General features: G+C 37.0%; 63 protein-coding genes, 6 pseudogenes and 1 riboswitch (2 of these 70 only partly in view). Of the genes and pseudogenes, 40 read left to right on the top strand and 29 right to left on the bottom strand.

Going from position 1 to position 56,167, the window contains the following annotated elements:
- Positions 1-1,241 (top strand): annotated as a pseudogene (locus tag A3GQ_RS24280) (IS4 family transposase); it begins 162 nt to the left of the window's first position.
- A 186-nt stretch (positions 1,242-1,427) separates the two neighbouring features.
- Here the strand turns inward: A3GQ_RS24280 and A3GQ_RS28240 are convergent.
- The 3 genes from A3GQ_RS28240 to A3GQ_RS0112160 form a co-directional block, all read right to left on the bottom strand.
- Complete coding sequence (locus A3GQ_RS28240) at positions 1,428-1,550, bottom strand: hypothetical protein (protein WP_281170827.1); 123 nt, start codon at positions 1,548-1,550, stop codon at positions 1,428-1,430.
- A 577-nt stretch (positions 1,551-2,127) separates the two neighbouring features.
- Positions 2,128-2,679 (bottom strand): dihydrofolate reductase family protein, encoded by a 552-nt coding sequence (locus A3GQ_RS24275; RefSeq protein WP_211227729.1) that lies wholly within the window; start codon positions 2,677-2,679, stop codon positions 2,128-2,130.
- A 223-nt stretch (positions 2,680-2,902) separates the two neighbouring features.
- Positions 2,903-3,196 (bottom strand): hypothetical protein, encoded by a 294-nt coding sequence (locus A3GQ_RS0112160; protein WP_028777284.1) that lies wholly within the window; start codon positions 3,194-3,196, stop codon positions 2,903-2,905.
- A 34-nt stretch (positions 3,197-3,230) separates the two neighbouring features.
- On the opposite strand from A3GQ_RS0112160, the gene A3GQ_RS27020 reads away from it, so the two are divergent.
- The gene (locus tag A3GQ_RS27020) at positions 3,231-3,374 is read left to right on the top strand and encodes a hypothetical protein (protein ID WP_169818289.1); all 144 of its coding nucleotides are present in this window, start codon (positions 3,231-3,233) and stop codon (positions 3,372-3,374) included.
- Between the two features lie 183 nt (positions 3,375-3,557).
- Positions 3,558-3,905, top strand: a complete 348-nt coding sequence (locus A3GQ_RS0112155; RefSeq protein ID WP_028777283.1) for a VOC family protein — start codon at positions 3,558-3,560, stop codon at positions 3,903-3,905.
- 358 nt (positions 3,906-4,263) lie between these two features.
- Here A3GQ_RS0112155 and A3GQ_RS27015 read toward each other — a convergent pair whose 3' ends face one another.
- From A3GQ_RS27015 to A3GQ_RS0112135, 4 genes are all read right to left on the bottom strand, one after another.
- Positions 4,264-4,434, bottom strand: coding sequence for an ADP-ribosylglycohydrolase family protein (locus tag A3GQ_RS27015; protein ID WP_156877684.1), 171 nt, complete (start codon positions 4,432-4,434; stop codon positions 4,264-4,266).
- A 118-nt stretch (positions 4,435-4,552) separates the two neighbouring features.
- Entirely contained in the window at positions 4,553-5,314 is a 762-nt protein-coding gene (locus A3GQ_RS24270; protein WP_051271673.1) for a class I SAM-dependent methyltransferase, read from the bottom strand.
- A gap of 42 nt (positions 5,315-5,356) precedes the next feature.
- Complete coding sequence (locus A3GQ_RS0112140) at positions 5,357-5,578, bottom strand: hypothetical protein (RefSeq protein ID WP_028777282.1); 222 nt, start codon at positions 5,576-5,578, stop codon at positions 5,357-5,359.
- A 174-nt stretch (positions 5,579-5,752) separates the two neighbouring features.
- Positions 5,753-6,088 (bottom strand): YdgH/BhsA/McbA family protein, encoded by a 336-nt coding sequence (locus A3GQ_RS0112135; protein ID WP_028777281.1) that lies wholly within the window; start codon positions 6,086-6,088, stop codon positions 5,753-5,755.
- Positions 6,089-6,484: 396 nt separating this feature from the next.
- On the opposite strand from A3GQ_RS0112135, the gene A3GQ_RS0112130 reads away from it, so the two are divergent.
- The 3 genes from A3GQ_RS0112130 (at position 6,485) to A3GQ_RS0112115 (ending at position 10,447) form a co-directional block, all read left to right on the top strand.
- Positions 6,485-6,853 (top strand): hypothetical protein, encoded by a 369-nt coding sequence (locus A3GQ_RS0112130; protein WP_028777280.1) that lies wholly within the window; start codon positions 6,485-6,487, stop codon positions 6,851-6,853.
- 130 nt (positions 6,854-6,983) lie between these two features.
- The gene (locus A3GQ_RS0112125) at positions 6,984-8,417 is read left to right on the top strand and encodes an IS4 family transposase (RefSeq protein WP_028777279.1); all 1,434 of its coding nucleotides are present in this window, start codon (positions 6,984-6,986) and stop codon (positions 8,415-8,417) included.
- 687 nt (positions 8,418-9,104) lie between these two features.
- Positions 9,105-9,215: riboswitch (SAM riboswitch) on the top strand.
- Positions 9,216-9,295: 80 nt separating this feature from the next.
- Positions 9,296-10,447 (top strand): aminotransferase class I/II-fold pyridoxal phosphate-dependent enzyme, encoded by a 1,152-nt coding sequence (locus A3GQ_RS0112115; protein WP_028777277.1) that lies wholly within the window; start codon positions 9,296-9,298, stop codon positions 10,445-10,447.
- Positions 10,448-11,252: 805 nt separating this feature from the next.
- Here the strand turns inward: A3GQ_RS0112115 and A3GQ_RS0112110 are convergent.
- Positions 11,253-11,894, bottom strand: a complete 642-nt coding sequence (locus A3GQ_RS0112110) for a LemA family protein (protein WP_028777276.1) — start codon at positions 11,892-11,894, stop codon at positions 11,253-11,255.
- 574 nt (positions 11,895-12,468) lie between these two features.
- Between A3GQ_RS0112110 and A3GQ_RS0112105 the strand changes: the two genes are divergently transcribed.
- The 6 genes and pseudogenes from A3GQ_RS0112105 to A3GQ_RS0112080 all read left to right on the top strand — a co-directional run bounded on the left by A3GQ_RS0112105 (position 12,469) and on the right by A3GQ_RS0112080 (position 17,323).
- Positions 12,469-13,332 carry an SPFH domain-containing protein gene (locus A3GQ_RS0112105; RefSeq protein ID WP_028777275.1) on the top strand — a complete coding sequence of 288 codons (864 nt, stop codon included), beginning with the start codon at positions 12,469-12,471 and terminating at the stop codon, positions 13,330-13,332.
- Between the two features lie 13 nt (positions 13,333-13,345).
- Positions 13,346-13,501 (top strand): type II toxin-antitoxin system antitoxin, encoded by a 156-nt coding sequence (locus A3GQ_RS27705; protein ID WP_169818288.1) that lies wholly within the window; start codon positions 13,346-13,348, stop codon positions 13,499-13,501.
- A 329-nt stretch (positions 13,502-13,830) separates the two neighbouring features.
- Positions 13,831-14,492: pseudogene (locus A3GQ_RS28525) on the top strand (DarT1-associated NADAR antitoxin family protein).
- 208 nt (positions 14,493-14,700) lie between these two features.
- On the top strand, positions 14,701-15,609 hold the full coding sequence (locus A3GQ_RS25710; protein ID WP_028777274.1) for a DMT family transporter: 909 nt from the start codon (positions 14,701-14,703) through the stop codon (positions 15,607-15,609).
- A gap of 233 nt (positions 15,610-15,842) precedes the next feature.
- A complete protein-coding gene (locus A3GQ_RS0112085) occupies positions 15,843-16,376 on the top strand; it encodes a DUF4309 domain-containing protein (RefSeq protein ID WP_028777273.1) in 534 nt (177 codons plus the stop codon).
- A 272-nt stretch (positions 16,377-16,648) separates the two neighbouring features.
- Complete coding sequence (locus tag A3GQ_RS0112080; RefSeq protein WP_051271668.1) at positions 16,649-17,323, top strand: TetR/AcrR family transcriptional regulator; 675 nt, start codon at positions 16,649-16,651, stop codon at positions 17,321-17,323.
- A gap of 163 nt (positions 17,324-17,486) precedes the next feature.
- Here the strand turns inward: A3GQ_RS0112080 and A3GQ_RS0112075 are convergent, their stop codons facing one another.
- Entirely contained in the window at positions 17,487-17,837 is a 351-nt protein-coding gene (locus A3GQ_RS0112075) for a winged helix-turn-helix transcriptional regulator (RefSeq protein WP_028777271.1), read from the bottom strand.
- Between the two features lie 154 nt (positions 17,838-17,991).
- Here A3GQ_RS0112075 and A3GQ_RS0112070 point away from each other — a divergent pair, with 154 nt between their 5' ends.
- Complete coding sequence (locus tag A3GQ_RS0112070; protein WP_028777270.1) at positions 17,992-18,840, top strand: NmrA/HSCARG family protein; 849 nt, start codon at positions 17,992-17,994, stop codon at positions 18,838-18,840.
- A gap of 65 nt (positions 18,841-18,905) precedes the next feature.
- Here A3GQ_RS0112070 and A3GQ_RS0112065 read toward each other — a convergent pair whose 3' ends face one another.
- The 4 genes from A3GQ_RS0112065 to A3GQ_RS0112050 all read right to left on the bottom strand — a co-directional run bounded on the left by A3GQ_RS0112065 (position 18,906) and on the right by A3GQ_RS0112050 (position 22,184).
- Complete coding sequence (locus A3GQ_RS0112065; protein WP_028777269.1) at positions 18,906-19,739, bottom strand: aldo/keto reductase; 834 nt, start codon at positions 19,737-19,739, stop codon at positions 18,906-18,908.
- Positions 19,740-19,754: 15 nt separating this feature from the next.
- The gene (locus A3GQ_RS0112060; protein WP_028777268.1) at positions 19,755-20,240 is read right to left on the bottom strand and encodes a DinB family protein; all 486 of its coding nucleotides are present in this window, start codon (positions 20,238-20,240) and stop codon (positions 19,755-19,757) included.
- A 79-nt stretch (positions 20,241-20,319) separates the two neighbouring features.
- Positions 20,320-21,213 carry a DMT family transporter gene (locus tag A3GQ_RS0112055; protein ID WP_028777267.1) on the bottom strand — a complete coding sequence of 298 codons (894 nt, stop codon included), beginning with the start codon at positions 21,211-21,213 and terminating at the stop codon, positions 20,320-20,322.
- 125 nt (positions 21,214-21,338) lie between these two features.
- Entirely contained in the window at positions 21,339-22,184 is an 846-nt protein-coding gene (locus tag A3GQ_RS0112050; RefSeq protein WP_028777266.1) for a helix-turn-helix transcriptional regulator, read from the bottom strand.
- 134 nt (positions 22,185-22,318) lie between these two features.
- Here A3GQ_RS0112050 and fabF point away from each other — a divergent pair, with 134 nt between their 5' ends.
- The 4 genes and pseudogenes from fabF to A3GQ_RS26270 all read left to right on the top strand — a co-directional run.
- The gene (gene fabF / locus A3GQ_RS0112045) at positions 22,319-23,557 is read left to right on the top strand and encodes a beta-ketoacyl-ACP synthase II (RefSeq protein WP_028777265.1); all 1,239 of its coding nucleotides are present in this window, start codon (positions 22,319-22,321) and stop codon (positions 23,555-23,557) included.
- Between the two features lie 517 nt (positions 23,558-24,074).
- Positions 24,075-24,317 carry a hypothetical protein gene (locus A3GQ_RS0112040; protein WP_028777264.1) on the top strand — a complete coding sequence of 81 codons (243 nt, stop codon included), beginning with the start codon at positions 24,075-24,077 and terminating at the stop codon, positions 24,315-24,317.
- A gap of 300 nt (positions 24,318-24,617) precedes the next feature.
- A pseudogene (locus tag A3GQ_RS27005) lies at positions 24,618-24,737 on the top strand (ABC transporter ATP-binding protein); the annotation flags it as partial.
- 50 nt (positions 24,738-24,787) lie between these two features.
- Positions 24,788-25,205: pseudogene (locus tag A3GQ_RS26270) on the top strand (ABC transporter permease); the annotation flags it as partial.
- Between the two features lie 528 nt (positions 25,206-25,733).
- Here the strand turns inward: A3GQ_RS26270 and A3GQ_RS0112025 are convergent.
- Positions 25,734-26,675, bottom strand: a complete 942-nt coding sequence (locus tag A3GQ_RS0112025) for an aminoglycoside phosphotransferase family protein (protein WP_245596779.1) — start codon at positions 26,673-26,675, stop codon at positions 25,734-25,736.
- 373 nt (positions 26,676-27,048) lie between these two features.
- Here A3GQ_RS0112025 and A3GQ_RS0112020 point away from each other — a divergent pair, with 373 nt between their 5' ends.
- Positions 27,049-27,312, top strand: coding sequence for a hypothetical protein (locus A3GQ_RS0112020; protein WP_028777261.1), 264 nt, complete (start codon positions 27,049-27,051; stop codon positions 27,310-27,312).
- A gap of 111 nt (positions 27,313-27,423) precedes the next feature.
- Here the strand turns inward: A3GQ_RS0112020 and A3GQ_RS27850 are convergent, their stop codons facing one another.
- The 4 genes and pseudogenes from A3GQ_RS27850 to A3GQ_RS28520 all read right to left on the bottom strand — a co-directional run.
- A complete protein-coding gene (locus A3GQ_RS27850; protein ID WP_211227728.1) occupies positions 27,424-27,783 on the bottom strand; it encodes an FAD-dependent monooxygenase in 360 nt (119 codons plus the stop codon).
- Between the two features lie 72 nt (positions 27,784-27,855).
- Entirely contained in the window at positions 27,856-28,467 is a 612-nt protein-coding gene (locus A3GQ_RS27845) for a Rossmann-fold NAD(P)-binding domain-containing protein (RefSeq protein WP_211227727.1), read from the bottom strand.
- Positions 28,451-28,618 (bottom strand): hypothetical protein, encoded by a 168-nt coding sequence (locus tag A3GQ_RS27840; protein WP_211227726.1) that lies wholly within the window; start codon positions 28,616-28,618, stop codon positions 28,451-28,453. The genes A3GQ_RS27845 and A3GQ_RS27840 overlap by 17 nt, the downstream gene beginning before the upstream one ends.
- Before the next feature lie 140 nt (positions 28,619-28,758).
- A pseudogene (locus A3GQ_RS28520) lies at positions 28,759-28,827 on the bottom strand (Tn3 family transposase); the annotation flags it as partial.
- Positions 28,828-29,167: 340 nt separating this feature from the next.
- Here A3GQ_RS28520 and A3GQ_RS0112010 point away from each other — a divergent pair.
- The 3 genes from A3GQ_RS0112010 (at position 29,168) to A3GQ_RS0111990 (ending at position 31,239) form a co-directional block, all read left to right on the top strand.
- Positions 29,168-29,686 carry a S4 domain-containing protein gene (locus A3GQ_RS0112010; RefSeq protein ID WP_051271665.1) on the top strand — a complete coding sequence of 173 codons (519 nt, stop codon included), beginning with the start codon at positions 29,168-29,170 and terminating at the stop codon, positions 29,684-29,686.
- A 221-nt stretch (positions 29,687-29,907) separates the two neighbouring features.
- Positions 29,908-30,177 (top strand): hypothetical protein, encoded by a 270-nt coding sequence (locus A3GQ_RS0112005; protein ID WP_028777259.1) that lies wholly within the window; start codon positions 29,908-29,910, stop codon positions 30,175-30,177.
- A gap of 741 nt (positions 30,178-30,918) precedes the next feature.
- Positions 30,919-31,239, top strand: a complete 321-nt coding sequence (locus A3GQ_RS0111990; protein ID WP_028777256.1) for a winged helix-turn-helix transcriptional regulator — start codon at positions 30,919-30,921, stop codon at positions 31,237-31,239.
- A gap of 6 nt (positions 31,240-31,245) precedes the next feature.
- On the opposite strand, the gene A3GQ_RS0111985 is transcribed toward A3GQ_RS0111990, so the two are convergent.
- Entirely contained in the window at positions 31,246-31,785 is a 540-nt protein-coding gene (locus A3GQ_RS0111985) for an NAD(P)H-dependent oxidoreductase (RefSeq protein WP_028777255.1), read from the bottom strand.
- A 179-nt stretch (positions 31,786-31,964) separates the two neighbouring features.
- Here A3GQ_RS0111985 and A3GQ_RS0111980 point away from each other — a divergent pair, with 179 nt between their 5' ends.
- The 4 genes and pseudogenes from A3GQ_RS0111980 to A3GQ_RS28040 form a co-directional block, all read left to right on the top strand.
- Complete coding sequence (locus tag A3GQ_RS0111980) at positions 31,965-32,168, top strand: SMI1/KNR4 family protein (RefSeq protein WP_028777254.1); 204 nt, start codon at positions 31,965-31,967, stop codon at positions 32,166-32,168.
- A gap of 14 nt (positions 32,169-32,182) precedes the next feature.
- Positions 32,183-32,746 (top strand): SMI1/KNR4 family protein, encoded by a 564-nt coding sequence (locus A3GQ_RS0111975; protein ID WP_028777253.1) that lies wholly within the window; start codon positions 32,183-32,185, stop codon positions 32,744-32,746.
- 1,353 nt (positions 32,747-34,099) lie between these two features.
- On the top strand, positions 34,100-34,747 hold the full coding sequence (locus A3GQ_RS24250; RefSeq protein WP_037464807.1) for an N-acetylmuramoyl-L-alanine amidase: 648 nt from the start codon (positions 34,100-34,102) through the stop codon (positions 34,745-34,747).
- A 298-nt stretch (positions 34,748-35,045) separates the two neighbouring features.
- Positions 35,046-35,241 (top strand): annotated as a pseudogene (locus A3GQ_RS28040) (Tn3 family transposase); the annotation flags it as partial.
- A gap of 432 nt (positions 35,242-35,673) precedes the next feature.
- Here the strand turns inward: A3GQ_RS28040 and A3GQ_RS0111955 are convergent.
- Positions 35,674-35,997 carry a transcriptional regulator gene (locus A3GQ_RS0111955; protein WP_028777251.1) on the bottom strand — a complete coding sequence of 108 codons (324 nt, stop codon included), beginning with the start codon at positions 35,995-35,997 and terminating at the stop codon, positions 35,674-35,676.
- 80 nt (positions 35,998-36,077) lie between these two features.
- Positions 36,078-36,260, bottom strand: coding sequence for a DUF896 domain-containing protein (locus tag A3GQ_RS0111950; protein WP_028777250.1), 183 nt, complete (start codon positions 36,258-36,260; stop codon positions 36,078-36,080).
- Positions 36,261-36,318: 58 nt separating this feature from the next.
- On the opposite strand from A3GQ_RS0111950, the gene A3GQ_RS0111945 reads away from it, so the two are divergent.
- Complete coding sequence (locus A3GQ_RS0111945; RefSeq protein WP_028777249.1) at positions 36,319-36,978, top strand: YneB family resolvase-like protein; 660 nt, start codon at positions 36,319-36,321, stop codon at positions 36,976-36,978.
- Positions 36,971-38,041, top strand: a complete 1,071-nt coding sequence (locus A3GQ_RS0111940; protein ID WP_028777248.1) for a M42 family metallopeptidase — start codon at positions 36,971-36,973, stop codon at positions 38,039-38,041. Before A3GQ_RS0111945 ends, A3GQ_RS0111940 begins: the two co-directional genes overlap by 8 nt.
- Positions 38,042-38,070: 29 nt before the next feature.
- Here the strand turns inward: A3GQ_RS0111940 and A3GQ_RS26995 are convergent, their stop codons facing one another.
- Positions 38,071-38,220, bottom strand: coding sequence for a hypothetical protein (locus A3GQ_RS26995; RefSeq protein WP_169818287.1), 150 nt, complete (start codon positions 38,218-38,220; stop codon positions 38,071-38,073).
- A gap of 98 nt (positions 38,221-38,318) precedes the next feature.
- Here A3GQ_RS26995 and A3GQ_RS0111930 point away from each other — a divergent pair, with 98 nt between their 5' ends.
- The 3 genes from A3GQ_RS0111930 (at position 38,319) to A3GQ_RS0111920 (ending at position 40,759) form a co-directional block, all read left to right on the top strand.
- A complete protein-coding gene (locus A3GQ_RS0111930) occupies positions 38,319-38,858 on the top strand; it encodes a flavodoxin family protein (protein WP_028777247.1) in 540 nt (179 codons plus the stop codon).
- A 222-nt stretch (positions 38,859-39,080) separates the two neighbouring features.
- Positions 39,081-40,274: an MFS transporter gene (locus tag A3GQ_RS0111925; RefSeq protein ID WP_425423376.1), complete on the top strand. Its 1,194-nt coding sequence runs from the start codon at positions 39,081-39,083 to the stop codon at positions 40,272-40,274.
- Positions 40,275-40,333: 59 nt separating this feature from the next.
- The gene (locus A3GQ_RS0111920) at positions 40,334-40,759 is read left to right on the top strand and encodes an SRPBCC family protein (RefSeq protein ID WP_028777245.1); all 426 of its coding nucleotides are present in this window, start codon (positions 40,334-40,336) and stop codon (positions 40,757-40,759) included.
- 186 nt (positions 40,760-40,945) lie between these two features.
- Here the strand turns inward: A3GQ_RS0111920 and A3GQ_RS0111915 are convergent, their stop codons facing one another.
- Entirely contained in the window at positions 40,946-42,322 is a 1,377-nt protein-coding gene (locus A3GQ_RS0111915) for an aminotransferase-like domain-containing protein (protein ID WP_028777244.1), read from the bottom strand.
- A gap of 161 nt (positions 42,323-42,483) precedes the next feature.
- Here A3GQ_RS0111915 and A3GQ_RS0111910 point away from each other — a divergent pair, with 161 nt between their 5' ends.
- Both A3GQ_RS0111910 and A3GQ_RS0111905 read left to right on the top strand, forming a co-directional pair.
- Positions 42,484-43,386 (top strand): DMT family transporter, encoded by a 903-nt coding sequence (locus A3GQ_RS0111910; RefSeq protein WP_028777243.1) that lies wholly within the window; start codon positions 42,484-42,486, stop codon positions 43,384-43,386.
- Positions 43,387-43,390: 4 nt separating this feature from the next.
- On the top strand, positions 43,391-43,603 hold the full coding sequence (locus A3GQ_RS0111905) for a hypothetical protein (RefSeq protein ID WP_028777242.1): 213 nt from the start codon (positions 43,391-43,393) through the stop codon (positions 43,601-43,603).
- Between the two features lie 126 nt (positions 43,604-43,729).
- On the opposite strand, the gene A3GQ_RS28375 is transcribed toward A3GQ_RS0111905, so the two are convergent.
- Together A3GQ_RS28375 and A3GQ_RS28370 are read right to left on the bottom strand one after the other, a co-directional pair.
- Complete coding sequence (locus tag A3GQ_RS28375) at positions 43,730-44,113, bottom strand: hypothetical protein (protein WP_342665001.1); 384 nt, start codon at positions 44,111-44,113, stop codon at positions 43,730-43,732.
- Entirely contained in the window at positions 44,110-44,607 is a 498-nt protein-coding gene (locus A3GQ_RS28370) for a metal-dependent hydrolase (protein WP_342665000.1), read from the bottom strand. Before A3GQ_RS28370 ends, A3GQ_RS28375 begins: the two co-directional genes overlap by 4 nt.
- Before the next feature lie 292 nt (positions 44,608-44,899).
- Here A3GQ_RS28370 and A3GQ_RS0111895 point away from each other — a divergent pair, with 292 nt between their 5' ends.
- The 3 genes from A3GQ_RS0111895 to A3GQ_RS0111885 are packed head-to-tail and all read left to right on the top strand — an operon-like array spanning position 44,900 to position 46,924.
- Positions 44,900-45,463, top strand: coding sequence for a bifunctional transcriptional activator/DNA repair enzyme AdaA (locus A3GQ_RS0111895; protein WP_028777241.1), 564 nt, complete (start codon positions 44,900-44,902; stop codon positions 45,461-45,463).
- Complete coding sequence (locus A3GQ_RS0111890) at positions 45,460-46,026, top strand: methylated-DNA--[protein]-cysteine S-methyltransferase (protein WP_028777240.1); 567 nt, start codon at positions 45,460-45,462, stop codon at positions 46,024-46,026. Before A3GQ_RS0111895 ends, A3GQ_RS0111890 begins: the two co-directional genes overlap by 4 nt.
- A complete protein-coding gene (locus tag A3GQ_RS0111885) occupies positions 45,986-46,924 on the top strand; it encodes a DNA-3-methyladenine glycosylase family protein (protein WP_245596778.1) in 939 nt (312 codons plus the stop codon). The genes A3GQ_RS0111890 and A3GQ_RS0111885 overlap by 41 nt, the downstream gene beginning before the upstream one ends.
- 91 nt (positions 46,925-47,015) lie before the next feature.
- On the opposite strand, the gene A3GQ_RS24240 is transcribed toward A3GQ_RS0111885, so the two are convergent.
- A complete protein-coding gene (locus A3GQ_RS24240) occupies positions 47,016-47,348 on the bottom strand; it encodes a tyrosine-type recombinase/integrase (protein WP_281170831.1) in 333 nt (110 codons plus the stop codon).
- Positions 47,349-47,958: 610 nt separating this feature from the next.
- Positions 47,959-48,924 (bottom strand): site-specific integrase, encoded by a 966-nt coding sequence (locus A3GQ_RS24235; protein WP_051271661.1) that lies wholly within the window; start codon positions 48,922-48,924, stop codon positions 47,959-47,961.
- A 180-nt stretch (positions 48,925-49,104) separates the two neighbouring features.
- Here A3GQ_RS24235 and A3GQ_RS0111875 point away from each other — a divergent pair, with 180 nt between their 5' ends.
- Positions 49,105-49,302 carry a hypothetical protein gene (locus tag A3GQ_RS0111875; protein ID WP_028777238.1) on the top strand — a complete coding sequence of 66 codons (198 nt, stop codon included), beginning with the start codon at positions 49,105-49,107 and terminating at the stop codon, positions 49,300-49,302.
- 152 nt (positions 49,303-49,454) lie between these two features.
- On the opposite strand, the gene A3GQ_RS28035 is transcribed toward A3GQ_RS0111875, so the two are convergent.
- Together A3GQ_RS28035 and A3GQ_RS28235 are read right to left on the bottom strand one after the other, a co-directional pair.
- The gene (locus A3GQ_RS28035) at positions 49,455-50,003 is read right to left on the bottom strand and encodes a hypothetical protein (protein WP_051271658.1); all 549 of its coding nucleotides are present in this window, start codon (positions 50,001-50,003) and stop codon (positions 49,455-49,457) included.
- Between the two features lie 83 nt (positions 50,004-50,086).
- The gene (locus A3GQ_RS28235) at positions 50,087-50,215 is read right to left on the bottom strand and encodes a transposase (protein ID WP_037464858.1); all 129 of its coding nucleotides are present in this window, start codon (positions 50,213-50,215) and stop codon (positions 50,087-50,089) included.
- Between the two features lie 469 nt (positions 50,216-50,684).
- On the opposite strand from A3GQ_RS28235, the gene A3GQ_RS0111855 reads away from it, so the two are divergent.
- The 4 genes from A3GQ_RS0111855 to A3GQ_RS0111840 all read left to right on the top strand — a co-directional run.
- A complete protein-coding gene (locus tag A3GQ_RS0111855; protein WP_028777237.1) occupies positions 50,685-51,371 on the top strand; it encodes a response regulator transcription factor in 687 nt (228 codons plus the stop codon).
- Positions 51,368-52,798, top strand: coding sequence for a sensor histidine kinase (locus A3GQ_RS0111850; RefSeq protein WP_028777236.1), 1,431 nt, complete (start codon positions 51,368-51,370; stop codon positions 52,796-52,798). The genes A3GQ_RS0111855 and A3GQ_RS0111850 overlap by 4 nt, the downstream gene beginning before the upstream one ends.
- A gap of 206 nt (positions 52,799-53,004) precedes the next feature.
- On the top strand, positions 53,005-55,206 hold the full coding sequence (locus A3GQ_RS0111845; protein WP_037464801.1) for an ArnT family glycosyltransferase: 2,202 nt from the start codon (positions 53,005-53,007) through the stop codon (positions 55,204-55,206).
- Between the two features lie 520 nt (positions 55,207-55,726).
- Positions 55,727-56,167, top strand: partial view of a glycosyltransferase family 2 protein gene (locus A3GQ_RS0111840; RefSeq protein ID WP_028777234.1) — the beginning only. 537 nt of this gene lie beyond the right edge of the window; 441 of the gene's 978 nt are visible here — the first part of the coding sequence; its start codon is at positions 55,727-55,729; its stop codon lies off the right edge, out of view.

Below are 56,167 nucleotides of genomic sequence, written 5' to 3'. Positions count from 1 at the left end.
CACAACCTAGCAAGTACTTCTCTGACTCAGTTATGCAGTGAGTTGGAGGCTGCGACAGGAATTAGCATGAGTGCAGAAGGATTAAATCAGCGTTTGAATGAACAGGCAGTGTCTTTTCTTCGACGACTATTTGCACAATTACTGAAAGCAAAGCTAAGTTCATCTTGTGCCCTCCCAACCAAATATCAAGATGTTTTTACTCGGATTCGCATCCTCGATTCGACCTCCTTTCAGTTACCAGATTCCTTGGCCGATCATTACCCAGGTTCAGGAGGAAGTAGTCATGCGGCTGGGGTAAAAATCCAATTGGAATACGACTTACATAGTGGACAATTTTTGAATGTGGATATGGGAGCCGGAAAAGGAAATGACAGGCTCTTTAACCCCGCTTGTTTCCCCACTCTTCAACCAAGGGATTTGTGCATACGAGATTTGGGTTACTTTTCGCTGGATAACCTAAAGCAGATTGATCAACAGAGAGCCTTCTATCTATCTCGTTTGCCACTCAAAAACCGGATCTATCAAAAGAATCCAGCACCCGAATTCCTTGGAAATGGAGCAATCAAGAAAAAAACAGAGTATCTCTTACTGGATCTGGAAGAAAAAATGAATCAAATGAAACCAGGAGAAACTACGGAGATTCGAGATGCTTTTATTGGGTATAAAAAACTACCTGCTCGTGTTTTTTTGTACCGGCTCACAGATGCACAAGTTATAAAGAGAAGAAAAAAGGAAAGGAGCTTTCAGATAAAAGAAAACGGTTAACCCAAATCAATGTCTATATCACCAATATCGCTTGGGATATTGTCCCAAAAGAGCATATTCATCATCTCTATTCTCTGCGTTGGCAGATTGAGATCGTATTCAAAACATGGAAATCCTTTTTTCAGATCGACCGATGTAAGAATGTGAAACGAGAAAGGTTGGAATGTCACCTGTATGGGCAGCCTATTGCCATCCTCATTTGTTCCTCTACTTTGTTTCAGATGAGAGAGATTTTGCTACGCAAAAGTCGTATGGAGGTAAGCGAATATAAGGCTTTTTATATCATTCAAACCTATTTCCCTTTGTTCCATCAGGCTATACAGAAAAACACCCAAGCATATGCGAAGATCCTTCTTCGCCTCTTTCACCAGCTAAAGAAAAATGGGCGAAAATCTCATCGATACAAGAAAAAGACGATCTTTGACATATTGGGTGTTGTTTATGGGTATAGCCTATCCACTGCGAAAGTAGCATAATTTTCAAAAACAAGCCTATCTAGGCTTGTTTGATGTGCCTACATCTTTATGAACTCAAGGTTTTCGGCATGCAAATTATTTCCTTCTAACATTCATTTCTCCTTAGCTTGATGGCTATGGGGTTTCCCCTCACTTGTGATATACTCTGTTCTAACATCTTATAATCTCTCTCAATCGCCTGATCGATTAACGCTGGTCAGGCTTTTTTGTTTTTGCTTTTCTTGCTTTGATATCCTCTTTTAGCTTGGACACCTCTTTTTCAATCGGGTGTACGGCACCGAAAACCACATCGTCATGCTGGAGGGACACCAGTTCATGGTGCTCCCGAGGAATACGATGGCGCCCAAGCTGTTCAGTGCAGGTTCCTTCTCGACGCCCGGATGCGTCGCCGACGTCTACTACGTAACAACGGATGCATTCGGCAAGTGGCTACTGTTCGGAGAGAACGGTCTCCAGGACCAGGACGGACGATCGGTCGAGATCTGCTAACATGTCTCTGGCTTCTTCCCACGGGAGAAGGAGGTACCTACCTCGCTCCTTTCTTAGAGTGGAGTCTAAATTATAAAGTTCTTTCATTCACATATAACAAAACGACTTGAGCTGTCCTTTTAGGAATCAAGTTGTTTTCCATTTATTGATAAAATTAAGGTTCATCGTTCGTTTGCTGGTTCTACCCATTAAAGAAAGAATAGCGTGTTTTTTCGTTTTGGGGGATTATTTTTTTAAAAACTTGATGGCTATGTGGCCGTACCCCTATTAGTCTAACACTTTATTTTTTTCTGACAGCATGCACATGAATGATGGACATCGGAAAGCTATGTGGGAAAGCCCACGTACGTTTTGATGTGGAGGAGATTAATTTCACTCTAGCGTCGCGGTCAGACGATCACGCGGTAGTGGAGATGAACAACGCCGCTTTGGAAGCGGCGCTCACCGAGCAGCTCGAGCCGCATGCGGAGGTTGTCCGGCAATGCTCGCTTACCTCCACCCAAGACGATAGGATTAAGAGTAGATGACATTCGTCGATCAAATCCGCGCTCATCGCCCGCCCAGCAAGCTCGGGGCCGCCAATCGTAATGTCAGCTCCTGAAGATTCCTTTAGCCTCCGAATCGCATCAGGATCGAATTCGCGCTCGATCCTAGTCTTGGCGCTTGACACCGATTGAAGCGTCCGGGAATACACGATCTTCTCAGCCGCTCGCCAGATCTGCGCAAATTCCCGCATTACCTCCGATTGGTCGCCGTTAGCGTTCGCCGTCTCCCAGTACACCATAGACTCGTACATTCGACACCCGTATAGGTAGGTGCCAATCGTCAGCTGAAAGTCAGTCCAAAACGCATACGTTTCGTCATCGGAAATCGTCCACTCGATATTGCTGCGCTCGTCCTCTATGTACCCGTCCAAAGATATGTTAGCAGCGTAGATCAGTTTAGCCATTTCAATAACGCCCTCCAATTGTCAGTTTCCGATAAGGGGGTGCAGGGAGATATGTGCAACCCCTATATGGTGTCCTAAATCGGAACCATCATTCATTCTTTATGTTGGATATATTTTCCAATAATCCCTCATTCCCGGAATCGTTCACATACCCCAATTAAGGTTTGTCGTTTGGTTGCCGTTTCTGAGCATAGTATGAATTTTTCTCTTCTTATTTGCTTATCTATTTATGTTGACAGTTATTACATAAATAAGCAGTTTTATTTCTAAAAGAGAACCAAAATAAGAAGGGGAATAAAAATAAACCTAGTACCCCAACACGGATACCAGTAATACTTCCATTTAATATTTTTTCCCAGTTCATCCAGGTAGATAATAGAGCTAATAAAGAACCTATCAAGATAATAGTAAGTCCAAAGTATACTCCAAACCAAATGACATCCTTAAATTTGACTTTCTCAATCGTTATATACCCAGCTGAACATTTTTGGCAAAATAATGTTTTTTCGTTATTCATTGTTCTCAATTTTCTATTTCAAACAGATAATTTAATGCAGATGATGCGACTTGTATTAGAAAAAGTACAAGATATGAATGAGCGTATTGATGGTATAGACGAAAGCATAAAACAACTGCCAACAAGGCGTAGTGACAGGGTTCCTGCGATAGACCGCAAAGTAGAATTTTCTTTATAAGAAATCAATTAGATCGAAATAGTTATTTGGATTGGGAGTCTGAATGAGTTACTAGAACATTGTGCCCCAAATCGAACTTTATTCTAAATATAGAAAAGTTGATTTTTATACTGACATACTTTGTCAGTGTTGATCTTTTATAATAATACAGTAAGCCATTGATTGAATGGAGGAGAAGTCAATATGAATAATATTCCTGTTAACAAGGTAACTTGGTTTCAACTACCCGCAGAAGATATGGAGCGAGCATGGAACTTTTATCACCAGGTTTTTGGCTGGAGCCCAGAAGAAATGTACGTAAACAAAACATTGTTGGGTGCTATAAACGGAGAAATCGCTGAACGCAACGAGGGGATGCAACACCCAAGACTCGTGATAAGAGTTGATAATGTAAATCACATGATGGGAAAAATAAGGAAATCTGGAGGAGAAATAGTAAAAGAAAGAACTGAAATACCTGAAATTGGGATGGTTTTTGCTTCATTTGTTGATTCAGAAGGAAATATTATAAATATTGTTGGTGATCTTTAATTTGAGAAGAAGCAAAGCCTTTTTCAAGGCAGACCCATTGCTACGAAATCTGGCTTTACTTCATGTTATAACTTTAAGAGAAATAGATAAATACAATTATACTTTGCGGTCTATGGTAGGAACCCTGTCACTGGGACTTTTAGGAATCAAGTCGTTTTCCATTTATTGGTCAAATTAGGGTTCGTCGTTCGTTTGCTGGTTCTACCCCATACCCATCAAGCTAAGAAACATGAATACCCCCCAAAACAAAAAAATGAGCCCGCTTCTTCCTGAACATCCTCAGAAAAAGTACTCATTCTTTATATTTAGATTTGGCAACTGCTTAGTTTGATGGCTATGTAGCCGTACCCCTCTTACACTAAACCAATGAATCCAATAAACACAATGCCTGTACTCCATCATCTGACCAAGTTCCTAGAAGCACCGAAGCATGAGCTCGACTAAAACCTTGGGGTGAAATCATCTCTAGTTGTTCGCTAGGTGGCAACTGATTAGCTGGATGAAATTCATAGGGAACCCCTAACCGCATCTCCTATCAACAATCCATATAACCCACCTAGTATTTGCTCTCGTTTCATTTCACCACTCCCATAATCAACTCTATCATTAAAATATCGAACATTAAGATGATAACAAAAAATAAATGCCTATAAATCCTTTTTATACCCAGAATAACAAGTAGCACAGCCAAAAAATAAACGATGTTTCGTTAATACAAGCCCTTCTTTTTGTAAGGCTTGCAAAAAATGATCTCCTTGACCAAAGAGCAAAATATATTTGCCTAGCATACTGTAGCTACTCTTATCTCCCGTAAATAACCATCCACCAAACGAGATAACATATCGAAGATAAAACATATATAAAAACTTTAATAGACGAGAAGTAGGAGTAGTCATTTCGATAAAAGAAAATGATCCACCTGGTTTTAACCACCTATTGATATTACTTGCTAGTTGTTGCTGCTGGTCAATAGAAAACGTTTTCAACCCAAATGAACTAACAATAAACTCAAGAGAATTTGGTTTTATTAGTTGAGGGTTTAACACATCTTCGTCTAGAAGTTGTATGGGAAATTTATGCTTTTGTTTGTTTTGGATCGCTTTTTGATTCATTTCATTGCTCAGATCAATAGCAGTTAACGAACCTTGGTCCGTCATTTTCTTCGCAATCGAATCCCAAAGCTCTCCACCCCCACTCATCAAATCGACTCCATGTCCCTGCAACGATTTTGTAGGAAGATACTGAATACATGCATGTCTCCATCGCTCAATAAACCCAAATGAACACATGTAGTTGGCAATACCATAAGTTTTAGACATATGATCAAAGAGGGAAGCGACTGATTCTTGCTGATAAACATGATCCTCCATCGAAATTTGTTTGACCAATGCATATTCTTTTTGTTTCATTGTACGCCCTCTATCTATAGCAATATTGTAATGCGATTGCTGCTAAAAAATCGGAGATTCTCCATTTGCGAATGAGTTTCCTAAAACCTGTTTCACAAATGGCTCATAGGCATCTTTCAGTGGTTGTTCTACCTCATTCACTGTCATTAATGTCTCATTCACTTTACTTCCTATTGCGATTACTCTTGGATCAGAAGATATATCCTTACTTGTTTTAGGATATTCATTAGCAACATTCTGCAAAATAGTAGCGTAATCGATCATAGTAGATAAATACTTGTTCCATGCATCCGAATGCTTCGCTAAATTCCGATAAAATTGAAGGGATAATTTTTTATTTTTATCATTGATTAATTGATTCGCTAATGCGATCCCTTGTTGATTATATGTGGATAATTCTTCTTCTAAATGAATTAACTCCGTATATGAGGTTTTCCATTACGCAAACGTCGTGTTAAACTCTCCTAGTCTTGCTGAACTTACTCGCTTTCCTACCGCCGCATCTTCTAAAACGGATTGGATTTTGGTTCCTTCGGCAGAGTATCTAGCCTGTAAAGCGTCATACTTATGCTGAATTTTAGATGCAGTTTGAAATACGAAACTGGATACACTTTTTAACTGTTGAATAGTCGCCTCATCACTACGCTTCTTTGGTAATTCCTTTGTTTGTTTTGAAGAGGTTGGTTTGTCTTTCGGAGGAGACGAAAGAGCAGAGCAGGCTGTAAGTAGGAAAATAAGCACAAATGAAATGAAGATGGATACGATTTTGTTCATAGATGGTCTCACCTCTCGTATGTTTGTCTAATTATGATTTTAACCAAGTATAATTTCCTTAAATGATTGTATCATAAGTAAAAAAAAATTATGAAGCGAGTAAAGTTTCAGTTTTAATGAATCAAGTTATTACTACTTTTATCATAAACATCCATATAAGGGCAGAACCCCATGCCCATCAAGCTAAAAACAAAATAGTCCCCAAAACGAAAAAACACGCTATTCTTTCTGTAAGATTTGTGGTGTTTTTGCACATCCCACCGAGAAAGGGGAACAAGCTGAAAAACTCCCTTTACTCCAAGGGTATGTTAAACCGCCTGTGAGTTATTAGATTTATATGGTAATATTGAATTACTGTAACAGCCAACACATCACTCACCTGGAAGGGGAACCATCGTGGATCAGCAGTTGACGCACCTCAACGTGACCTACATCGATGACAGGAGGCTGGTCGTCAAGTACGGTGAAACCACCACTGTGACCATCGAGGGGCAGGTTCTCCCGATCAATCGGAAGGATACAGACCCACGGATCAGTGTACTCGAAATCAATCGGCTTCAGATCGAGGGGCCCAATCTGAATGTGGATGTGGAGCCCAAGGCCGATGTAGGTACTACCTTCGTCGACTGCGCCAGCAACGCTCATGCGTTCCCTGTGGAACTCGTGGGCCAAGGAGCGGTGGCCAGGATCTTTCCGGATAATCCGGAGAATTCTTTCCTTCCTGCGTCGCACACGAGCGTTGAGGACTTCCTCCGATCGCTGTAAAGTGATGTGGGCGCGTCATCTGAACATAGATTCAGAAGGCGCGCCACACAATTTTAAATTTCTTCAAAACAAAAAAAACACGCGCTATTCTTTCTTTAAGGATTGAAAAAGGAAAGGATGGCGTGTTTTTGTGAATCTATCCACCCAAGAAGAACTTCATTTGTTTTCACAGGTATTGCAAAAATATCTTTCTCCTACGGAAGTCGAACAGTTGGCAAGAGCAACCGAATTTGTGAAACGAACGAGCAAGTATCGTGGGCAAGATTTGGTGACTTTATGTGTTTGGTTGAGTCACAACTTAGCCAGCACATCTCTGACTCAGTTATGCAGTGAGTTGGAAGTTACAACAGGAATCAGCATAAGCGCAGAAGGACTGAACCAACGTTTGAACGAAAATGCAGTTACCTTTCTTCAAGAACTCTTTGCCCGTCTACTGAAAGCAGAACTAGACACAGCAAGTGCCATTCCAAGTGCCTATCGCGATCATTTTCTACGGATTCGGATCCTCGATTCGACTACGTTCCAAGTTCCAGATTCCTTAGCAGAACATTATCCAGGCGCAGGAGGCTGTAGTCATACGGCTGGCGTAAAAATCCAATTGGAATATGACTTACATAGTGGACAGTTTTTAAATTTGGACGTTGGAGCTGGAAAAAAGAATGACAAAACCTTTGGTACTTCCTGTTTATCTACCCTTCGAACCGGAGACTTGTGTATACGAGACTTGGGTTACTTTTCGTTAGAGGATTTGGATCAGATGGATCAGCGAGGTGCTTTTTATATATCCCGTTTAAAGTTAAACAATCGAATCTATCAAAAGAATCCAGAACCAGCATATTTTCAAGATGGAACCTTGAAGAAACAAACGGAGTATCTCCCGCTGGATCTAGAAGAGATTATGAACCGCATGCAACCTGAAGAAACCGTGGAAATCCAAGACACTTACATCGGAAGGGATAAAAAGCTACCTGCTCGCGTTATTTTGTATCGATTGACGGAAACTCAAGTACAGAAAAGACGAAAAGACCAAGCCTATAAAGAGAAGAAAAAAGGAGTGAAGTATTCAGAGAAAAGCAAGCGACTAACTGGAATCAATGTCTATATCACCAACATTGCTTGGGAGATTGTTCCCAAGGAGTGTGTTCATGATCTCTATTCTCTGCGTTGGCAGATCGAAATCGTGTTTAAAACATGGAAGTCGTTTTTTCAAATGGATCGATGCAAAGGGGTAAAAAAGGAACGGTTAGAGTGTCACTTGTATGGACAACTCATCGCGATCCTCCTCTGTTCCTCTACTTTGTTTCGGATGCGAGAGATTTTGCTACGTAAAAAGCAGCAAGAATTAAGCGAATATAAAGCATTTTACATGATTCAAACTTATTTCCCATTGTTTCATCAAGCTATCCAACAGGAAAACACCCAAGCATATACACAGATCCTGCTTCGCCTATTCCACCTGCTAGGAAAAAATGGGCGAAAATCTCATCGATACAAGAAAAAGACGGTCTTTGACATTTTGGGTGTTGTCTATGGGTATACCATTTCGACTTCGAAAGTAGCATAATTTTCAAAAACAAGCCTAGGTAAGGCTTGTTTGATGTGCCTTCCTTTCCAAGATACCCAAGGCTCATGTACGCTCATTCTTATATTTCATCATTCATTTCCCTTAGCTTGATGGACATGGGGTTCTACCCCTATTGGTGGCGATTTTGTCTGTGATTTGTCTATTTTCATCTTATGGGGAAACATGGGCAGCTGAAAAGGTAGTCCATGATAAACGTGTTACTTATACTTCATACTATAATACATCATCATTCAAAATTCCTAAAGATGAAGCCATTCATGTATATTTGCACTGTACGAATGCAAAAAAACATATTCAATCGGGCTTTCTCCAATACTTTAATGGGAACAATTGGGTTACAATGGATAGCACTAAAATTCATTGTAATGGAGGATCTTTTTTTCTTGATGCAAAATCTAAAGGAGGGTGGCATCGAGTAAGAGTTACTGAACCTAAACCACCTGTTGAAACACATATGTCCATATATGTAACTGCAAAAAAATAACACAAAATATGAGTAAATCAAAGTTGGAATATTAAACAAGTTTGCAACAGAAACCATTAAACCAATCCATAAATAAACATCCAAAGTCAATTTATACATACTATCATTTAATTTGATGGTAAAATAGTATGTATGCTAAAATGAGAGTAATTAAGTAATTCAATTCTATATCAAGATTATTTCTCTTATCGAGAGTGGCGGAGGGACTGGCCCGATGAAGCCCGGCAACCAATTGATTATCTATCAATAAGGTGCCAATTCCTGCAGGAACAAGGATTCCTGAAAGATAAGAGAGGAAGCTGCGCCTACTATCAGCCTCTTCTCTTAGGAGAAGAGGTTTTTTGATGCGATCAAACAGTTAGGGGATGAGTGAATGAAAAAAATGGAGACAGAATTAGCACAGATTGGTACTCGGAAAGAATCAAAGACAGGAGCAATTAATTTTCCAGTTTACTACGCAACTGCTTATGAGCATGTTGGAGGAGTGAGTACAGGTTATGATTATACACGAACAGCTAATCCTACCAGAGATGTTCTAGAAGAGAGTATTGCGAAATTAGAACGAGGAGATGCAGGTTTTGCTTGTAGTTCTGGAATGGCAGCAATCCAAACTGTCATGGGATTATTTTCACAAGGAGATCACTTGATTGTGTCCCTTGATTTATATGGTGGTACGTATCGATTGTTTGAGGAGACCCTTCGTCGTTATGGTTTACACTTTTCTTATGTTGATTTGCGTAATATAGAAGAGGTAGAAGGTTCGATTCAAGAAAATACACGAGCATTCTTTATTGAGACACCTACTAATCCATTGATGAGGGTAGCAGATTTACAAGCACTTTGTCATTTAGCTCAAAAACATGACATCTTAACCATTGTGGATAATACATTTCTAACTCCATATTACCAACGTCCTCTAGAATTGGGTGTTGATGTGGTTGTTCATAGTGCAACCAAATATTTGGGTGGTCACAATGATATACTAGCTGGTTTGGTCGTAACTAAAGGAAATGAACTATCAGAGCGAGTGAAATATTTGCATAATGCTATCGGAGCATGTTTGAGTCCTCATGATTGTTATTTGTTGATGAGAGGGATGAAAACACTTGCTTTACGTATGGATCGTCACCAAGAGAATGCTTGGCAATTGGCGGAATTTCTTCGGAAACATCCTTTGATCAATGGAGAAGTTTTTTATCCGGCTTTAGATGAGACGGAAAGAGACATACATCAGAAACAAGCCAATGGCTTTGGTGGTATGCTCTCGTTTCGGTTAGCTGATGCTAATCTTATTCGGCCGTTTTTGAATAGATTAGAATTGATTACTTTTGCAGAAAGCTTAGGTGGTGTAGAAAGTTTAATTACTTATCCAGCCACACAAACACATGCGGATATACCAGAAGAGATTCGCTTAAAAGTAGGAGTATGTGACCGTTTGCTCCGTTTATCCGTTGGAATTGAACATGTAGATGATCTGCGTTCTGATTTGGAACAAGCCTTAGCATTTGCACTTGAACAACCTTGATAGAGTTGAATAGAATCTAGAGATCAGATAGAGAGGCTCTTTCTGTTAAACTCGTAACTCCAGTTAAAATATAGCCTAGAGCTTAAAATCAAACACCTAGGATAATTCAGATATAGTCGTTTTTCGAACTTCAAGGGTGAGAATGGCTTTCTAAATCTGAAAATGAATTAAACATGAATATGTCAAGAGGGGTCAAAATTCGAGCAAAACAAAAGAATCTCAATAATAGAGGCTCTCATCCTTACAGACACACTATGAATGAAATGATGATCCCTCCTGATTTTTTCCCGATATGAGGAATACGACAAACAACATGTTAGTCCCTTTTATAAAAAAGCAAAAGAGCCAAAGGCAGCTCTATGCACTATATAAAACGTACGATTTTTATAAATACAAAAATTATACGATGGTTCAATCTGCTAAAATCAACCAACACTATGTTTTGATAAATTCAAGTACAGTCTTTTCAATTTCATTTACTAGATATTCAAATAATAATTTTCCTTTGTCAGATGACGATTTGCTTGAAAATCCAATTGCGCCTGTCGCTATAAGCTTTCATACCTAGTACATTAAAAAAGGTCTATCCATGGAGAGGAATCTACTAGTTTATCTAATTTCACTATTTTTTCATTGCCATACAGATACATACGTAAAGATGTTTCTCCCTCTCTAGGAATGATGACAAAAGGCTATTGTTGAATCATCTATAAAAGTAAGTGATGCAAATTTCAATAATATGTTGTAATAGAGAATAAAAAGGAGATACCTGAGCAGGTATCTCTTCAGAATTTACGGAAAACTACTAGTTTATATCATTATCAATCTGATCTTCATAAAAAGCGGAAGGCTTCAATTTCCAAATACCAGAAAAGATATTTGCCGGGAAACTATAGATCGTCGAATTGTAATAAGTGACATATTGATTGTATAACAATTTGGATTCCAAAATAGTGTTTTGTGATTCCTCAATTTGATTAAGTATAGTTGAAATGTGCTTGTCTGATTTTAAATTAGGGTAGTTCTCAACAGTTACTTTCAAATTAGTTAACGATAAATTTTCTAATTCATCTGCTACTTTTTCTGTGCCACTGCGTGAAGCTGCTATAGATTTCTGAATATCACTTTCATGTTTCAAAAATTTAACAATAACTTCTTCAGCTTTGGATGCCAACTCCTTTTCACGTTTTTTATAGACTGTGATGTTGCTAAGCAAAGAGCTCATTGTAAATTCCAGTTGCTTCAAATAGTTAAATTCGCTTGTGAGGGAATAAATGACCATGGTTAGTAAGGAAAGCACAAGCGCTAAAATAGCATATTTATCAGGTATCTCTTCACTACTAATAAACATCGCTACAATGAATAAATAGAAAAACAAACCAATCACTACTCCAATAATAAATGATAGGAGTTTCTTAGTATAAGTTCTCTCTTTAATTACTTTCATTTTTGAGTTCCTCTCCATTGGTAAATATATAACTCTACTATTTTATAATATAATTACTTGCAATATATTCGGTATTTATCGATTTTTATGTCTAATTTAATATTTATTATAAAATGTTTGATAACACAAAAATTCTTAGACAAAAAAGATTGTATACTTGTCTATAGCACGTCTATATGTGACGAAAAAGAACACAGAGAAGGAGACTAACTATAGAAAAAATCAAAGAGACAGGATTTTAGAATTGTCTTCACAAGATATGCATCAAATTCGAGCAACTTTAGAGCGCCTATACAATTGTTGACTAATAAGTTTTATCAATATAATGAATATACAAATGTCCCACAGTCTTTGACTGTGCGAAACCCCCTTTTCTTTTAGATAAAGGGGGTTTTATTGGTATTTAGTAATTACTTCACTTTTCGTTTCCTTCGTTGGATGAAGTATTTTATGATATGCCCTATTTCCTCATAAAAATGATGGAAACATAAACGAATAATGTATTTACTTTGTTTCATAATTGCCATACAATGATATTAAAGTGATATCATTTTTATATCAAGGGGAGATTAATTTGAACGAAAAATCAATTTATAAAATGAATGGTTATGCAGCACTAGTCATTTCACTACTTTGTTTTGTTGGTGGAGCTTACTTACTGATAAATGGCTTTTCTTTAGGGGGGAAAGTAGGTGGGATAGTGGTATTTATTTTAGGACTGATTATTGCCACAAGTTTAACAATTGTACAGCCAAATCAAGCCAAAGTATTGACATTCTTTGGCACATATTTAGGTGTCATTCGTGATCAAGGATTGTGGGCAACGATTCCTTTCACCTTTAAACGAAGCGTATCGCTACGGGTCACCAACTTTACAAGTGAAAGATTAAAGGTGAATGATTTAGAAGGAAACCCAATTGAAATTGCTGCAGTGGTAGTTTATAAAGTAAATGATTCAGCAAAAGCTTTATTTGATGTTGAAAACTATGAACGATTTATTCAAATTCAAAGTGAAACAGGAATTCGTCATATTGCAAGTAGATATGCCTATGATTCATACGAAAAGGAAGGCGAAAACATCCTCACTTTAAGGCAAAATAGTGATGAAATTGCAGAGGTTCTCGTTCATGATTTACAAAAGCGTATGGATGTTGCCGGTGTTGATATTATTGAAGCGAGGATTATGCATCTGGCCTATTCTTCCGAAATCGCTTCTGCTATGCTTCAGAGACAGCAAGCGAATGCTGTTTTGTCTGCTCGTAAAGTAATAGTTGATGGAGCAGTAGGGCTTGTAAAAGCAGCAATTGATCAACTTCAAGAACAAGAAATTGTGGAGTTGGATGAAGAGAAAAAAGCACAGATGGTGAATAACCTGATGGTTGCCATTGTTTCTGAGAAAGGAACACAACCTATTATCAATACAGGAAGCATTTATTAAGGTTGTGTCGTAAATGAATAAACGAAAAGCATTTCCACTGCGGATTGATCCAAAACTATATGAAGTACTGGAAAAATGGGCACAGGATGAATTGCGAAGTGTAAATGCCCAAATAGAGATTGTCTTAAAAGAAGCGGCAAAAAAAGCAGGGAGAATGAAAAAAGAATAAGTTTTCTATCCATTCCTTCGGAGGGTACTGTGATCGCAAAAAAATGAACCGATTTTGTTTTGGATCGGTTCATTTTTTATTACATGTTACTTTTTTCACAATTGATGACAGGAGGTTACGATTGAAAAACAAGGGCAAATTTTTAAGTATCGATAATTAGTCCATCCATGAATCGTTAGAAAAAACATCTTGTCAATTTTTAGTAAGGAATTTGAACTGCCCCAATTTGAAAAATGTTAAATAAAGTAATGCCCTTAAAAAAAGTGTTCAGCAATGATAGATGAACGCTTTTTGATCTTCTGTTTTGACGTTATTGTCTTTAAAAATCAGTGTGTCTCCCTGCACAGAGACCCGTATTTATTGCAGATCCAAAAAAAGATGGTTTTGTTCATGTTGTGAACATTGATTTTGAATGGTATCCGGGATTTTCAATAAAACAGAAACAAAGATCGATTCAATCCTTACATAAAAATTTCAACCAAAAATACAAATCAATGGATGTTTTAGAGATATCAAGTAAATCGGAAAGCGAAACTGGCATTTCATTAAGTGCATTTAATCTCATGATGCAAATAGAGAACCAGACAGAATGCAGTGTAGAAGTTGCATTTCAATCAAGCAAAATGGAGGTCCATACATGGATTTACTTCAACGGACTTCCAGAGAAGCGAAGAAGGATATACGATTGAAAAACAGTGGTAAACTCCTTTATTTTCAACACTTGCATCGAAAGTGGCCTTTTGAACCCAAAACGTTATTCTATGATTGGCTGTTTCTACATGTACTTACTTCCCATGAAATGTTACGTCAGCAAGTATTGACATTTCAAGCTTTTACAGATCTCGAGTTTAATCCAAACAAATCCATAAACTGTCAAGCAAAGGCAGCCGCTTTCTACGTATCGCTATATCAATTAGATTTGTTAGATTACGTATTAACTTCTACTCAGAATTATTTTGAAATCTGTGGTAACGCAATGGATAGGATATAGGTAGAGTGGGGCATCTTCGACGGAACAAAAAGAAAAAGGTCGTAAGTTAAAAACTCCAGATGCTTTAATCATTACAACAGCGATGGAATATCAACTGGCTTTAGTATCACGAGATTCCGATATGAATTTTATTCAAGAAGAATTTCAATTTACACTTATCAAGCCATAAACATCACGAAAAAAATGACATTAATGGGTGGTTAGTTGTGTGAAAAATTCCACATTTGCGACAATTATTTTAATTATAACCAATATCCTTTGGGGAAGTTCACAGGTAGTAACCAAAATACTCATCGAATCAGTACCACCTAATGTAGCAAGTTTTTTAAGGTATGGTATAGCTGCCGTGTTTTTATTTCTATTTGTTATGATTACAAAACGGAGAAAACAGCTTATCTTAAATAAAACTCAATTTTTGTACCTTTCTGCTCTAGGTTTGATTGGAATCACTTTTCATTCCTTGTTCACCAATTGGGGATTGTACTTTTCTCATGCATCCGATAGTAGCATTATCATCTATTCCATGATTCCTTTTATCACGATTATGCTTGCCTATTTCTTTCTGAAAGAGAGCTTAACCAACAAACAACTAGTTGGTTTAGTCCTTGCATTTATTGGAACAATTACTTTCTTCTCTGTCATTGGCTTTGACAATCATTTTAGTTATGGACGACTATTTGGTGATTTTTTGTTTTTGTCTACAGCTATTTGTGGTGCATTGTATACTTTGCTTAGCAGAAATGTATTGCAAAAAATTGATCCTTTGGTTGTTGCGACATACACCACATTAATTGGATCTTTCTTTCTATTTCTTTGTTCTTTACCTGATATAAATAAAGTAGAGTTTCATGAACTTAGCCTCCATTTTTGGTTTTATCTACTTTATCTCTCCATCATTGTTACAACGTTAGCTAATTGGTTTTATTTGATTGGAATACAAGCGATAGGGGCAGGACGGACTTCTATATTTAGTTATATCTCTCCCGTTTCAGGAGTGATTTTATCTGCATGGTTATTACAAGATATTCTTACTAAGATCCAATTTGCCGCTTCAATTATTATTGTATTTGGTGTTTGGTTAGTTAACTATTTTGCCTCTGATAAAGAAAAAGCATAACTTTAGGCATGGAGAGATTAAATTTTCTCTCCATGCCCTTTCTTTATATGTAAAATATTTGCATATGGCCTCACATTTCGCTTTTGTACTTAAGTTGAGAAGTTGATTAAATTATAACAGTCTGTTTTCAATTTATTAACTTTTATATAATCATTTTTCATTGTATACATAGTATTATGAATATATAGAAGATATGTTATATTTCATTATATGAAAAGGCTGGAGATACTTTTATGAAAAAAATAGCAAAAACGTTGCTTACTACTACTCTTTTAGCTGGGGTAATCATACCAATCACTGCATCTATTCCAAATGTGTATGCTGCTTCTCAACATGATAGCGGTAAATCTTCCGAACATAAACAAACTCTTGACCAAACGCGCAACTTGGCAGCTCAAGGAAAAGTGATCAACAGTGAACATTTTGGCCTAGGTTCCAAGAAAAAAGATATTTTGAGAAAATGGGGAAAACCAGATTCTACTGAAAGTACTGGAGATGAACAAGAACAAATTACTTATGAAAAACGTAGAGTTAGTTTTTTCGTTTACAAAGGTATAGTAACAAGTGTAACAACAACGGATAAACGTATTCTTGCCCTATCACATGATGAAGTTGAAAAAGCATGGGGCAAACCGATTAAACACGATCAAGGTGCTGGGCAAGTTTATGAAACGTATAAAGCAGGTAAAAATGAAATTGATATTCATTGGACTAATGTAACAGAGAAAAAAGATAGATTGGAATTAGTTAATCTTGTAGTGTGGTAAGAAGTAAGACAAACCGAATTGGACTTCGCACAAACAAATTAACCGCCATCAATTGGCGGTTAATTTGTTTGTGCGTGTGCCAAATACGAACGTTAATTATGTCTTTTATACTGTTTTCTAGTTGTGATCGAACCAAACTCCTCATAAATTCCGTGCTAAATCAAATATAGATTGACTGAATTTAATGCCCTTAGCGATATATTTATCAACTTTTTCTTTCTATGATATCATCAATAATATCGAAGAAGATGTAACACTTAGTAGGTGAGAATATGGGAAGTTGGATTGAAGAATTAGCAAATCAGCATGAAATAGATTTAGACGAAAAAAAACTTACAGATAAGCAAAAGAAAATTTTAGAGTCAGCTATTCAGTTGTTTGCAGAAAAAGGATATAACGGTACCACCACTAGTGAAATCGCGAAGTTAGCAGGTGTAGCAGAAGCTACGATATTTAAACATTATCGAACAAAGAAAGGATTACTTTTCCGCTTAGTCATTCCGATTCTTTCTAAGTTTGCTAGTCCTTTTATTTTAAATACCTTGATTGAGATCTTGGATCAAGATAAAACAATAGAAGATATTTTGTCTGATCTAATCAAAGATAGAGCTACTTTAATTGAGAACAATTGGAAAACGATACGAATAGTTATCGTGGAAAGTTTATTTCATCCTGATTTAAGAGATGCATTAAAGGAACAAATTGCAAAAGATGTGATTGATACAGTATCAAAAAAAGTGGATCATCTAAAAAAAACTGGAAAAGTACGATCAGATTTACCAAATCGCGTGTTGATACGAGGGATTATGTCTCAAGTATTTGGCTTTTTATTTGCAAAAAATGTAGTGCCTGACTTTTTACTCGTAGGAGAACAACAAGAGGAAATAAAATGGACGATTGAACTGTTGCTTCATGGTATAAGTGGAAAAAGGAAGGAAACATCATAAATATACAAAAGGCTACAGTTAATACGAATCGTAGCCTTTTGATTAGAAAGATCATGCAGACTAAATGAACCGACTACACAAATATAATCGGTTCATTTTTATTTTATATCACATTGTCCGGACAATGCAGTTAGCAATACAAATAGAGCAAATGATTGGTTTGTTACAAAATATGATGCGTTTGGTTATTATGTCCCCACTTTTGTCCCCAGTAACGCATTTCAGAAATTACCCTCTTGAAATCTCTCCCTTTATCAGTTAAAGAATATTCAACTGTTACAGGTACAGTAGGGAACACTTTACGATCTATAATTTCATTTTGTTCCAAATGACGTAGTGTGTCAGTTAAAGATTTTGTGCTGATGTTACCTAATTTTCTTCGTAGTTGATTAAAGCGTTGGGAGTCATTGCAAAAAAGTTGACCAAGAACTAAGAATGACCACTTGCCTCCAAGAACATGAGTTGCATGATGGATTGCAAAAAGACATTGTTCTTCTTCTAAATTGGGATTCATGATGATAATCTCCCTTACGAAAATATAGTTAGTTTATTAATTGAAATAATGTATAAAAATATTGCTTTCTTTTAATAGTAAACTGCGATATTTACAATATCAATAAAGGAGCGAATTTCTTTTTTAAATAAATAAAATCATAAGGAGATTAAAAATGAAATCATCCAAAACCATTTTAGTGTTAGGGGCTACAGGACAACAAGGAGGTGCAGTTGCACAACAACTAGTATCAAATGAGTGGAATGTTCGTGCACTGGTCCGTAATCCCAATAAAGCATCTGCACGGTTACTTCAACAACAAGGTATAGAAATTGTACAAGGTGATTTAGACAATCCTACTACTATTAAGGATGCAATGAGGAATGTTTATGGTGTTTTTAGTGTGCAGGGATTGGATATAGAAGATCTAGATAAAGAATTGCGTCATGGGAAATATATCGCTGATTATGCGAAATCAGCTGGTGTATCTCATTTTGTATACAGTTCTGCTTCTGGTGCAAATCGCAATACAGGGATAACATCTTTTGAAAATAAGGGAAAAATAGAACAGTACATACACTCACTTGATCTACCAGCAACTATTCTACGACCTGTCATGTTTATGGAAAATTTTCGATTTACTCTCCAAAAAGTGAATAATAAAATGATATTGCCTTATAAAGGGGCTCTTGAAACCAAAATTCAAATGATTGCAGTACAAGATATTGGAATTTTTACTTTGAAGGCCTTTAATCATCCAAACCAATTTATTGGAAAATCATTTGACATCGCCGGAGATGAATTATCCGTTACACAACTCATAGAAAAAATAAGTAAGTATTTCGGAATCTCAGTAGAATATCCAACTTCACCTCCTCCATCAACACATGAGCATGATGGAATCAAAGCTACGAAATTCTTTATAAAGGAAGGTTATCAATCGGATATGGAATTTCTGCGCCAAAGCAATCCACGGTTTTTGAGTTTTGATGCATGGTTACAACAATCGGATTTGCAATTTTAAAAGATTGATCCATGAAAAACAGCCGGTTATATAGGATCCGGCTGTTTTATTTTTCTACTCTTCCCTTAGAATTGAAAGTTATCAGGATCTTTACCAGTCCTTTGGTTTTCATTGAGTGCCTGAATTATTTCCATTTCTTTATCCGTTAGAACAAAGTCGTAAATATCGGCATTTTCTTTTAGACGCAATTCATGGGATGTTTTAGGAATGGTAATAACTTCATTTTGTAGATCCCAACGTAAAATCACTTGCGCAATAGTTTTGTTATGATTCTGTGCAATTTGGTTTAATGTTGGATTATTTTGGAGTCTACCTCTCATCAAAGGAGACCATGCTTCTAGTTGGATGTTTTCTTGTTTGCAGAAAGATCTCAACTCTACTTGGGTGAGTTTTGGATGATATTCTACTTGATTTACCATTGGTTTCAGATTAGAATCACGCATGACATCTTGGAGATGGTGAATGTGAAAATTACTTACCCCAATGGCCCGTACTCTCTGTTCGCTATAGAGTTTTTCGAGTGCTCTCCAAGTATTTTTGTATTGATGTGGGACAGGCCAATGTATCAGATAGAGATCTAAATATTCCAATCCAAGACGTTCCATACTTGCATCAAATGCAGCCAGAGTTTCCTCATACCCTTGATCTGTATTCCATACCTTAGAGGTAATAAATAATTCTTCTCTTGGAATAATGGAAGTTTGGATTGCTTTCCCTAATCCAGCTTCGTTTTGATACAAAGATGCTGTATCAAAACTTCTATATCCTAGTTCCATTGCATGGTGTAATAGGGAAAGCATATTATCTCCTTCTTGAATTTTATATACTCCAAGTCCAAACCAAGGCATTTTGACTCCATTAGCTAAAGTAGTAGTAGAAAATATATTTGAAAATGTCATATGAATTCCTCCTATTTAAGGGAATCGTAAGTTTGCTTTGACTTCTTTGATTTGTTCTAAATGTCTTTGTTCATGTAAACCTACAAACTCAATCCATTGTTTGAGACTCATTCGATCACCAAATACAGGATGACTTATTGATTTTTGTTCCAATTGTTCTTGTGTCATTTGCTCAATAAGTGACTCAAAAGAATACCGAGAGGCATTTAATTTTTTTTGCAGGGATTGCAAAGTTTGAAAGTCATTACTTACTGTTGTCGGGCTTTTTATTTTCCTTGATCGATTGAGTGTTAAATGGATGGGTTTATTGATTGGTGGTGGAGTGGGTACATCCAGTGTGTCTTTTATTTTTTTGGTGATAAAGTTTTCTATTATAAGTAGATGATCTAAAATCTGAGCAATGCTCCACCGGTCAGTTGACTCGGATTGATTGAGTTGTTGATCTGACAATGGTTTGACATTTTTCCAGATGTTCCTTCTGACTTCATTATGTGTGTACATATAATATCCCCTTTTTTTCCATTATAGTTTTTTAAAACAGAAGTATCCAATTTACCAGTAGAAAAGAACCAGCTACTCCTTATTCAAGGGTAATAGCTGGTTCTTTTTTCTTTGTTTTCCAAGGGATTTCTGCCAGTAAGATTCCGATAATAATGGTGGTGCAGCCTATAAGTTCAAATCCTGAAAGGGTGATGCCATTTACTAAATAATCACCTAATGCCGCAAAAACTGGCTCTAATGTGAAAATAATGGCGACTCTTGAGGAGATAACTTTCTTTTGAACAATCGTTTGAGCTACGAATGCGAAGACGGTAGCAAGTGCAGCAGTTACTAATACTGCAGACCAAACAACAGGTTTTAGTAAAACAGTTGGATGAAAAGACTCGTAAAAAATAGCTAATATTCCACTACATACGGTTACAGTGAGCAATTGCCATAGTACAAAAGAATAGGTGGGTACTTGCTTGGAAAAATATCCATTACAAGCTATTTGAATTGCAAAGGCACCTGCACAGCCGAGCGCAAGAATATCCCCAAAATTCATACCTACAATAGAACCGGAAAGAAAATAAAGTCCGATGACAGCGAAAAATATTCCAATTAAGGTGGGGGTTTTGATCCTTTGCTTAAAAAATAACAAAGTAACAAAAGGAACAAATACAACGTTCATGCCTGTGAAAAATCCAGATTTACCTGAAGTAGTGTACAGTAGACTAAAAGTCTGTAATGCAAATCCAAGAAACAGGAAAAATCCTACCACCATCCCCGCTTTGATTGCAGTCTTATTCCAAATCTTTTGTTTGATAAAAAGCTTGTTTATCAACCACAGAAGAAGAAAAGCTATCAAAAACCGAAGTGTAAGAAAAGAATAAGGAGGCAGTTCTTGGATGGCATCTTGAACGACAACAAAGGTTATACCCCAAATAAAGCTTATGGAGATCAATGTGAATTCTGGCAGAAAGCGTTTGAGCATTCTTTCTACCTCCTTTTTTCAAAAACTCATATTAGAATACCATATTAGAAGATGAATTCGTAGATTGTTATAAAATATTTTATTTTTAAATATTTATATTCTGAATAAGGGTAGTATTGCTGAGTTCATCTATTCATTTCATTTATTCTTTTCATCATTTTTCTCATTTTTATATTTGTTTCATCATCAGATGGTGTAAATATACTGCATCGCAAATCGGTTTCCCCTTTTACATCCAATGAGGAGAGATCAAATAACATTTTTCCTGCTTTTGCATGACGAAACTCAATAAACACTTCAGGTGAAGAACTTACATCATTGTGATGCCAATAGGAAGTGAATTCTGCATTTTTTGCTTCCATTTTTTTGATGAATGTGTTATACCAAGAATCTCCCATGTATTTCCCATAGTAAGAGCGAAATAGCGAGAGAAATCCACGAGAAAATTCCCCCCAATTAACTGCCAATGCTTTTAGTTCCCTTCTAGTAAAAAGCAGCCAAATCATATTTCTTTCCTCAAGAGGTATTTTTTCAAAATCAAGAAAAACAGCTAATGCAGCTGGATTCCAGTGAGTGATATTGCATCTTCGGTCTGACACAATAGTGGGGAAATAATTTAGTTCTTGAAGGATTAGTTTTATACCTGGACTAACTGTACTACTTAATTCTTGATCTAGTAATGTATTTTGGTCTAACGCTAACATAAATAAATATTTTTTCTCTTCTTCATTCAGTTGAAGTGCAGAAGCAATACCAGTTAAGACAGGTGTTGTGACAGTAATATCTCTTCCTTGTTCTAACCATGTATACCAAGTTGTACTTATGCCAGCAAGTTGAGCAACTTCTTCTCTTCTTAATCCAGGTGTACGCCTGCGGCCAATGGATGGTAATCCGACTTCATGAGGTTGTAATTTAGCTCTATGTGTCACTAAAAAATCAGATAGCGCTTTCAAACGAATGTCTCCATTCATTTTTTATCAACTCCTATAGCCATAAACTGTTTATTTCGATACTAGCATTCATTATACTAGGATAACCTGCAACTTGTAATAGGATATTACGACATGCAATGATAATAAAAAGAATGTGAAATGAGGGATAAATAATGCAACGTGTGGTCGTGACAGGTATGGGTGTTGTTACACCAATTGGTAACGATGTAAACTCATTCTGGACTAATTTGTTAGAAGGACAGTCTGGAATTTCTAAGATTGATACTTTTGATACTTCATTGTTTCAAACGAAAATAGCGGGTTTTGTACGAGACTTTGATCCGATGTATGAAATGAGTAAAAAAGATGCTAGAAAAATGGATAGATATTGTCAATTTGCAGTTACAGCAGCCAATCAAGCTATTAAGGATGCTAAGTTACAATTCAATAAAGTAGATAGGGAACGAGTAGGTGTATATATTGGTACTGGTATAGGAGGAATACAAACCATATTGGAAAATCACAAAACAATGCTTAATCGAGGTCCAGCACGTGTAAATCCAGCTATGGTACCAATGATGATCGCCAATATGGCAAGTGCTCAAGTGAGTATTCTTCATGGATTGAAAGGTCCTACTTTAGCCCATGTTTCTGCTTGTGCTACGAGCAATAACGCGATTGGAGAAGCGTTTAAGTTAATCCAACGAGGGGATGCGGATATTGTCATCGCTGGTGGAGCAGAAGCTGCGATTACTGATTTAGCACTTGCAGGCTTTGGGAATGCAAAAGCTCTATCTATTAGGAATGAAGATCCAACACAGGCTAGTCGTCCATTTGATAGAGATAGAGACGGATTTGTTGCATCAGAAGGAGCTGGTATTCTGGTGTTAGAATCTTTGGAGCATGCAAGGAAAAGAACAGTATCCACTATTTATGCAGAAATTATTGGTTATGGTGCTTCGTCAGATGCTTATCATATGGTAGCAACAGATAGGGAAGGATTAGGAGCTTATCGAGCGATGAAAGAGGCAGTGAAGGATGCTGCTATTTCCATTTCCGATATCGATCATATCAATGCACATGCAACAAGTACTCCAGTAGGAGACCATTCCGAAACATTAGCAATTAAGAAGTTATTAGGAAAACAAGCATATGATGTTCCTATTAGTGCGATTAAATCTATGATTGGGCACATGCTAGGTGCAGCGGGCGGGGTAGAGGCTGTAGCGCTCATAAAAACATTGCAAGAAAATGTAGTGCCACCAACCATAAATCTAAATAACCCAGATCCTAACTGCGATTTGGATTATGTAGCAAATAAAGCAAAGAGGGCAAAAGTCCAAATAGGTTTGTCCAATTCTATAGGATTTGGTGGACACAATGCGGTTTTAATTTTGAAAAGGTTTGAATGATAAACTAATTGCAAACATGTTTGTTTTACAAACAGAATTATTTATATAATACGTTACAGTATAAACAATTGTATTAGATTAAAATATCTTACTGTAATTTCAAACAAAAACTCGTCCGAAATAAAAAAGATAGAGAATAAATGAATTGGAAGATTAAATGATATTTACTAGATCCATCTCAGGTCAGTCCAGTAGACCGTCTTTCCCTCCGAGGTTTGCTCAATAAGACGTCCATCAGGTCCAGGAAATTGCATATAGGTAACATGAAGACCCTGTTTCCAGTATTGGACTCCATTAGGATAAGTGGTGAAGTCGGGGTTGCCATTGGGCCCTGTCCTGAATAATCATGATTCCTCATTTCTGAGGTTTGGTATCGTTCAACCAGATAGGAGCGATACTCTCATTTAAAGATAATGCAGTTTGATATGTGGATCAATCACAAAGAAAAAGCCGCCAATTGATGGCGAAATATGCTATTCTATAAGCAAAGTTGGTTCTGCGATGAATGGAGAGTCGAATGAATCTTGACGATCTGGATGACAAGCAACAGCAGGTTCTTGAGGCTGGTGTTGCGAAAATTCTGGCACATGCTAGTAATCGTAAAGAGATTCGAGATTACTACATGAATAAAGCCATGTCACTCTACAATGCGATGGCTACCAAGGCAGCCAAAATGGGATTGAGCTACACTCTCCATTACGGGTACCTTCCTAAACCACGTGATGCCTACGAGAAAGCGCTGGAATCCCTTCCGAACTGAACCAAAAGTCGAGGCGACAGCCAGTTGTCTCGACCCCAAATATGAAAAGTAGCCACCATTGCTGGTGGCTTTGTTATGTTTAGGTCGTTTGAAAAGGTAGGAAAGCAGAAGAAATAACAGCCGTTCATTTTATGAAAGAGCTTGGGCTAAAGAAAAATACGTTCTATCAGACCATCCAAAAATACGAAACAGGTAGAGGGGCTTAATAGGCCCAGAACCAGCATGCAACTGAGGGACAACTTAACCATATAATGGAATCTATCTGACGGACTATTCAAGCAGGGGTTGTCGATCTTGTTTTACCGTACTCTTACTGAGCTCAAAGAGATGTTTCTACCAGCGAAAGTGGAGTACATTGAGAAGCAGCCGACATTAGAGGAGATTTTCCTCGCAATCATCAGCAAAAAGGAGGAGATGTAAATGAAAAGCAAAACAGGGGTTTTACTAGGGCGTTTAATGCGCAACATCATGCGCAGCTGTGGACCTCACTTGTTTCCAATGCGCTTACTGTCACTTGATGGGTTTCCGTTCCAGTGCAGATATCCTAGATTGGCTCGCGGTAGCTGGGATACTCGGGCTGTTTACGCTGGCGCTGACATGGCTGGCGGTCATTCCTGGATTGACAGCGAAGTCGATGGAAGGGGCGACAGCCTACTCGTACCCGCTGGTTTTCCTGCCGTTTATCAGTTCAGCCTTTGTCCCCACCGAAACCATGCCTAAAATTGTCCGTTTGTTCGCTGAGAACCAGCCAGTGACTTCAATCGTGAATACGATCCGTGCCCTCTTGTATGAAGGATCTGTTGGCAACGGTATCTGGATCGCGCTTGCCTGGTGCATCGGCGTGCTTACTTCTTCGCCAATAAAGCATTTAAACGTCAGTTAAGGTAAGTAACCATTATGGCATTAGCCATATTAATAGTCAGCCGCTGAGATGATTCGTTACATGAGATTCAAAGGCAAATACGGAAATGAGGCGGATCGTCAACACTTACTTGGACAAAAAAATAATTGATCTGCATTTATAAAGGATACATAGATGTTCTAGTGCGTAAGATTATTTCCGATTTCTGTGATTTTAATTGAACTTTGGATGCTGGACAGAGGTAGTCATCCAGTAAAAATAATCCGCGTATAGAAGTAGGTGTCACTATAAGGACCAAAATCGGTAACAGAACCATATCATGGTAAATACATGACTAACTAGAGTAGAAACTCGGTCACCATGCCTACTACAATATCTAGTGATCTAGTTTAGCCTCGTATAATAGATAACAAATCAATCTTCCTACGCGATGTATGGGAGGTTGATTTGTTAGAGTTTAAAAGGTGGTACCTTAGTATGGCAGATATGCTTATATTTCATTTCAAAAAAATCAGAATGGAAAAAAGACGGATTTAGGCAAGTCATTCTTTTTTTTAGATAAATGGAGTTTCCTTAAACCATTTTGGTTTTACACTTGCAAAGTACTGATGATCTTCTAGAATAGTAGAAATTCTATTCATCATTTCACTCAAGGTTGTGGGAGCCACTTTTAGAGTCCATACAATGGAGGAAAATAAACACATTGCTAAGTAAAGCGAATATAATCTCCAAAAAAATTCTGGAGGATCACTGTGGTTGTGATAGCTGAAAATTTGACCAATACAAAATGGTATACTTATTTCCTTGCTGAACATACCTATTTTTATAAATTCATGGATGGGATCTCCCCAGTCAAATCTATTAAAATCTATTACTCCAGATAGTTTTTCATCTTTTAAAATGATATTACCAACATGGAAGTCATCATGTTGAAACGAATTTGGACGATTTCTCATAAGTTCTTGATTCTTTTCAATGAAAGATAGTACTTTTGTGTCATTTTTGATCTTAATTCCCGATTTCAAATATTCATCTATATATGTTTGATGTTTTTGTAATTTTCGTTCGTACCAAGGTTTTATAAAATAAGGACTTTTATGCTGATGCATTTTTCGTAATTCTATTCCAGCATCCATTCCTATCTGAAATTGTTTCTTGTAGGAGTAATTAGACAGTTCATCAGACGCATCATTGCCTTCCATATATGACACAATCATGTAACCTTTATTTATTTTTTCTAATCTTCCTAACATAATGGGTCTAGAGGATTTAACATCATAATATTCCATTTTGCTCAATACATCGAACTCGGACTGTTTTTGGTTATAATTATTTAGATCGAAAATTTTAAGAAGAACCTTCTGTTCATTATTAGATAACAAAATAAATTTTTGATCTGAAGAGTATCCTTTATGTATTTGTATCATTTGAGTTTTTCGAAGCAAAGGGATTTTTTCTTTTAAATAATCCTTATTTATTTCATTAAACAAATTCACAGAAATCACTCACTTCCATGTTTTATACACTCTATTATTACCATCCTTCATTTAGGAGAAGTACCAATGAACATAAAATGAAAGTCCCTAAAGGAAGATTAGGGTCTTTTTCTTATGGATAAGAGGAATCATGAACATGTATTTCAGCTACAATCCTGCTAGGAGGATGTGAACATCAAATGTTGTTTCACTAGGAATTAGGATAGAAGTGTATCTACTAGGCGTAACGTTAGGACTACCATAGGTAATTACAAGCTCGTGACTTTAGTCATGGGGTTGTTGACTAAGGCCTAGAACCAATATCCGTATCTCTATACTATAGTATAATGATTTTATAGAATAATCAAAATTCATATTCGATTGGAGGGATAATATGTTTTTGTTATCCATCATGAGCTTTTTTATCTTTGCTATCAGTGGAGTTCAATTGGTTTCAGGAGGATATTTGCTAGTTGGTATTCCTACACTAGTAGTTTCTGGGCTGGTTCCAATTCTATCTTCGTTTTGGAGTAGCCAACAAAATTATAGTAGTGACGGCAGTTGGAATGATGGTAGTTCGGATGATGGAGATATAAGCAGCCATATCTTTATACAAATTGCTTCAAACAAGGGTGTACGAAATAGTTCTCCATTTTGATATTCTCCTAGAAAACTTGCGGTGACCAGTTTACGGTCTTCGTGAAGATTCCCTGTTTTGAGGGGCCTTAGTTCTCCCTATTTTTTTATCACCTGACTGTAGTTCTGGAGTTCAATAGCATTGGCGGCTTGTTCCACACGTTTTGCCATCTTCCCAAAGAATAATACCATTACCTGGAAGATAAGGGAGTAATCGAATCATTTGGTTTCGGAAAAAGATCTCTGTGCGTGATTTTGGAATAAAATCATTAATGATTTCTAGTGCTAAGTTTTGATTCGTCTCAACATACTTGCGCATTTTACTCTCATAATGTGCGAAAGCTGAACGATAATCGCCGTCTGTGGCTGCTAGTTCTCCAGCAAGTACATAAGCTCCCACTAATGCCATGCTTGTCCCTTGACCTGAAGCAGGTGAACCACAGTATGCTGCGTCACCTAGAAGTACGGTTCTGCCAATTGACCATTGATCCATTATAATTTGACTCATCGAATCGAAGTGAAAATCTTGAGCATCCTGAGCAAATCTGAGAAGTTGAGGGATTTGTCAGCCATCTCCGGCAAACGCATCTGCCAGAATTTTTTTTTGTTGATCTTTGTTCCGATGATCAAAGGATAATAGTGGAGATTTAAAAGCGAAAAATACTTTTGCTTCGGATTCTAGTTTTGTGCTGTAGATACTCACAGATTTTCCAGGAGCACTGAAATACAGTTCCCATTGATTGAGGTCCAAATAGTTAGGAATGGTGAAGATAGCAGCATAGCACCCAAGGTGCTGTGTAAATTGTGATTCATCTCCAAAGGTGAGATTGCGGACGTTTGAATGCAGTCCATCGGCAGCTACCACCAAGTCAAAGGTCCGAGGATCACTTTGTTCAAAAGTCACATATACTCCATCATCATCTTGTTCGATGGAAGAAATAGAATCCCCAAATATATATTCAACATCATTTTGAGTATGATGATAGAGAATGCGGGCCATATCACCACGCATAATTTCTACATCATTTTCTTGACGAAAATTGAATATATCAGCAGACATTGTGGCAATCGGTTTATTCGCATTATTTACATACGATCCTCCACGCATATTTGTACCATTCTGTCGTATTTCTGTTATAAGTTCCATTCGATCGGTCACTTCAACCTCGGATATCAATTTTATATCCACCGCTACGAAGCATGGGTGCATGCTCCACAACAGTGGGGTTAAAGCCATGCTTATTAAGCCAATAAGCCAATGTAGGACCAGCTATGCTTGCATCGGATATTAGAATATTTTTATTATTTGCATTTTTATTGAGTGACATACTAATTTCACCTTTTCTAATGAATCTTTCCGACCTTTGGTCCGTTTATTAAAATACTTTGTAACAATGCTTGCAAGCCAAAATTAAACTCCTGATCGGCATCCCAGTCCTTAAGATCTGTGATCAAATCATGAAGTATTGAATCGGGGCATCAGCTTAAAGCCAAGTAGATGACAGAATGCAAAGCCGACTTCACTTTGGCCATGTGTGGTTAGAGGAAAGATTTTAATCAAACAAATTATTTGAAAACGCATAGAAATGAGTTTATAATGGTATGCGGAGATATTTGAAAGGGGAATTAAACTTTTATGCCAACTAACTTGTAATGGTTAAGTAATCGAATAGCGACTGATCCAATTTGATTTTTCAACAGTTGACCAAGGGATTAGTGCGCCTATTTATAACCATTACAAGGAACGTGGGTATCAAGTTTTTATAAACGAAACCATGCGGAAAACCTTAGGGTTATTTCGCATTTTTTTTTGGAAAAGTTCATATCTCCTTTAACATAAGATTGCCTGCGTTCCTTTGCCTAAGAGGTGAAGGAAAGTGACTGTACTGTATATTCATTGGAGATTTAATCTGGAAACTGAGGAATCGGTCACCAGATATTGCCCGCAATGCGGACGAAAGGTTTCTTTTGTGGACTCTTCTAAACGCAGACATAATGCCAACGGAAAAAATATCTATCAGTTTGCCATTTATAAATGCGCAAATGATCACACTTGGAACAAGAAATTGGATATCTACAAAGCAAAGCCAGTTTCATCCGTCAATGACACAGAAAAAGAATTTTACTTAGAGTCAGTGGAAGATTCAACGATATCCATTGGGGAACTATCGAAACAAGGAATTCACACCCTGTACATTTGCATCCAATCGGTATCATGCCCCTTGAGATTAGATCGAGCGCTTTCGACTAAAATTAAAGATGTGAGCCGAACCCAAATCCAAAAACTGATTAAGCAAGGAAACATCCAAGTGAACTCTCAAACAGTGAAGCAAAAGTATTTGCTTTGTGAAAAGGACTATATCCATTTTCACCTGCGGGATATGAGTTGTCTGTGACCACAAGCCATTTTGCCACCTTACTTTCTTAAAGTGTAGTAGAAGGAACATCCGGCAAATCCGGCGCCATCAATCCATTAAATGGAAAAATGACTTGAGACTACATGGGGTCTCAAGTCATTTGTATTTATATGGGAAACTCAGGGATGACACGTTTATACGCATTCTGAGCATCGGTAATGGCTTAAAGGAAATATACTTCGAGAATAGAGGAACAAACAATGCGAACTTGTTTTATTGAATTTCGCGTAAACAATTTAAAGAAATTGGGACAATTGAATCGATTCATCGCAGATTTTCAAAGTGAGAAGAACAAAAGAAACGAGAAAATGACAGAAGACGCAAACTGGTTATCGTATTTTGATGAGAAGATGCTTAAATTATTAAGATTTCACCTGCTTGAAGTACTGCGTCCTCTGATAGTTAGACCCGATCTTTTCAAACGAATCGAATATCAGAGGATGCTTTGCTATCCACTTCTCATAGCGTAGATAACGTTTTCCATTTTATTAGATGGCTAAAGCCGATGCATGGCTTCAATCACCATTGCATACAGCTTGTCGTGTCGTTTGGTCGATGGGCATGCTGGCTTGCTGTAGATGGATGATTCAGATCAGCTTCCAGCTGATCCAACGGATACCACCAAACATCGGCCGCGTGTCCCTGTTCCAGCCGAAGCTTTTTCAGATCGAGTTCTCGCCTCATCACGAAGTTGTAGTCATAAATGCGATCTGCCATCCGGCAGCTTCAATGAACATATTTGTGATAGTGATGCTCTTTTTCAGAGATTCACCTGCCGACTCAAAGTCAGCTGGGGTTACATGCAAGCTCAACTCTTCCAGAGCTTCCTTTACGGCAGTCTCTTCGTGCAGAGATATGACCCGCAACGGCGATGTTCCAGACTCTTAGAAGGACCTTCTTGCCAGGATCACGGAACTGCTGCAGGCCACGTTGGTGAACCTCCGATTTGACTTTGCAACCCAGAACGACGTTTTTTTCATCGCAAAACGGAAGCAGTTCTTCGGACACAGATTACTCCCTGGACGAAGTTATGAAGACTCTATTTGAGACTTTTTAAATAGTAGATTAAACTCAAATAAACCACAAGTTAGAATTTGAAATATTCGATCAAATATGTCTTCTATATCACTTTGCGTTATAATCAGGAGGGAAATTACATAGATCTTATTTTGTTTTAAATTGATTTTCAAAAAAGAAAGGAATACTATGGAATGGCTTTAAAAAATAACTATCGTTATCCAGTAGAGTATACTCTGCAATTAATAGGTGGTAAGTGGAAATTGCTCATTTTATTTATTTTGATGGAGGAAGGGACAAAGCGATTTGGAGAATTGAGGAAGTTAGTGAATGGAATTACACAAGGTGTCCTTACTACTCAATTGCGAGAGCTAGAGAAGGATGGTTTAATACATCGTGAAGTATTTCCAACAGTTCCACCTAAGGTAGAGTATTCACTAACTTCTTTTGGTCAAACGTTGTATCCTCTTTTAAAAGGAATGTGTAATTGGGGAAGAGAACAGTTAGACAAATGATAAACGTTACATGTCAAAAGCTTCTAAAGGACTTTTAATATGATTGAGAAATTTTCCTGCTTCTATTGTTAGTTGGGCCTCATCTGCAAGATTTGCATTGTACATGACAAAAGAGGGCAAAAATGTCCCATTACAACGTTGGATAGTTGTTTGCATAGGTCTTAATAACTCACTGATAGTAAACCAATTTCGGCCCCCTGCCTGATATTCTTTTCTTTTCCCTCCCGTAGTTGTGGCAATGATGAATTCCTTTCCTTTTAAATGATCCCCACCAGGTCCAAATGCCCATCCGTATACCATTACATCATCAAACCATTTTTTTAATAAGGGTGGGCTGCTATACCAGTAGAAAGGAAATAACAATACGATTCGCTGGTATTCCAAAAGCAATTGATGTTCTCTCTCCACATCGATGTTCCAATCAGGATACTTTTGGTACAAATTATGAATATCAATATGTGACTGCTCAGATAAAGAATCGATAAATGTTTTATTTGCACGAGATTCCTTTAAATTGGGATGTGCTACGATTACGATTGTTTTCATATCGATTTGCTCCTCTTTCGTTGTTCTCGAAATGATTATGACATGATAGAGATGGAGAAAAAAGTACTTAGATATTTGTGACTTAGTATGGTTAGCCGTACTAATGCGGAAAGCTTGACGTTTCTATTACTTATGCACTACCCTTATTTTTAGAGCCACTTAATACGAGAGGTAATCATATGGACACAAGATACATAGAATGGGTAAAAATTTGGGAGAAAACGCTAGAGCAAATTGGTGATGTATTACAAAAAGAAAACATTTATCCATTAACGATAAAACCACCTGCTACAGTAGATGAAGTAGAAACAGTAGAAAAAAAGTTAGGCTACCAGTTACCAGCCACATTTCGACATACATTACTTCATTTTCAAAAGAGGTAGATTTTTTTTGGAATATGTATGAAGAAGTCGAAGATGTGATTCCTGAGGAATTTGAAGGAATAAGTTCAGGTGCAATTCGATGGGGTATAGATGATCATAATTTGGAAGATTTAGAAGATCGGGCAAAAGAAATGGATGCTAGAGGAAATGACGAAAAAGAGTATCAATCAATGATTGATATGATGAGACGTACAACAGATCCAAACAACTTAGAGAGTTTCGAGAGCTTTGTTGAGGAATTCGATGAGAAATGGAAAAATAACAAGGGATACCGTTCTTCGCTACATAATAAATTAAAATTTATGTCTGTGGATAATGGAGATGTCATCGCTTTTGATTTGACTGCAACAGGTGAACCTCCAGTTGTATACTGGGATCATGAAACAGAAGAAGTTACTTATCTCGCACCCACTTTCCATGATTTCATCGATCACATAACGCGGCTAAAATGTATTGGTAATGAACTCTGTCAGTATGCTCCATTTTTAACGGACGAAGGTTTAGATACCGATGGTGAAGTAGGGGACAAATGGAGAAATTGGTTTCAAGCTTTCCTTATTTCCAACTTGCACTCTTAAGTTGTTTTAGATGTTCAACACTCCCCATGGCTAAAGCCATGGGATTCTTGGGATGGTAAGTCTGATGACTACTTCCTTACTGAGCGAACTCTGTGCCCCATGGTTAAACAGAGTTCTTGTTGCTGCGTTATGGCATAGACTTATTGTTTGTGGCCCATTCCTTCTAAGTTAAAATCCCACATCTCGACAATTCTTCCTAAGAAAAACCAAGTAAAGGTAACGAACCTATACTTGGTTTTTCTATTTCTATCAACTGGATTTGATAATGATGAGCATATTAGTGTTAGTAAAGTCTTGGTTCGTCTTTTGTATTTGAATACAGACCTAAAGAAACAAACCGAGTAATAATAGAAATCGGTTTGTTTCCATCATATGGTTACGTTTCCCCTCAGTAGCCCTTTGTGGGTTCAAGGCTTCAAAGATTCTTTTGGGGATTCCGACAGAAAAACGGGTATTTACAACGAAAAGAAATTCGGATTCCCTTTCCATGAAGGATTGTAATATGAAGCTGTCTAAAATGGAAATTAACACACCAATCTTTTCAGGAAAAGCTGTTGCACCTAATTGACAATCTAAAATATTTTTTGGTTGTGCTTTATGGGAAAAAACAATCAAATATTTGTGTCGGCTGAACTCGGAGAGATATTCAGGGAAGAGAGAAAAAAGAAAAGGTTAAGTCAATATCATTTGTGAAAATTAGTTAGATTCATCTACTTTTTTCTCTCATACTAGAAAACAATAATAAATATTGATTTAAAAACTCGTTCCATGCTATCAATTTGTCCCGTTTAAAAATACAGATAAAAATGATTTGACACAAAATAGTTATTATTTCAACTCTTTGGGGCCATTTTTTCTCCATGATTCTCCTATAATGAGAAAAGATTAAATAAAAAGGTGTTTCGAAATTAAAAAAATCATTATCTCTATGTTTTCCCTTGTGTTACTCGGTGCTGTCGCATTCTCTAGTTATTCTCATGCAGATCAACCACCACCACATGATTGTGTCACGGTGTATGACTCAAAAATTTCAAAGGGAAATCAGCAATGTTTTGTTACGATTTGGAGGATCTAAGATCTTCGAATTTGATAATTACATATCTTCCATCAAAGTTTAAGTCTTATTCAACTTCCATCGAGGTAACATTTTGTAAAGAGATGCTAAATACCAGGGGGAATTTTTCACGGCAAATGATGACAAAAGTATCACTAGTTTACATAGTGAATGTGATAATGCAATTTCATCCATCTTTTTTTAGAGAAGAATCTTAATTTGACCATAAATTTGAGGGATTAACGCATGTTAATGCCTGTCACTGAGCCATATAGAAATAACGAAGGAGAATATGATTAATGAAAAATTCTTTTTTGGTCATTTTTGTACCATGTTTATTCGTTTTGGGGCTAGTAATAAGTCTAGCGATAGTTCAGGAGCATAAAATTCCAATTAAAAATCTTTACCTTCCATCACAAAATTCAAAAATACGGACGAAAGTAGTCACTCATGTGCTAATTCATTTTATCTCAGATGCCGCGATCAAACCTCAAAATCCATACAATATACAAGATATTTATCGTATTTTCGTTAACACTGGGACTTCCTCACACTATATGATTGCAAGAGACGGTACAATCTATTTTTTGGTAGGTGAAAATCGAGTTGCATTTCATGCAGGAAAAGGAGAGCTGCCAGGATTACCAACTTATAAAAATAAAATGAATGAGTATTCTATCGGAATAGAATTATTAGCAATTGGAACCCGAAATGAGATGCTACCTGTTATGTCAGAAAAAACGTATAATCTGATCACAGCTAAAAATATAGGATATACAGATGCTCAATACCGTTCACTGAACATTTTGTTGAATCGGATTTTCAAACGTTATCCATCTATTAAAAGGGACAGAAAGCACATTATAGGGCATGACGAATACGCACCCGACAGAAAACAGGATCCTGGGAATTTGTTTGACTGGTCACGTCTGAAGGTTCTAAGTTAATACAAAACAAAAACACTCCTATTTTTAAATGGTTACCCGTCCAGCTAAGATAAGGGGGTGTGAGATGGAAAATTCAAGACACTAGATAACCTCATTTCTTGGGATTAGAGTTCATTTCTGCCAAGGTGATTCTATAGAAGGCCCAGAACCAGCAGCTGAACGACGATCCGTTATTGACCAAAAAAAGAAAAACGACTTGATACCTATATGGATATCTCGAGTCGTTTTTCTTTTGTATACCCGTTATATTTTTGTAATCACATCAATTTAGCGAAATAGACTTAATCTCCGTTTCCTCTCTATTTTTCTCATTGATTTTATTACAAAGGAAACATTACGAAGAAGAATCCAAGGGGATTGAATAAAGGGGAAGCGATGAATGCTTTAAGAGAGCTGTTTTCTTCGGAAAACGTGGTGAATTAAGAGCACGTTCTTTGGTGGATCAGTATCAAAGTGGAACAATATTCAATATTCTCCTCAATGCCATTACAATTTAGAACACCGTGTATCTTTCAGAGACTGTTAATGAACGGGAGATAAAGTTCACACTCCTGTTCATGGATCAAATTTTGAACTGGTATTCAACCCGAACATAGGAGCCAAATTGGGCTTTCCGTCTTCATTCATTATACTAATAAGCACTACAAATGTGCCAAAATGAGAATTCTGGGTTCAATTACAGTATGCATAACAGGTTCACTTTCCCTTAAGATTTTTTTTAATTAATGTATCACAAACCTTTTACATAATATAGGGAAATAAGACAGCAAAGATATCATTGAAGTTTGGTAATAGTGCTAAAAAACGAAAAACTGTTATTCGGATGTAAAGCAAGATTTTTGCACATTCCCAAAAAGGGAAGAAGGAATGAGGAATACGAGAAATCGGGAATACTTCAGGTTAACACAAAAAACATAGGTAATCACCTATGTTTTTTGCCATTGTTTGGTAATCTCTCTGATTTTGTCTAGTTGTTCCCAATAGGATTTAAGTGCTGATTCACCTTCATGGGTAATTTGGATGGTTGTCTGGGGGATTTTTTTACGAATATAATTTTTGTTTATAAGGAGGTATTCTGCTCTTTCCAATTTAGATAAGTGGCTTGATAGATTACCTTTTGTAAGTCCGGTGAGCTCTTGTAAAAAAAGAAATTCAGCCATGGAACATGCTTCCAAAGCACTCATGATAGCTAAGCGCGCTGGTTCATGAATGAGTTTGTTCAGCTTGGCCATTTCTTGAAAAGGCATCATACAATTACCACCTCTTTAAACTAGTTTGCCAGTCAAATCTTAAAAAGAAATACCGATTTTTTGGTATAATTAGTTTATCTTTACTTTTCTTCATCATCAACAAATTTTATACGAGAAAGATGATCTCGGACTTGTCCACGAATGCCTTGTAAATAAATTTCTCTAAGTTCTTTTTGTTCTTTTAGCTCTTCTTCCGACAAACCAACGTCCTTTTTTTTGTTTGCTAGGTAATTAATGCGTTCAAGTAGTTCAGGTGTTATCACGGTAAACACTCCTTCAATCAAGAGTGTACCAGAAGTGCAGCAGGAAGGAAACGGAAAGATGAATGCGATCATTTATACACGTGTAAGTACAAAGAAAGATACACAAGAATCTAGTCTGGCCCGCCAGAAGGAAGAGCTTGTATTATGGGCGAATGAGTTACAAATGGATGTTCTTCAGATTATTCAAGAACAGCATAGTGGATACGATTTAAATCGAGAAGGATTGTATCAAATGTTGGAAATCATAAAAAATAAGAAAGTCGACGCGATTTTGATACAAGACGATACACGATTAGGTCGTGGAGAGGCAAAACTAGCAGTTATTCATCAATTGCAACGTGCCGGCTGCCTAATTTACTGCAAACTCCAAGGTGGAGAGTTAGCCTTGGACGCTGGAGAATCTACTGTATTGCATATTATCTCCAAAGTGGAAGAGTTGCAGCGAAAAATGATGAATCAAAAGATTAGCTGGGGCATGAAGCGTGCAGTTAAAGAAAAAGGATTTAATCCTGCTAAAAATCTTAAAAATCAAGGTTTAGGAGGAAGAGAGAAAAAAGAAGTTCCTATTGAACAAATTGTTGCTCTCAAACAAAAAAAACTCACCTATGAAGAAATATCCGCCACTTTAAAAGGATTTGGTTTTGAAGTCTCGAGAGCTACTGTACATAGAAGATACAGAGAGTGGTTAGTAGAACAGGAGGAAATCAACAATGGATGACAGTATTTATCAGACATTTACGGAATCATTTGGTCCGCCAGGTTTTGAACATAAGGTTCAAAATCATATGAGATACTATCTGAATCAGTACGCTGACGAAATCATCCAAGATCGTCTAGGTAGTATTTTCGGTTTAAAAAGAGGATTGTCTCGTGAACCTAAAGTTTTATTTGCTAGTCATTTAGATGAAGTAGGCTTCATGGTGATTCAAATCACGCCCAAAGGATTCTTGAAATTTCAGACGTTAGGAGGTTGGAGTCCTACTGTATTACCTGCTCAACGAGTAGAAATCATGACACAAACAGGCAAATGTATTACAGGGGTGATTGGCTCTGTTCCTCCTCATTTACTACCAGGTGAGAAAAAAGAGAAAGGTCCTGATTTAAATTCTATGTTTATTGATATAGGCGCTAGATCTGAAGAAGAAGTGAGAGGATGGGGGATTACGATTGGAGATCCAATTGTCCCCATCAGCCCTTATACTCCGCTGATGGGTGGTAAGCGTATACTTGCCAAAGCATGGGATAATCGTTTTGGTTGTGGTTTAATTGTAGAACTATTACGTTCTTTACACAATGTGCGACTACCAAATACGTTGTATGCTGGTGCTACGGTTCAAGAGGAAGCAGGACTCAGAGGGGCAATTACATCTGCAAATTTAATTAAACCAGATGTGTTCTTTGCAGTAGATGTTGGACCAGCAGGGGATACACCAGGTGTTCCTGATGCATTCGGAGAAATAGGAAAAGGTGTATTGATTCGTATATACGATCGATCGATGATCACACATCCAGAGGTGCGTAATTTCCTTCTAGATATAGCAGAATCGGAACAAATTCCTTATCAATTTTTCATTTCCAAAGGAGCTACTGATGCTGGAGTAGTGCATCTATCAGGTGAAGGTGTTCCTTCTGCTGCGATTGGGATTTGTGGCCGTTACATACATTCGCATGCTACGATTGTAGATCGTGAAGATATCGAAGCAGCAGAAGCATTCTCAAAAGCAATCGCAAAAAAGCTAGACAAATCAACGGTTGATTCTTTTTTTCGTTATGAAACATAAACCTTCCTTAATAAAGGAAGGTTTATAACCTAGAAATAAATTCCGCATTTGGGACATACATCTTTTGGTTTATAATGCAAGTTAATTTCATGCCAGCGATTACACTTCGAACAATATTTTCGGATTTCTTTTGGACTAAATGGTCGATAGTTGCGATCGGTTTCTCCATGATTCGGCATAGACCAAGGTACTCCTTCTTTATCATTTATTTGTTCAACTATTATTATAATAGAAAAGGAATAATAGAAAAAGTCAAGAAAGGTTGATTAGTATGAAATTGTTAGTTATCAATGGGAGTTCTAGGGCCAATGGAAATTCGGAGTATTTGGCTGATATCCTCTTAAAAGATATTTCTCATTCTACTTTGTTTTTAAGGGATTTTGACATCAAGCCAATTGTAGACCAAAGACATGATGCCAATGGATTTGATTCGGTTGATGACGATTATGAAAAAGTAATCAGCCAAGTTTTAGATTATGATATTCTCCTCTTTGCAACTCCTCTTTATTGGTATGGCATGTCTGGGAGGATGAAAAATTTTGTGGATCGTTGGTCGCAGTCTCTTCGAGATAAAAGGTTGGATTTCAGGGGTGAGATGGGTAAAAAACAAGCATTCGTGCTTATCGTCGGTGGGGATCGAATTCATATTAAGGCATTACCTTTGGTTCAACAATTCCAATATATCTTTGATTTTATGAACATGCCCATGATCGGTTATCTCATTGGACAAGGAACAAAGCCTGAAGAAGTTAAAAATGATCGAAGAGCAATAGAGAATGCAGCTACTTGGAATAATAAAATCAAAGAATTATTTTGATCTATATATGACGATTCTTGATATCCTAGCAATGGGATATCTTTTTTTGTGAAAACAACCAACGCTCCAGTCTCCTCTATTTTTAAAATGATATTATATATCAGAACCATATTTTTCTATTGATTGTCATACCTTTTTAAACAAGGGAGTAATCTATGTTTATTGCGTTTGTAAATGGGAAATATTTCAAATGTAAAGCATTACCTTAAAGGAGGCTACATGATGTCTCACCGCAAATTGCTTTGGCTAGCTGGTTTGGGTTTTTTGTTTGATTCCATGGATGTAGGGATTTTATCGTTTGTGCTTGCTGCATTAAAGACAGATTGGCATCTAAGTGTACAAGAAATCGGATGGATCGGAAGTGTTAATTCCATTGGTATGGCAGTAGGTGCTTTTGTATTTGGATTACTTGCAGACCGAATTGGAAGAAAACCTGTATTTATGATAACGCTGCTTTTGTTTTCTGTAGCTAGTGGGTTATCCGCTTTAACTACTACTTTATGGGCTTTTATATGTTTACGTTTTATCATGGGTATGGGATTAGGCGGGGAATTGCCAGTCGCCACAACATTAGTTTCTGAATCGGTTCCTGCTGAAAAAAGAGGTAGAATGGTGGTGCTTTTAGAAAGTTTTTGGGCAGTAGGTTGGTTGGTAGCAGCAGTTATTTCTTATTTTGTTATCCCTCAATATGGTTGGCAAATAGCTATGATCATAACCGCACTGCCTGCTTTTTATGTTTTGTATCTTCGTAGTCAATTGCCAAATGAAATGGAAAAGAAGAGGAGAAGAAATAAATTAGGAGTTTGGGAAAGTATTCGAAAAGTATGGAGTCCACCCTATCGAAAGCAAACTCTCGTCTTATGGATACTTTGGTTTTGTGTCGTTTTTTCTTACTATGGCTTATTTTTGTGGTTGCCTAGTGTGTTAGTTTTAAAAGGTTTTACGCTGATTAAAAGTTTTCAATATGTATTAATCATGACCCTTGCTCAACTTCCTGGATATTTTACGGTAGCTTGGCTAATTGAACGATTAGGTAGAAAACCTATTTTGGTCATTTTTCTACTCGGTACGGCTATTAGTTCTTACTTCTTCGGTAATGCAGATACTATGTCGACCTTACTAATTAGTGGTGTCTTATTATCTTATTTTCATTTAGGTGTTTGGGGAGCGACCTATGCATATACTCCAGAACAATATCCCGATGAAATAAAGGCGACTGGTGCTGGTATGGCATCTGCTTTTGGAAGGATTGGAGGGATTGGAGGGCCGCTACTTATTGGTTATTTAGTAGCTACTAAAATGAATGTTTCCAGTATTTTTACGATTTTTAGTGTAGCAACAATTATTGCTACACTAACTGTATTGGTATGGGGAAAAGAAAGCAAGGCAATAACAGTAATGGAAACCAAACCATGATAATTAACTCATATTTTCAAATGAACCTTTTGGCGTTATATGAAGGAGGATTCTTATAAATGTCCGAAGCCGCAATGTCAGCAATCAGAAAAACAGCAATATACAATGCACCAGTCGAAAAGGTATGGAAAGCAGTTTCTACATCGGAGGGAATTTCTACTTGGTTTATGCCGAATGATTTCCCATCTATAGTAGGGCAGAAATTTCATTTGCAATCTCCTTTTGGTCCATCACCATGTGAGGTATTGATATTTGATCCACCAAATAAGCTTTCATTTTCTTGGGATGAAGATGGTTGGGTAATTACTTTTGAATTAAAAGAGGTTTCAGGTAAAACCGAGTTTACTTTAATACATGATGGATGGAAACGGCCAGACGATGTGGTACCCAAATCAAATCAAAAGCATTCTGTTATCCATAAAACGATGAGTGAAGGTTGGGATGCTCTCATAGAAGCAAATCTTCGTAAGGTGGTGGAGATGTAATATCTACTGTTCTAAAAATAGATATTAATAAACAAGGACTAACGGAGCAGTTTTCCATACTTCAGAGTCAATTTAATACAAGAACCCTCTCAAAAATCATCATTTTGAAAGGGTTTTTATTTTGTTTAAAAGTTTGTGGAAATCCGCATAATCCAGATGCTATCTTCCTATATAAACTCACCTAACTTAGAGGAGTAAAAAGTTATTTGGAGCACTATGATTTTTTCTACTGTTAATAAGAGTAATACAACGAGCCAATCGCTCTACCCCTAGTTTAATTTGGCTTTCGTTTACTTGAGAAATGCTTAATCGAAGGAGATTTTCCTTCTTATATTCTGGCAAAAACATTCTAGAGGCATCATCAACATATATATGCTGTTCATTTAGTATTGAAACTACCTGTTTTGCTGTCACATTCTCAGGCATTCGAATGGATAGATAAAATCCTGAAGTCGGTTTAGAAAAATGAGTGTCAGTCGGTAGCAATAATTCACATGCTTCTTGAAGGGTTTGCATTTTAGTATAGTATACCTCTTTTGTTTTTTTGAGATGGCTATTGAACATACCACTTTTTAAATAGATTTCTAGCGCACCTTGAGAAAGTGCGGAGCTATTATAATCCGAACTAAATTTATATCGTAAAAAATTGTTGATCATGAGTGCAGGAAGAACAACAGTAGCCATTCTTAAACCTGGAAGGAAAATTTTCGAAAAGCTTTTAATATAAATTACTCTTCCAGAAGGATCAAAAGAAAATAAAGGATCTGATTTTGCATTCGGATCCAGGTCTCCTAAAAAATCATCTTCCACTATATATACATCGTATTTTTCAGCCAATTCAACGATTTTTTTCTTTTCACTATTCGTGTAACAATGTCCAAGTGGATTGTGAAATCTCGGGATAATATAGAAAAATTTTATATCATTGTTTCGAAAAATGTATTCTAAACGATCAAAATCAATCCCTTCCATCGTTAACTCAATTCCAAAAGTAGTAGTTTGGTGCAGATTAACCGACTCAATAAACCCATAATAAGTAGGCTGTTCAATTAAGATATTGTTTTTCCCATTTGGAAATGGCATAGAAACTAATAAATTAAGGGCTTGCTGTGAGCCGGATACAACGACAACTCTTTCAGGTTGAGTGAACACCTGTAAACTCTGCAAATATTTCACTAGCTGAATTCGTAGAGGGTAAAGACCTTTTTGATCAGAATAGGTAAAAAGTTCTTCTTTATATTGTTCAATTGCTTGATTTATACAATGTTGAAATTCGACATAAGGCATAACATTTTTATCTGGACCACCAGACAAGAAATCAATCACGTCATTTTCATTTGTCGCATTTTGGATTTCATTTACTACAAAGTAACCACTTTTAGGAACAGAATAAATTAAATGCTCTTTTTCTAATTCTTCGTATGCCTTAATGACCGTATTTTTGCTACATGAAAAATGCTCAGATAGCTGACGAACAGAAGGGAGTTTACTTCCTGCAATAAGTGTCCTATCTGCTAGCCGATGCTTAATCCCTTCCATTATCTCTATATATTTGGTGCTCATACATGTATCCTCCTTTTTCTGTCATGGTACAGATGGCTAAAAGAATAGTTTATTTTTTCGTGTGTGCCTTTTATTATTTTAATTATAACGAAACTGTACTTTAATGAAAATGAAAAATGGTACAGATGTGATACAAAATAAAAAAATAGGGGTAGGATAGAATGAAGAATGAAACCAGAGAGAAATTCGGATTATTATTGGGATTACTTGGTGTCATTTGTTTTAGCCTAACACTCCCGACTACAAGAATTGCAGTAGAGTATTTTGGGACTACGGTCGTCGGTCTAGGAAGGACAGTTGTTGCTGCTGTTTTAGTAGCAGTGGTATTGATTGTTCGAAAAGAAAAGCTGCCTTCCTTCCGCCAATTCAAAAGTCTGATCCTTGTTGCAGCTGGTGCAGTTTTAGGATTTCCTCTTCTTACTTCGTGGGCAATGAAATCCTTGCCTGTTTCTCATGGTGCTGTAGAAGTAGCTCTATTGCCATTAGCAACAGCCGGATTTGCTATGGTTAGAGCAAGGGAAATCCCTTCTCTCAAATTCTGGATTTCAAGTGTAATTGGCTCTGTAGCTGTTATTATTTATGCCCTACACCTTGGATTTGGTTCATTACAATTTGCCGATTTAGCTTTACTGTCAGCAGTGATTATACTTGGACTAAGTTATGCAGAAGGCGGGAAACTATCGAAAGAAATAGGCAGCTGGCAAGTAATTGCTTGGGCCATTTTAATCGGTGCTCCATTTTTTGTTATTCCAGTTGGTCTAAGCCTTACAACTGAAATGCTCCATGCCCCTTTACAAGCTTGGGTTAGTTTTATATATCTCGCAGTGGTAAGTCAATTTTTAGCATATGTTGCTTGGTATAGCGGAATGGCTATGGGGGGGATAGCAAGAGTTAGTCAGATTCAATACTTACAACCATTTTTAATGATTCTAATTGCAACAGTATTTCTAGATGAATCCATCACATTGTTCACTCTTGTAATAGCAATGATTGTAGTCTTTTCTGTTATATTAGGCAAAAATGCTCCCATATCAAAAAATGGATCTGTATCAGAGAAAAACTAACTGTATGTTCGATAAATCGGGAAGAAACCTAACGGCTATTGTAGCTGGTTTTGTACAGAAAAAAAGAAATGTAGATGAATGGAAAGGGATACTTCATCATATTGAATCCATCCGTAAACATAAAATAGACGTGGCATGTTCTTGTGGTATGGGGAGAAGGAAGACAGAAGCAGGGTTACATCTGTTGGAATTAATGAAGCAATTGGTAAAAGCATGAATCAAAAAAAGATCTCATCATTGTACGAGGTCTCTTTTCTTTTTTTGTAACACTCGAGTAATGAAAGTGAGATTCGAAAAAAACATAATTGACGCTTGCCTTCAACGTCAATTATGTTTTTAGATATTATTTATTTGGAGCTTTGTCGATGTATTCAGATAGAAAGGATGCTCCATTGCGGTAAAATCTAGGGTCATAGATTCCTATTTTTTTCTCGTCATTTACAATAACAACAAAGGGAGCCCATTTATATAAGGTTTTCGCTCGAGGATTCTTAGAAAATAATTCACTCAGGTCTGCATTGCTACTTGATTGTAGCCTCTCGACCATACCAGCTTCTGTTAAAAGCGAGTCACTAATGATATCTACAGTATTGTTGTTTTTCCCGACGACCGTATAATGCCATGGAATAAAGCTTGCAGATAAGGCGATATCTTGATAGGTTGTTTTATATTGTTCATAAATAACATAACCTTGTATGGATTGAATGGCAAAATGTAAAATTATCATAATCCAACCGATACGAAAGATGAAATATGATTTTCCTTTGGATACACTTTGGTTATGATAAATGTCATTAGAAAGATAAACCAAATAACGAAATCAACTATGGGTATGGTTCCTAAAGTTATCCGGACTGACGAAAAAGGCTCTAGATAGCCAGTTCCCCAAGCATTAAATAGGTCACTAGTATTATGTATGAATACGGAAATGAGAGCAGCAAAGAAAGACAACATGCCTTTTATCCCGAAAATAAATCGATTTATCAAGGAAAATAATAACGCCCATATAGGCACAAGGAAAATGGAGTGTGTTATTCCCCTATGCCACATCTGGTATTGACCTGCTGTATCCCAGAGTTGGGAGATAACATCAATATCAGGGATTTGACTGGCTCCTATAGTAGTGAAAAGCAGAGCATATTTCGTTTTCCTACTCATCTCTTCTTTATTCATTCCATTATAAATTCCAAGTCCAAACAGAGTATGTGTAATTGTATCCATTTCTTCACCATCTTCCAATTTCCGTATATAGGTTCAATCACCATTGTGGTTTTATTCATCCATTCATCCCCGATTTATAATATATCATTTGTGATGATTTTTCTTTTTTTATTTAATAAGACATTATTCAATATCATTTTTTATCCTCCGTAATTCATCCATTGTTCCATTCCATCTTCACATGTAAAAACCCCTTTTGCGATTTCAGCGATTATCGAAATCTTGCTATCCTATTTTAGATTATTACTAAGGCTACGTAGAATCAGTATAATGTGTTCAGGGAGGGTTTGTTATGGACCTAGCTATTTTTGAGGAAGTATATGATGCCATCTTACAACGAGATACCAAATATGATGGCATCTATTTTACGGGAATCAAGTCTACAGGTATTTCCTGTAGGCCGTCTTGTAAGTCGAGAACTCCAAATAGAGAAAACGTACAGCTCTTCAAAAGTTTAGATGAAGCTGTTACTGCAGGTTATCGTCCTTGTAAAAGATGTCGACCAGAGCAATTGGGAGCAATGAATCCTGATGCCCGTATTGCGAATGAAGTGAAGAACTTTATTTTAAAAAAATACAGCAGTCCTATTACATTGGAAGATATGTCAAGAGAGATCATGATTAGTCCTTTTCATTTGCAACGCGTATTTAAACGAATGATAGGGGTAACTCCTGCTAATTTTTTACTTGAAACCAGATTGAATAAAGCGAAGCAATTATTGGTAGATACAGACTGGAGTGTTGCCGAAATAGCAAAGATGGTAGGATTCCGTAGTACTTCTCATTTTTCGATGACTTTTAAAAAGAAATTCCAACTAACACCTAGGAATATTGTGGAAAAGAGGACAATTAAATGAACAGTCAACTTGAGAATACGAATGTCTATTGGGCACTTGTGTCTGCGTCATTTTTTGATAATCGTTCCTTTTATATCGGAGCAACAGATAAAGGACTTTGTAGAGTGATGTGGCCAGATGATACTTTTGAAGAATTGAAAGACTGGATAACCAGCAATATAAAAAATCCGATTTTAATCGAAGATCCAAAAAGAATAAACATATATGTAGAGCAGATCCAAGAGTATTTGCAAGGGGAAAGACGATCGTTCGACATACCATTAGACATGTTTGGTACTGAATTTCGAATAAAAGTGTGGAGAGCCCTAATCGATATTCCATTTGGACATACCCTAAGTTATGCGGATATTGCTAATGCTATCGGAAATCCAAAAGCAGTTCGCGCAGTAGGAACTGCTAATGGAGCTAACCCCATACCTATTGTTGTACCATGCCATCGTGTCATCGGAAAAAACAAAACTCTTACTGGATTTGGGGGAGGGTTAACAAACAAGAAAAAATTACTTCAATTGGAGGGTTATCATGATTACATCGACAGAGGACATGCTCGCTACCAATTTTAAACAAGATGCTATCTTTCTTCCGCTCCCAGAAGCGTTTTGCTTCCAAGAAGTACTTCATTATCTGTCTCGATCCTCTATTGAAGTGCTTCATTACATAGAATGTAACAAGATTTATAAATTACTTGACTTAAACGGAGATATGATCCTTATAGAAGTAAGCCAATCCAATGATTCTACTTTGCAAATTACGTTTGTAGATAAAAAACCTACTTCAAAAGTTGATATACAATATATCATGCAGTATGTCAATGATTGGCTCGGTTTAAATACAGATCTTCTTCGTTTTTATAAGTTAGCAGAAAATGATCCACTTTTAAAAGACATTGTACAACGTTACTATGGGCTGCGTATCATCGGCATACCCGATTTGTTTGAAGTTCTATGTTGGGCAGTCATTGGTCAACAGATCAATTTAACTTTTGCTTATACCTTGAAAAGGAGGTTTGTAGAAGCTTTTGGAAAATCCTATGAGTGGAAAGGACGTAGTTTTTGGTTATTTCCAAAAGCAAGTCAATTGAATGAGGACGCAATAGAGCAATTGCGAAAAATGCAATTTACCCAAAAGAAAGCTGAGTATATTGTCGGAATTGCAGAGGAAATCAAGAGTGGTAATCTTTCCAAAAAACTAATGCTTCATGATTTAAAAAAAGCAGAGCGCCAATTGCTATCCATTCGAGGAATCGGTCCGTGGACGGCTCATTATGCCATGATGCGTTGCTTCCGTGATTGTTCTGCATTTCCTATAGGTGACGTCGGACTTCATAATGCGCTCAAACGATTGTTGAATCTCAAGGAAAAACCGACTCTGAAGGAAATAGAACAGATGTTTATTCCTTGGAGTGGATGGGAGGCATATGTTGTTTTTTATTTATGGAGGGGCTTGGAGGATGTCGAATGATAAATCCTTTAGAATATTCAAGGCTTTTGATTTGGAGGGAAATATGATTAGGTCACATCGGCTTTTTAATTGCTAGTTGGATTATTTCTCATCACCATGTCAAATTTTTCGCCAGAGATTCTTTCATACTTGGCGATACGGTATCTAAGGTAGTGTTGATTTTAGAATGACTCAGTCGTTCAGAAACGACTTTAGGATGTACTCCAATGGAAAGTAGCATGGTAGCGTGAGTATGACGTAGACCGTGAAATGTTATCTTCGATAGATGTTTTTCATCTATTATTATATTCATATGCCTGTTAATCCTCTCTCTATTGGCTGGTCTCCCAAAACGATTGCAAATTACTAGATCGTGATCTTGATAAGCCGCTCTTATTTCTAGTTTTTGACGAGCTTGTTTCACTTTGTGTTTTTTTAGTTGGATGATTGTATAACCTGGAAGTGTGATAATTCTTGTAGCTAATGGGAACTCACTTTTGATTCGTACTTATCAGTATTAAATAGAGGAGTGGCTAGAACTTTATCACGATTTATGTATAGAGATAGATGTGCAGAAATTAAGAATAGATAACTTGGAGTCAGAGTATAAATATTGGATAAAAACGACATCAGAATTTTCCGCTAAGAAGTCTTTTCCTCTGGATGGATGTTTGCTCCATATGAAGAAAATTTACTGAAATTCAAAAAACATCCTTTATAACCTAAAAAACTGCCACCAGATAGTTACAATAGAAACGAAAATAAAGGATGTTTTTTTTTTTTTCTTAAAAAGGATTATAGGCGGGTGTAACGTTAAATTTTAGTTTCTAATATGATTGGCCAACTATCTTAAATCAAAACGCGCCACGAGGCATATAGGGGTCAACTTTTTCAGGGTTCGAATACCAGAATTTTTAGAATTGTTTAATATTCTACTTGATGGACGAGGGGAGCCGTTCATTTTATCTGATTGGAGAAATAAACTAAAACCGAGTAATGATTATGTGAAATTATCTCGTTTCATGCTGACAAAAAAATCGCCCATTAATGAGCAACTAATCCCATATTCCTTTAGTAGGGTTATTTTTAAATACATCCGATTTATCAATATAACGGCGCATGGTTTCAATGCTTTCGTGGCGAGTATGACCCATAATATTAAATTCGTCTGTTCCTTTTCTCTTTGCGGTGGTGATGAAACCACGACGCAAGCTATGACCTGAAAATTCTTCTTCATCGAAACCTGATCGATTAGCTGCATTTTTTATGATTCTCGCAATGGATCTAGTGGTTATTCGACTTAATAAACGGCCAGCTTTATTCATGCTAGGGAAGACAGCACCATTCTTTATATTTGATTCTTTTAACCATGATCGAAGGGTACGAACCGGGCAGTATGGATAATGACCATATTCTATACCGATCAATTTTCCATCACCGGATTGATCAGTTTTTGATTTTTTCAAAAGGATAGTCATTCCCTCTTCATGAAATTCAATTTCTTCTACATCTAGTGCTGCTATCTCAGATCTGCGTAGCGCCCCAGCAAAACCTACTTGGAGAATTGATCGATCACGTAGGCCTTTTAAATTTGCAGGTAGATGATCACATAGTTTTTTTATTATGGTAGCAGTAGCCGCTGTTTTTTGCTTTTGTCTGGTTCCTAGTTCGTTTTCGATTGCTTTTACATGGAGACGAACATTATTGTGCTTAGTTGGTGACTCAAACCCTTTTTCTTGATGTTTTTGACTGATACTTGTAATGTGACGTTTGATAGTAGTTACTTTTTTCCTTTCTTCTGCTAGATCATCAATATATAAAATGACTACTGCTGGATTGGAAGGTAGAGAAGGGACGTTATTTGTTTGACACCACTTCAGAAATTGATTCCAATCAGATTCGTATGCTTTTCGAGTATTTTTCGATCGAGCGGCTTTGCTTCTTTCTCTTGCTCGATCTATTTTATTTTGCAGAGTAGCCGGTAACTGTGCATTATGATTCATCATTTCATTTTCGTTCAAACGGATCACCTGTTCGTCATAATATATTAGAGTCCGATAATAGAAACTTATCGGACTCTAATATAAGTTTACCATAAGTTTAATTATTGCGTAATTTTTGATATATGAGAATTGGCATTCATCAAAATACGTTGGAAGTTATATAATCATCTCCTTGTCTATTGATAAAAGCTATATGAAATGGATAGCTTAATTAGAAAAATTGAAGCTGATTTTATGAATATGGATCAGAAAAAATCAAAAACCTTTTTTGTATACCAAGTTGTACGTGAAAATGTAGAAGATTTTATTCAAGAACATGGGGATATGATGCTTTCTTTGGTGGATAGAACAATCGATATGATTGAAAAAGAATGGAATGAGTCAGTGGAAAAGTAGTGGATAAGAAAATCTCAAATGATATTTCAAGAAGCAGAGATCGAGACGAATGACTTGTTTAATCGTATTGCAGAATCACAAAATGCACACTGGAGTTTTATCCAAAGCAACATGAAATTCTGGACACCATGCATGTAGCAGAAGTGAAAGTATTAACAGGCAAATAAATCAAAGAGTGAAGGAATCGAGGAGATTACCATCACGAAAGGAAAACTGATTGTTTTTGAAGGTGTAGCCAGAAATGGAAAGAGTATGTTAATTAACATGCTTGAAGACAAATTGAAAACATATGGATATGATCCTGTTTTTACAGAGTGGAATTTAGCCAAATACAACCATCCCTCATCCTTATGGATGTAGGTGATATCCGTTACCCACTTCTCATTGGGTTTTTCTGTGTTAAATTGCTGATTTAACACATTTTTGTGACCGGAAGAGAGTGTTTGGAGTTGGTAGTTGCTTTGTATTTCTTCTTCGTTACCGACGCAATTCCCATTTTTCTCATATAATGGGATACGGTTCTCTGTGATACCTTGCATTCTTCTTGCTCCAATGATTTGGTGATTTTCGGACTCCCGTACCGTTTTCCAGAGTCCATAAATACATAACGGATTCGATTTGCCAATTGCTTTTTTCGTTTCTTCTGTTCGCTTTCTTCTCGCTTTAATCAATTCGTAATAACCGCTTGAAGATACATCCAATACCTTACACATCTTCTGAATACGGAACTCTAAGCGGTGATCGTAGATAAATACAAATTTTAGTTCCTTCCATACTTACTCATTCAGCCATGTAAGGCGCTTTCCGGTATTTCTAATTCTCTAGCAGCCTGTGCTACTGGCTTGTTTTGCTCTTCTATATAATGAATGGTTTGTTTTTTAAACACTTCTTCATATTGTTTTACTTTTCTCATTTGCGGAACACCCCATTTTCATTATTATCCATTTTTCATCGAGGCATAATCTGTGTCCGTTTTTTAGTCTAACCTCACCATGGTTGACCTCGACGGTGACCTCCTCGGATAATTTTTATATTTTCAGCTTATATTCAGCTTGAGCTCAACCTATTTTCAGTTACTTCTACTACAATATATCAGAATGAGTGACTATCTAACAAACGGCTTAATAGAGAGGGACTACGTCTCCGTATTTATGTAGCAGTTAATTATCCTCACAATAAGAGATAATGATATGAGCTGAAATCCAATAAAAGCAAAAATTAGCAGAATAAACACTATCGTGATTATTGTTACTGTAAACAATATCCATATGTTAGTATGATGAAATAGAGCGCTTCTGAATAAATTAAGAAAATTACATGATTTTGTAAGGTTTTACTAATAGAGAACGATAAGTAGCTAGTAGAAAGCAGGTTGACAATATATGAAACAATCTTTAAAAGGGATCAAAATACTTGTGGTCGATGATGAACCAAATATTTTGCAGTTTCTAGAAATCGGCCTACAAAATGAAGGATTTGAAGTGCAAATAGCACAAGAAGGGATGACTGCTTTAACGGTGATGAAGCAATTTCAACCATCAGTAGTCATTTTGGACGTGATGATGCCAGGTATAGATGGTTTTGAAGTATGCAAGATGCTAAAAAAAATGGGAAACGTCGCTGTCATCATGCTGACAGCAAAAGACGAAGTAGGTGATCGTGTGAAAGGGCTCACTCTTGGTGCAGATGACTATGTAGTGAAACCGTTTAGTTTTGAGGAGTTACTAGCTCGTATTCAAGCTAGATTGCGAAATCAATTTCCTAACTTGTTTGGTAAAGTAATGATCGGACCATTTGAAATAGATGATCGTCGAAAAGAAATAACGTTTGTAGGTCGGATTTTAGAGTTATCGCCAACTGAATATGAGTTACTGAAATTCCTTGTACTAAACCATGGTCTAGTGTTAAGTAAAACAATGATCTTAGATAAAGTTTGGAATTATGATTTTGGAGGGGATGAGAATATTGTGGAGGTGTATATCCGAATATTGCGTGGTAAACTAAACGATAAGAAACATCGGTTAATCCGAACTTTACGAGGATCTGGGTATCGAGTGGATCTTCCATGATGGAACGTTTGAAATCTTTTTTTTCTCACCGATCTCTTCAAATCCAACTACTATCTAGGACTTTGTTGATTCTCGCTTTTTTACTAGTGCTTATAGGATTCTTCCAATATGTATTTATGAAAGATGTCGTTTATAAGAACAAAGCAACGAGTCTCCAGAGCCAAATTATGTCCATTCCACCATTTGTATGGGATGACATTACAAATAGTCCAGAACAACGCTCCTCTTTGATTATTCCTGAAACAAGTCTTGCCTTTATCGATATCCATGGAAATTACAGTGTTGTATCAACTGAAAAAAAAGGAAAAACTCCACCAAAGTTAGCTAATCAAGTATATAGGGATGTATTGAAAGGTACAGGAAGTATTAAAGAAAGAGTAGCCGTTGCCAGCAGTGGAGAAGAAGAGCTTGTTGTATTACAACTCATTACTTCTAAACATGGTGAGATAATGGGTTTAATACAAATAAGTACTCCGACAGGTCCGCTTAAAGAACTTCTTATACGTCAGCTATTTACTTTTTTAGGGCTATCTTTCATTGCTATGTTAATCGGTGTGATGGTTTTTTTACCTTTACTAAGAAAGACGCTTGTTCCATTGTTTAATATGGTTGATATAGCGGAACAAATTGATGCTGGAAATTTAGCAAGGAGATTTGAAACCAAGCAAGGACAAATTGAAATTGATCGATTGGCCCAATCGTGTAACGGGATGTTAGAAAGACTAGAGGCTTCTTTTGAAGCTGAAAGAAAAACCAAAGAAAAAATGCGCCAATTTGTTGCGGATGCATCCCATGAACTGCGGACACCGCTTACCTCTATACATGGATTTTTGGAAATATTGTTGCGAGGTGCTTCTAAGCATCCAGAACAATTGGACAAAGCACTCCACAGTATGTACAGTGAGTCCAATAGGCTAAATAAATTGGTCAAAGATCTTCTGCTTTTAACGAAACTTGATCAATCTCCTCCCATTATATTATCAGAAGGATATCTGGACGCTGTCGTCCATGAAATGGAACCACATATTCGGATCTTAGTTGGAGATCGAAAGCTTAGTTTGGAAATCGAACCAGATTTGAAGTGTGATTTTGACGCCGATAAAATGAAGCAAGTTATATTAAACTTGATTCATAATGCCATACAGCACACAGACCCGCAAAAAGGTCATATTCAAATAAAATTAAAATCTCATTATAAAGGAATCCAATTATCAATCCATGATAATGGGATTGGCATCAGTAAAACTCATCTTCCTCGTGTTTTCGATCGATTTTATCGCAGTGATTCATCACGTACGCGTAAATATGGAGGAGCCGGGTTAGGTTTATCCATAACCAAATCAATCATTGATACTCACAATGGGACGATTCGTATTACGAGTACAGAAGGAAAAGGAAGTACCTTTTATGTTTGGATTCCATGTTAACTTTTCTTAGGAATTTTGATAAAAAGCACTCTTATCATTTACTCGTGATAGAGTGCTTTTTTTGTTTGTTGTGTGTCTTTTAAAATACTTTCAGTTAATACTCAAGCAACATTCAGAAAGAATTCAGCTAAGGGGATTATCCTAACAAAGTGAACAGCAAAAACCACATAATGTGAGAAAAACTAGAAATCGATAAGGAGAAAAAAATGACTGAGGAAATTAAGCAAGAAAAACGATTGGATTGGTTTTTAGTTGTTATCGCGATACTATCTGCATTTCTAAACTTTTTCAACGTATGGAATCAAAATAGCGATAATGCCTATTACACTGCTGCTGTTACGAGTATGCTGCAAAGTTTTCATAATTTCTTTTTTGCATCCTTTGATCCAGGTGGATTTGTTACAGTGGATAAACCACCTGTTTCGTTTTGGGTACAAACAGCATTTGCTTTTGTTTTTGGAGTTCATGGATGGAGCGTAGTTCTTCCTCAGGCTTTAGCCGGTGTAGGTTCTGTATTACTGGTGTATGTACTAGTGAAACGGTCTTTTGGAATAACTGCTGCTCAGTTAGCAGGTTTGGTTATGGCATGTTCACCAATCGCTGTTGTGATAAGTCGTACCAATAATATTGACAGTCTGTTAGTGTTTACACTTTTAGTAGGGGTTTGGATGTTGTTTAAGGGCATTCGTCTACAGAAAGTGTCTTGGATTCTAGGTGCTTTTGCTATGATCGGCGTCGGATTTAATATAAAAATGCTTCAAGCATATTTGGTAGTACCAGCATTTTATGTCTTTTATCTAATTGCTTTTAAGGCTGAATGGAAAAAGAGATTAACTGTTCTATTAACAGCAACAGTGATCATGATTGGAGTCTCCCTATCTTGGGCGATTGTCGTGGATTCTATTCCAGCAAAAGATCGGCCATACGTCGGGAGTAGTAAAACGAACTCTGTCTTAGAACTTGCCTTAGGTTACAATGGATTGTCTCGTTTGACTGGAAATCAAGGGAATGGACTAGGACAAACTCCTCCAACTCAGCAACCTCCAACCCAGCAACCAGCTGGAAATAACGTACCATCTATGACAGGTGGAGATGGAAATGCTGGATTGTTCGGCACTGGTTTCCCAGGACCACTTCGTCTATTCCAGAAGGAGCTTTCTGGTCAAATTAGTTGGCTAATACCATTTGTATTGTTTGGGTGTGTCGGTTTATTATCAGGTATTCGTCGAAAGCAGCCGTTAACGGATAAACAAAAGGAAACATTGTTCTGGTTAGCATGGTTAATTCCTGGAATGGTATTTTTCAGTGCAGCAGGATTTTTCCACCACTATTACTTGGTCATGCTCGCCCCACCAATTGCAGCCCTCGTGGGAACAGGATGGGTAGAGCTATGTAATCAGTACAAGAATAAAGTAGGATGGAAAACGTGGTTGTTGCCATCAGCAATTGTCGCTACAACTGCTTTTGAACTATATGTGCTTTGGCCATACCAAGAACAAATAGGCATAGTATGGTCCATCGTTATTGGTGTATTAGGCATAAGCATTTCATTGATTTTGTACTTTGCTAATAAACAACAAAAATGGAATTCTTGGGCTGCATTGGCGGGAATAATGGTTATGTTAATAGCTCCATTATATTGGTCTTCGATTGGATTAATGAGTGGTGTTAACAGTTTCTTGCCACAGTCTGGACCAAATAACATGGATCTTGCTAAAGGTAAGCCAGCGGGTGGTTCGATTCCGAACGGCAACGGTGGCAAAGGACCAGTAATCAATGGCCCTATCCCAAATGGAAGTGGTGGTCAAGGAGCTGGTCAAGGCCCAGCATTAAGTGGTCCTATTCCGAACGGCAACGGTGGACAAGGTCCAGTAATCAATGGTCCTACGCCAAACGGCAATAGTAGTCAAGGGTCTGGCAAAGGTCCAGCGGTAAGTGGTCCTGTTCTATATAGTAATGGTGGTCAAGGAGTTGGTAAAGGGATGAGCGGACCTGTCAATACGACGAATGGATCTGGTACTAGCGGCAATAGAGGTCCAAGTCTTTCCATAAGTGGTGGAGCAGTTGATGAGAAATTGCTTGCCTATGTAACCAAACATAATAAAGGTGAAAAGTTTCTGTTTGCGACGCCAGATTCACAGTTAGCTGCTCCCTATATCATAAAAACAGGTAAATCCGTTATGGCAATGGGTGGATTTACTGGATCAGATCCTATTCTGACAGTTGCCAAACTAAAAGAAATGATTAAAAATAAACAAGTAAAATATTTCATGATCCCTTCTGGTTTTTCTGGAAATGAAATATTGAACTGGATACAAAAAAACGGCCGGAAAATTCCTGGTAGTGAGTGGGGTTCAGCACAAGCTGATGGCCAAGCTCAAAACGAACTGTATGAGGTTAAAGGATAAAACATTCTGCGAATCCTATTGCAGACGAATATACATTTTAAAAACAGGATCTTATTATCCAGGTAAGATAACAGACATGAATAATGAAGAACTAACTTTCAGCACTCTCACAATTTGTGAATGAGTGCTTTTTTGTTTGTTTTGTGTCTGCCTTTATAGTTTCAGTTAATACTCAAGCAACATTCAGGATGGATTCAGTTAAGAGAGTTATTCTTAAAACAGTTAGCAAACAACTTCATAAATGCATCTAGAAAGAACCGAATGACACAGATAAAACAAAGCAAGAAAAACAAATGGATTAGATTTTGGTTTTTATTGCGATATTAATTGCATGTTTAAACCTCTTAAATAGTGATAATTCTGCTGTAATTTGGCTACAGAGGTGGAACTATGAAGTACTCCAATTGATACACTCACACAGGTACCAATCGCTAGTGGCAAACAAGTACCAAGGTGCAAAAAGTGAAGGACCAGATCAAGCAGATGTGTACCATATCAAATAATGTGAGAGGGAAGAAAAATGAAAACATCAGTACGTTACTCTGTTATCATTCCTGTTTTTAATGAGGAAGCAGTTGTCCAGGAGACGTATTATCGGCTTACTCAAGTGATGAAATCCGTCAATGAATCATATGAACTTCTCTTTGTAAATGATGGTAGCAAAGATCGAACAGCAGAAATCGTAGAGAGTTTGTTGCTTACGGATCAGTGTGTGAAATTACTCGATTTTTCACGAAATTTTGGTCATCAAATCGCAATCACTGCTGGTATGGATCATGCCTGTGGAGATGCGATCATCATTATCGATGCGGATCTACAAGACCCACCTGAACTAATTCCTCAAATGATTGAGAAATGGCAAAAAGGATATGAAGTTGTCTATGCCAAACGAGCCAAACGAAAGGGTGAAACATTCTTTAAGAAATGGACTGCTTCTTTATTTTATCGGACATTGGCAGCA

The organism is Shimazuella kribbensis DSM 45090 (assembly GCF_000428065.1).
Lineage (GTDB): Bacteria > Bacillota > Bacilli > Thermoactinomycetales > Thermoactinomycetaceae > Shimazuella > Shimazuella kribbensis.
Note: the sequence above shows the minus strand (reverse complement) of the source record. Positions and strands in the feature narration are given on the sequence as shown.

What these genes read in the sequence shown, in the direction of transcription:
- A3GQ_RS0112110 (WP_028777276.1), bottom strand. Translation starts at nt 11,894, where the DNA reads ATGAAAGTAATTAAAGAGAGAACTTATACTAAGAAACTCCTATCATTT.
- A3GQ_RS0112075 (WP_028777271.1), bottom strand. Translation starts at nt 17,837, where the DNA reads ATGAATCCCAATTTAGAAGAAGAACAATGTCTTTTTGCAATCCATCAT.
- A3GQ_RS27015 (WP_156877684.1), bottom strand. Translation starts at nt 4,434, where the DNA reads ATGCGGTTAGGGGTTCCCTATGAATTTCATCCAGCTAATCAGTTGCCA.
- A3GQ_RS0111890 (WP_028777240.1), top strand. Translation starts at nt 45,460, where the DNA reads ATGAACAGTCAACTTGAGAATACGAATGTCTATTGGGCACTTGTGTCT.
- A3GQ_RS0112055 (WP_028777267.1), bottom strand. Translation starts at nt 21,213, where the DNA reads ATGCTCAAACGCTTTCTGCCAGAATTCACATTGATCTCCATAAGCTTT.
- A3GQ_RS0112115 (WP_028777277.1), top strand. Translation starts at nt 9,296, where the DNA reads ATGAAAAAAATGGAGACAGAATTAGCACAGATTGGTACTCGGAAAGAA.
- A3GQ_RS0112070 (WP_028777270.1), top strand. Translation starts at nt 17,992, where the DNA reads ATGAAATCATCCAAAACCATTTTAGTGTTAGGGGCTACAGGACAACAA.
- A3GQ_RS24275 (WP_211227729.1), bottom strand. Translation starts at nt 2,679, where the DNA reads ATGGCTAAACTGATCTACGCTGCTAACATATCTTTGGACGGGTACATA.
- A3GQ_RS0112160 (WP_028777284.1), bottom strand. Translation starts at nt 3,196, where the DNA reads ATGAATAACGAAAAAACATTATTTTGCCAAAAATGTTCAGCTGGGTAT.
- A3GQ_RS0111845 (WP_037464801.1), top strand. Translation starts at nt 53,005, where the DNA reads ATGACTGAGGAAATTAAGCAAGAAAAACGATTGGATTGGTTTTTAGTT.
- A3GQ_RS0112135 (WP_028777281.1), bottom strand. Translation starts at nt 6,088, where the DNA reads ATGAACAAAATCGTATCCATCTTCATTTCATTTGTGCTTATTTTCCTA.
- A3GQ_RS0111985 (WP_028777255.1), bottom strand. Translation starts at nt 31,785, where the DNA reads ATGAAAACAATCGTAATCGTAGCACATCCCAATTTAAAGGAATCTCGT.
- A3GQ_RS0112020 (WP_028777261.1), top strand. Translation starts at nt 27,049, where the DNA reads ATGTTTTTGTTATCCATCATGAGCTTTTTTATCTTTGCTATCAGTGGA.
- A3GQ_RS27705 (WP_169818288.1), top strand. Translation starts at nt 13,346, where the DNA reads ATGAATAAACGAAAAGCATTTCCACTGCGGATTGATCCAAAACTATAT.
- A3GQ_RS27850 (WP_211227728.1), bottom strand. Translation starts at nt 27,783, where the DNA reads ATGGATCAATGGTCAATTGGCAGAACCGTACTTCTAGGTGACGCAGCA.
- A3GQ_RS0111850 (WP_028777236.1), top strand. Translation starts at nt 51,368, where the DNA reads ATGATGGAACGTTTGAAATCTTTTTTTTCTCACCGATCTCTTCAAATC.
- A3GQ_RS0112050 (WP_028777266.1), bottom strand. Translation starts at nt 22,184, where the DNA reads ATGAATGGAGACATTCGTTTGAAAGCGCTATCTGATTTTTTAGTGACA.
- A3GQ_RS27840 (WP_211227726.1), bottom strand. Translation starts at nt 28,618, where the DNA reads ATGTCACTCAATAAAAATGCAAATAATAAAAATATTCTAATATCCGAT.
- A3GQ_RS0112005 (WP_028777259.1), top strand. Translation starts at nt 29,908, where the DNA reads ATGCGAACTTGTTTTATTGAATTTCGCGTAAACAATTTAAAGAAATTG.
- A3GQ_RS0112080 (WP_051271668.1), top strand. Translation starts at nt 16,649, where the DNA reads ATGGGAAGTTGGATTGAAGAATTAGCAAATCAGCATGAAATAGATTTA.
- A3GQ_RS0111910 (WP_028777243.1), top strand. Translation starts at nt 42,484, where the DNA reads ATGAAGAATGAAACCAGAGAGAAATTCGGATTATTATTGGGATTACTT.
- fabF (WP_028777265.1), top strand. Translation starts at nt 22,319, where the DNA reads ATGCAACGTGTGGTCGTGACAGGTATGGGTGTTGTTACACCAATTGGT.
- A3GQ_RS0111980 (WP_028777254.1), top strand. Translation starts at nt 31,965, where the DNA reads ATGGACACAAGATACATAGAATGGGTAAAAATTTGGGAGAAAACGCTA.
- A3GQ_RS0111925 (WP_425423376.1), top strand. Translation starts at nt 39,081, where the DNA reads ATGTCTCACCGCAAATTGCTTTGGCTAGCTGGTTTGGGTTTTTTGTTT.
- A3GQ_RS28375 (WP_342665001.1), bottom strand. Translation starts at nt 44,113, where the DNA reads ATGATAATTTTACATTTTGCCATTCAATCCATACAAGGTTATGTTATT.
- A3GQ_RS24270 (WP_051271673.1), bottom strand. Translation starts at nt 5,314, where the DNA reads ATGAAACAAAAAGAATATGCATTGGTCAAACAAATTTCGATGGAGGAT.
- A3GQ_RS0111875 (WP_028777238.1), top strand. Translation starts at nt 49,105, where the DNA reads ATGGATAGCTTAATTAGAAAAATTGAAGCTGATTTTATGAATATGGAT.
- A3GQ_RS0111990 (WP_028777256.1), top strand. Translation starts at nt 30,919, where the DNA reads ATGGCTTTAAAAAATAACTATCGTTATCCAGTAGAGTATACTCTGCAA.
- A3GQ_RS28235 (WP_037464858.1), bottom strand. Translation starts at nt 50,215, where the DNA reads ATGAGAAAAGTAAAACAATATGAAGAAGTGTTTAAAAAACAAACCATT.
- A3GQ_RS0111905 (WP_028777242.1), top strand. Translation starts at nt 43,391, where the DNA reads ATGTTCGATAAATCGGGAAGAAACCTAACGGCTATTGTAGCTGGTTTT.
- A3GQ_RS28370 (WP_342665000.1), bottom strand. Translation starts at nt 44,607, where the DNA reads ATGGATACAATTACACATACTCTGTTTGGACTTGGAATTTATAATGGA.
- A3GQ_RS0111940 (WP_028777248.1), top strand. Translation starts at nt 36,971, where the DNA reads ATGGATGACAGTATTTATCAGACATTTACGGAATCATTTGGTCCGCCA.
- A3GQ_RS0111855 (WP_028777237.1), top strand. Translation starts at nt 50,685, where the DNA reads ATGAAACAATCTTTAAAAGGGATCAAAATACTTGTGGTCGATGATGAA.
- A3GQ_RS0112085 (WP_028777273.1), top strand. Translation starts at nt 15,843, where the DNA reads ATGAAAAAAATAGCAAAAACGTTGCTTACTACTACTCTTTTAGCTGGG.
- A3GQ_RS0112060 (WP_028777268.1), bottom strand. Translation starts at nt 20,240, where the DNA reads ATGTACACACATAATGAAGTCAGAAGGAACATCTGGAAAAATGTCAAA.
- A3GQ_RS27020 (WP_169818289.1), top strand. Translation starts at nt 3,231, where the DNA reads ATGCAGATGATGCGACTTGTATTAGAAAAAGTACAAGATATGAATGAG.
- A3GQ_RS0111975 (WP_028777253.1), top strand. Translation starts at nt 32,183, where the DNA reads ATGTATGAAGAAGTCGAAGATGTGATTCCTGAGGAATTTGAAGGAATA.
- A3GQ_RS0112040 (WP_028777264.1), top strand. Translation starts at nt 24,075, where the DNA reads ATGAATCTTGACGATCTGGATGACAAGCAACAGCAGGTTCTTGAGGCT.
- A3GQ_RS0112140 (WP_028777282.1), bottom strand. Translation starts at nt 5,578, where the DNA reads ATGATCGATTACGCTACTATTTTGCAGAATGTTGCTAATGAATATCCT.
- A3GQ_RS0111895 (WP_028777241.1), top strand. Translation starts at nt 44,900, where the DNA reads ATGGACCTAGCTATTTTTGAGGAAGTATATGATGCCATCTTACAACGA.
- A3GQ_RS0111955 (WP_028777251.1), bottom strand. Translation starts at nt 35,997, where the DNA reads ATGATGCCTTTTCAAGAAATGGCCAAGCTGAACAAACTCATTCATGAA.
- A3GQ_RS0112155 (WP_028777283.1), top strand. Translation starts at nt 3,558, where the DNA reads ATGAATAATATTCCTGTTAACAAGGTAACTTGGTTTCAACTACCCGCA.
- A3GQ_RS24250 (WP_037464807.1), top strand. Translation starts at nt 34,100, where the DNA reads ATGAAAAATTCTTTTTTGGTCATTTTTGTACCATGTTTATTCGTTTTG.
- A3GQ_RS0112065 (WP_028777269.1), bottom strand. Translation starts at nt 19,739, where the DNA reads ATGACATTTTCAAATATATTTTCTACTACTACTTTAGCTAATGGAGTC.
- A3GQ_RS0111920 (WP_028777245.1), top strand. Translation starts at nt 40,334, where the DNA reads ATGTCCGAAGCCGCAATGTCAGCAATCAGAAAAACAGCAATATACAAT.
- A3GQ_RS0111945 (WP_028777249.1), top strand. Translation starts at nt 36,319, where the DNA reads ATGAATGCGATCATTTATACACGTGTAAGTACAAAGAAAGATACACAA.
- A3GQ_RS0111885 (WP_245596778.1), top strand. Translation starts at nt 45,986, where the DNA reads ATGATTACATCGACAGAGGACATGCTCGCTACCAATTTTAAACAAGAT.
- A3GQ_RS26995 (WP_169818287.1), bottom strand. Translation starts at nt 38,220, where the DNA reads ATGCCGAATCATGGAGAAACCGATCGCAACTATCGACCATTTAGTCCA.
- A3GQ_RS0111915 (WP_028777244.1), bottom strand. Translation starts at nt 42,322, where the DNA reads ATGAGCACCAAATATATAGAGATAATGGAAGGGATTAAGCATCGGCTA.